Here is a 57,093-nt window from a genome sequence, read left to right on the forward strand (position 1 = left end):
TGATCATGCGCATGCTCGGCGAGATGGCGACGTCCTCGCCGGACACCGGCTCGTTCTCGACCTACGCCGACCGCGCCATTGGTCGCTGGGCAGGTTTCACCATCGGCTGGTTGTATTGGTGGTACTGGGTCATCCTGATGGCCTGGGAAGCTTATGTGGCGGGCAAGATCCTGCATGGTTTCTTCCCAAGTGTGAGCGTCAACGTGTTCGTCCTGGCCACCACCTTGGTGCTGATCACGGTCAACTTCTTCAACGTCAAGCACTACGGTGAGTTCGAGTTCTGGTTCGCCTTGATCAAGGTGATCGCAATCGTCTGCTTCTTGATCGTCTGCGGCGCGGCAGTGCTGAACATCTGGCAGTTCGGTGAAGTGCGCGGCATGACCCACTTGACTGCCGAAGGCTTCATGCCCAATGGCATCACCACGGTGATTGGTGCGTTGCTGGGGGTGATGTTCGCCTTCCTCGGTGCGGAAATCGTCACCATCGCCGCCTCCGAGTCCAAGGACCCAGCCGGGCAGATCGTCAAGGCCACCAACTCGGTGGTATGGCGTGTGTGCCTGTTCTACGTAGGTTCGATCTTCCTGATCGTCTGCCTGGTACCGTGGAACGACCCGCACCTGGGCGAGTCGGGTTATGGCGCCTACCGCCGGACCCTGGAGCTGCTGGGCGTGCCTTACGCTGAGCTGCTGATGAACTTCGTGGTGCTGACCTCGGTGAGCAGTTGCCTGATCTCCGGTCACTACACGGCCTCGCGCATGCTGTTCTCGCTGGCCCAGCGTGGCGATGCGCCGTCGTTCTTCAAGATCACCCGCGCCGGTACCGGCGTGCCGGTCTTTGCCATCATTGGCTCGTGCGCAGTGGCGGTCGTCTGTGCGCTGATCAACTTCAGCGAAACCCTGCGTCCGAAAGACGTGCTGGAAACGCTGATGAACACCACCGGCATGATCGCCTTGCTGGTGTACCTGGTGATTGCCTTCTCGCAGCTGCGCATGCGCCGCAAGCTGATTGCCGAAGGCAAGGAGATCCGCCTGCAGATGTGGCTGTTCCCGTGGCTGACCTACCTGGTGATCGCCTTCATCGTGGCCGCCTTGGTGACCATGGCGTTCATGCCTGACTACCAGATCCTGGTGATCTCCACCGGTATCGCCGCTGCGGTGGTGGTGGCGATGGGTGTGGTGCATCAGATGCGCACCGCCAACAAGCACTAAGCGGCTCGTTGGTTGACGTCGGCCGGTTCCCGCGAGGGGCCGGCCGCGTTTGTTTGTGGACGCTAATTGTGTGGGTGTTCAGGGCCTGCCTGGTCAAAGCGCAGCTGCTGGCCGGCGTTCAGGTGCAGGCGTTGGCCAGCGCTGTCGAGTTCGGCGCTTCCGTCGAGCAGGGTGACGTGTGAACGCTTGGCATCGCGCTCGAGCTTGAGGTTAGCGTTTTGTGTGGCGAGGATGCCGTGCTCGGTGATGAGCGTGAAAGGTCGGCTATCGGTTGCAGAAACGTGCAGTGACAAGCTGCCTTGCAACAGTGTCAGACGGCGTTGCACCGGGTCGAATTCGATGTCTACCGCGCTGTCCGCCGCCAGGTGCAACAGGCTGCCGTCTTCCAGTTGGCGGGTCAGTTGCTGGTCGTTGCTGGTACGCAGGTCAGCCAGTTCGAAGGGTTGGTTCATCCATGGCGAGCCGAGCAGGGCGGCCGCGCCGATCAGGGCGAGGATGGCCAGGGGCAGGGCTAGGCGTTGCTTGCTGATCATGGGGGGCGGTGGTCCTGGGTTTTGAGCATTGACCTGAGAGCGGCGCTGGCAGTTCCGGCCTGATCGCGGGGCAAGCCCGCTCCCACGCAGTCGGCTAGGAGGCCGGGCTAACGTGGGCTGCCCCGCGAAGCGGGCGTATATGGCTTATGCTAGACGCATTGTCCGCCTAAGGAGTTCGCCATGGCCTGGTCCGCCAACCAATATTCCCTGTTCGAAGACGAACGTACCCGCGCCGTGCGCGACTTGCTGGCCGCAGTCCCTCCTTGTTCGGTTCACCATGCCACTGATTTGGGCTGCGGGCCGGGCAATTCCACCGAAGTGTTGTTGCAGCGCTACCCCGATGCCCAGGTCCTGGCGCTGGACAGTGATCCAGACATGATCGCCAAGGCCAAGGAGCGCCCACGCCTGGGCGTGCCGCGCGTGCGCTGCGAGATCGGCGACATCGCCAGTTGGACTGCCTCCAAGCCCCAGGAACTGATCCTTGCCAATGCCTCGCTGCAGTGGGTGCCAGACCATGGCGCGCTCTATCCGCACCTGATCCGGCAGTTGAGCGAAGGCGGCAGCCTGGCCGTGCAGACCCCGGATAACCTCGACCAACCGGCCCATCGCCAGCTGCGCGAGATCGCCAGCCGTGGCCCGTGGGCGGACAAGTTCGCCGACTTCGCGCTGCCGCCGCGGCACAACGCGGGCTTTTACTACGACTTGCTGAGCCCGCTGTGCGCGCGGGTGGATGTCTGGCGCACCACCTATCACCATCCGCTGGCAGGCGGTGCAGAAGCGGTGGTGGAGTGGTTCAAGGGCTCGGCCTTGCGTCCGTACCTGGCGCGGTTGGACGAGGCTGAACAGAAGGACTTCTTGCAGCTATACCTACAGGCCATGCAAAAGGACTATCCGCCAGCGACCGATGGCAAGGTGCTGCTGGCATTCCCGCGTATGTTCGTGGTCGCTACCCGCTAGCGGCGCCAGCGCCAGATGACGTAGCCGTACACGCCCAGGTTGAGCAGCAGGACGATCAGGCCGAGGCCGATCTGGATTTGCGGTGTCAGTCCGGCGGGGTAGATCAGTGGCCAGATGTAGTGCTCGATGAAGCCGCCTTGGTAGCCGGCGTCGCCTGCGGCGGCGCGCATGCGGTTTTCCCAGTCGGTCAGCGGGCATTCCAGGTGCAGGCATTCCACGGCCAGGCCCCAGGCTACGGCGGGCAGGTGGAGCAGCAGGGCAGCGCGCCATTTGAGCACCAGCAGGCCGCCGAACAACACCAGCAGGATGAAGGCTAGATGCAGCAGGACCAAGGTGTCGGCGCTTAAGCGATAGAGCATGGGATGGGGTCTTGATTGGCGAGTGGAACGCTAGCATAGGCTGTTTGCTAGAGCGCCTGTACCGGCCTCTTCGCGGGCAAGCCCGCTCCCACAGGGATTGGTGTTGTAGCAGCGGGCTGTGCTGGGTCAGTCATGGCCTGTTTGCGGGCCAGCCCGCTGCCACAGGGGTTGGTGTTGTGGCAGCGGGCTGTGCTGGGTCAGTCATGGCCTCTTCGCGGGCCAGCCCGCTGCCACAGGGATTGGTTTGTGGCAACGGGCTGTGTTGGGGCAGTCATGGCCTGTTTGCGGGCCAGCCTGCTGCCACAGGGGTTGGTGTTGTGGCAGCGGGCAGTGTTGGGTCAGTCACGCCTCTTCGCGGGCTTGTCGGGGCGCCGAATTGCCGCGAAGGGGCCGGAGGGGGCATCACAAATCTTCCTGAACCATCTGCAGGAAAGTCGCCACTACGCGCCGCGTGCGTTGTTCACTCAAGCACACCAGCGTTTCCGTCAGATGCCGCTGACAATCAATGATCGGCAATGCGCACACCCGTGCATCCGCGCCAAACTCCGCCGCCGAAACCACACCCACGCCAATCCCCACCACCACCGCCTCGCGCGCTGCCTCGCGGCCTTCTACCTGGATCGCCGGGCGGATACGCAAGCCAGCCCGCTGCATTTCCTCTTCCAGCGTCTGGCGAGTCACTGAGCCGGGTTCGCGTAGCACCAGTGGCGTGTCATCCAGGTCAGCCAGGTTGATTGCGCCGCGGCTGGCCCACGGATGGTTGTGCGAAACAAACGCCACCATCGGGTCGCGGCGCATCGGCACGCAGTACAGGCGCTCGTCGTCGACATCGCGCCCCAGCAGGGCGAGGTCGGCCTGGTAGCTGAACAGGCGGGCCAGGGATTCGTCGGTGTTGCCCGTCTCGATCTTGACCTGGATCCCCGGATAACGCTGGCAGAAACGAGCAATCTGCGGCAGCACGTGCACAGGGGCATCCACCGCCAGCACCAGGCTGCCGGTGTGCAAGGCGCGGGAATCCTGCAGCAACTCGACCGCCTCGGCTTCGCAGGCGAACAGCCGTTGGGTGACGCCCAGCAAACGCTCGCCCAGGTCAGTCAGTTGCACCGAACGCTTGTTGCGGTGAAACAACAGCACCCCGAAGCGCTCCTCCAGTTTGCGCACTTGATCGGAGACCGCCGGTTGGGTCAGGAACAGTTTTTCCGCAGCGCGGGTAAAGCTGCCGTGCTCGGCGACTGCATGAAAGGCCTTGAGTTGAGCCTGGGAAACCGACATACCGCCTCCAGTAACAAGCTGAGCTTATGTGTGAAATACGATAAATCGATTTTCGTTATCAGTCAGCACCTGTTTCCATACCCTTCAACCCCAAGGCGCTGCCACAAGCAGCCCTGAGCGGCCATGGCAGCACGCGGTCACGCCAGACTGCTGCGCCATCTGACCCATGACGGGCCACCGTCATGCAGTGCGCAACACAACAACAAGACAGGCGTTTTTTCACATTCTGCCGGCACACTTGAGCAAGAGGTCAGACTCACATGAATCAATCCCTAGCGGCGATCAAACGCTGGCGTGTCCAGATTTTCGCCATTACCTGGCTGGCCTACGCCGCCTTCTACTTCACCCGCAAGGCCTTTTCGGTGGCCAAGCTTGGCATTGGTGAAGACCCAAGCTTCATGCTCGACAAGTCCGCCATGGCCAACCTCGACGCAATCTACCTGGCCGCCTATGCGGTGGGGCAGTTCACCTGGGGCATGCTCGCCGACCGTTTCGGCCCGCGCGTGGTAGTGCTCGGCGGGCTGCTGATTTCCGCCGCGGCGGCGGTGGTGATGGGCAGCTACGCGACCTTCCCGATCTTCGCCACCTGCATGCTGATCCAAGGCCTGGCGCAGTCCACCGGCTGGGCGGGGTTGTGCAAGAACATCGGTAGTTTCTTCCCGTCATCCCAGCGCGGCCGGGTGCTCGGGCTGTGGAGCTCGTGCTACGCCTTCGGCGGCCTGGTGGCCTCGCCATTCGCCGGTTGGTGGGCGTATACCCTGGTCGGCAGCTGGCATGCGGCGTTCTTCTCCAGTGCCGCAGTGGTGGCCGCAGTGGCGCTGCTGTTCTTCATCTTCCAGCGCAACAAACCTGAGGATGTCGGCTTGCCTGCGGTGGAGCCAGAGCCGCAAAGCATGTCGCCGGGCTCGAACCTGTGCAGCGTGTGGGCGCCGCTGCGCGAGATCCTGCGCAACCGCACTGTACTGACCCTGGGCCTTGCGTACTTTTTGTTGAAGCCTGCGCGCTACGCCATTTTGCTCTGGGGGCCGGTGATCGTCTTCGAACAGATGCCGTCGGTGGGCAAGGTCGGTGCGGCGATCATTCCCACCGCCTTTGAGCTGGCCGGGTTGCTGGGGCCGATCATGATCGGCCTGGCCTCGGACAAACTGTTCGGCGCCCGGCGCATGCCGGCCTGCGTGATCAGCTTGTTGCTGCTGACTGTCACCCTGGCGGCATTCATGGCGGCGATGACCAGCGGCAGCGTGGTGTTGGTGGTGGCCTTGCTGTTCGTCATGGGCCTGACCCTGTATGGCCCGGACTCGATGATCAGCGGCGCCGCCGCCATTGATTTTGGCAGCGCCAAGGCCGGCGCCACCGCCGCAGGTTTCGTCAATGGTTGCGGCTCGGTCGGGGCGGTGCTCGGCGGTCTGCTGCCGGGGTATTTCGACAGTGTCACGGTGTTCATTGTCTTCGCCGGTTGTGCATTGTTCTCCGCCCTGGTCCTGCTGCCGCACTGGAACAGCCGCCCGGCCAGCGCCGAACAGGCCAGCGATGTGGCACCCAATACCAGCATGGCGATCAAGCCACTGCGTACTTAAAGGAAAGTGAGTAGATGAGACCGTTCTGGCTGCAACAGGCTCTGGAGCAGGAAAGCGAGACGCTGTGTCCGCCGCTGACAGGCGATCAGCGTTGCGATGTGTGCATCGTCGGCGGTGGCTATACCGGGTTGTGGACTGCGCTGATGCTCAAGGAACAGGCGCCGCAACTGGATGTGCTGCTGATCGAGGCCGACATCTGCGGCGCCGGCGCCAGTGGTCGCAATGGCGGCTGCGCGCTGTCCTGGTCGGGCAAGTACTTCACCCTGGAGCGGTTGTTCGGCACGGCCGAGGCGGTGCGCCTGGTGCAGGAGTCCGAGCGCAGTATCGCCGCCATCGGCGAGTATTGCGCGGCCAATGGCATCCAGTGCGACTTCCGTATGGACGGCACTCTCTACACCGCCAGCAACCAGGCGCAGATGGGCAGCACCGATGCAGTGATCGCTGCGCTGACGCAGCAGGGCATCAACTCGTTCCAGCGCCTGGCAGTGGAGCAGGTGCAGCGCTTGGCTGGCTCGGCGCGTCACCTGGAGGGCTGGTACTCGCCGGCAGCCGCCACCGTTCAGCCGGGGCGGTTGGTGCGCGGCTTGCGCCGGGTAGCGCTGCAGCGTGGTGTGCGGATATATGAAGGTACTGCCATGACTGGCCTGGAACACGGCGCACCGGTGCAAGTGCGCACTCAAGGCGGGACGATCAAGGCCGACCGGGTAGTGCTAGGCATGAACGCCTGGATGGCCCGGGCATTTGCTCAATTCGAGCGCAGCGTGGCGATTGTTTCCAGCGACATGGTAATCACCGAGCCCTGTCCTGAACTGTTGCGTGACATTGGCCTGGACAGCGGGATCAGCGTGCTCGATTCGCGGATTTTCGTGCACTACTACCACAACACCAGCGATGGCCGGCTGATGCTTGGCAAGGGTGGCAATACCTTCGCCTATGGCGGGCGCATGCTGCCGGTGTTCGACCAGCCGTCGCCTTACCTGCCAATGCTGCGCGAAAGCCTCAGCGAGTTCTTCCCGGCCCTGGCCCAGGTGCCGCTGGCGGCCAGCTGGAATGGCCCGTCGGATCGCTCGGTGACCGGCTTGCCGTTCTTTGGCCGGTTGGACGGGCAAGGCAACGTGTTTTATGGCTTTGGCTACTCCGGCAGCGGTGTTGGGCCTTGCCATATGGGCGGGCAGATCTTGTCGTCTCTGGCGTTGGGGCTGGACAACCCGTGGACCCGCTCGCCGCTGGTCAAGGGTCCGCTGGGTTTGTTCCCGCCAGAACCGATCCGTTACCTGGGCTCGCTGATGGTGCGCAACGCCATCCGCCGCAAAGAGCGCGCCGAGGACCGTGGCCTGCGCCCGCGCCATCTGGATGTGCGCCTGGCGCGATTTGCCGCAGCGGCGGGTAAGGCTGATAAAGCCTGATGGCACTGGCACAACAAGCTCTTGTCGCTCATCGCAGCGAGGGCGTATAAACTGCACCCACTTTGGCCGGTCGCTTCCTGAACCGGCCGCCTGAAACAAAGAGAGTCGACATGGGCGCACAGTGGAAAGCCAAACATAAAGAAGCCGCAGCCAACGCCAAAGGCAAGATCATGGGCAAGCTGGCCAAGGAAATTCAGATCGCGGCCAAGTCGGGCGCTGATCCGGACATGAACCCGCGCCTGCGCCTGGCAGTGGAGCAGGCCAAGAAAGCCTCGATGACCCGCGAGACCCTGGAACGGGCCATTCGCAAGGGTGCAGGCCTGGATGGCGATGCGGTGCAGTACACCGCAGTCACCTACGAAGGCTTCGCCCCGCATCAGGTGCCGCTGATCGTCGAGTGCCTGACCGACAACGTCAACCGCACCGTTGCCCAGATCCGCGTGCTGTTCCGTAAAGGCCAGCTGGGTGCCAGTGGTTCGGTGGCCTGGGACTTCAACCATGTCGGCCTGATCGAGGCGACCCCGGTCAACCCTGATTCGGATCCGGAAATGGCCGCTATCGAAGCCGGTGCCCAGGACTTCGAGGAAGGCGAAGAAGAGGGCTCGACCCTGTTCATCACCGACACCACCGACCTGGATGCCGTGCAAAAGGCCCTGCCTGAGCAAGGCTTCACCGTGACCTCGGCGAAGATCGGCTACACGCCGAAGAACCCGGTCAGCGCCGCTAGCCTGAGTGCTGAGGCGCTGGAAGAGGTTGAAGCGTTCCTGGCGGCGATCGACGAGAACGAAGACGTGCAGAACGTCTATGTCGGTCTGACTGACTGATCTGTGCTCGGGTCCGCGTTGCGGCCCAATCGCGGGACAAGCCCGCTCCTACAGTAGGAGTGGGCTTGTCCCGCGATTGATCTTTTGCGAACACCGCCCAGAGCTGCTTCATGAACCCCACCTTCGCCTCCCTCAGCCTGGCCCACCTGCGCACCCTCGATTGCCTGCTGCTGCTGAAAAACCTCAGCCACGCCGCCGAGCGCCTGGGCTGTAGCCAATCGGCCCTGAGCCGCCAACTCGCCCACCTGCGCGAAGCCTTCGATGACCCCCTGCTGGTACGCCAGGGGCGCGGTTATGTGCTCAGTGAATACGCCCAGGCACTGGTCGAACCACTGCGCCAGGTGCTTGAAGAGCTCAACGCCTTGCGCCAGCCGGTCACCTTCGATCCGGCCCGCTGCGAGCGGCGCTTTTGCCTGGCTGCTTCGGACTACGTCGCCGAGCACATGCTGCCGCTGCTGGTGGCGGCGCTGGAGCGCGAGGCGCCGGGCGTGTCGCTGGAGTACCGGACCTGGCAGGCCGGGCAATACGCCTTGCTCGCCAGTGGTGAGATCGACCTGGCGACGACCTTGTTCGATGAGTCGCCGGCCAACCTGCATGGGCGCCTGTTGGGCGAAGACCGGGCGGTGTGCCTGATGCGTCGCGACCATCCACTGGCGGCGCAGCAGGTGCTCGATCAAGACGCTTACCTGAGCTTCAAGCATGTGCGCATTTCCGGCGGCGGTGACAAGGACAGCTTCATCGACCGGCACCTGCGTGGCCAAGGCTTGCAGCGGCGGATCAGCCTGGAGGTGCCGTTCTTTTCCGCCACTGTGCAGGTGATCGCCAACAGCCAGGCACTGGCCACGGTGCCCGAACATATTGCCCGGCAGCTGTGCCGGTTGCATGAACTGGCGTGGCGGCCATTGGGTTTCGTTGACCACACCCAGCGCTACTGGGTGGTCTGGCATCAGCGCCTGCAGGCGTCGGCCGAGCACCGCTGGTTACGTAACCGGGTGTTCGAGTTGTGGCGTCAGTCGCAGTTCGGGGTACAGGGCGGGCATGCGCCTTTGCCATAGGAGGTATGCGCGAAGTGGGGTTCTTGCTGTGCGGCCAGGGGCCTAGACTGGGCTGAGTGTGGCGTTAGTGCCGGCCCTATCGCGGGCAAGCCCGCTCCTACAGGATGTGCGCAATGTCTGTAGAGGCGGGCTTGCCCGCGATAGGCCGCACTGACAACGCAAATTCAGCCTGCCAAGGAGACCGCGCGTGACCCCGGAACAATTTCGCCAGTATGGCCACCAACTGATCGACCTGATTGCCGACTACCGCCAAACCGTCGGCGAACGCCCGGTCATGGCCCAGGTCGAGCCCGGTTACCTCAAGGCCGCTTTGCCGATCGCGGCGCCGCAACAGGGCGAGTCCTTCGAGTCGATTCTTGATGACGTCAACCAACTGGTCATGCCCGGCCTGTCGCATTGGCAGCACCCGGATTTCTACGGCTACTTCCCCTCCAACGGCACCCTGTCGTCAGTACTTGGCGACTTCCTCAGCACCGGTCTTGGCGTGCTGGGCCTGTCCTGGCAATCGAGCCCGGCGTTGAGCGAGCTGGAGGAGACCACCCTCGACTGGCTGCGCCAGCTGCTGGGCCTGTCGAGCCAGTGGAGCGGGGTGATCCAGGACACCGCCTCGACCAGCACCCTGGTGGCGTTGATCTGCGCCCGCGAGCGCGCCAGCGATTTTGCCCTGACCCGCGGTGGCCTGCAGGCCCAGGCCAAACCACTGATCATCTACGTCAGCGCCCATGCGCACAGCTCGGTGGATAAAGCGGCGCTGCTAGCAGGCTTTGGTCGCGAGAATATCCGCCTGATCCCCACCGACGAGCACTTCGCCATGCTACCCGAGGCGCTCAGCGCGGCCATCGAGCAAGACCTTGCCGCCGGTAACCAGCCGTGCGCCGTCGTCGCGACCACCGGCACCACGACCACCACCGCGCTCGATCCGCTGGCCGCGATTGGTGCCATCAGCCAAGCCCACAGCTTGTGGCTGCATGTGGATTCGGCGATGGCCGGCTCGGCAATGATCCTGCCGGAGTGCCGCTGGATGTGGGACGGCATCGAGCTGGCCGATTCGGTGGTGGTCAACGCCCACAAGTGGCTGGGTGTAGCGTTCGACTGCTCGATCTACTACGTGCGAGATCCGCAGCACCTGATCAGGGTGATGAGCACCAACCCAAGCTACCTGCAATCGTCGGTCGACGGTGAAGTGAAGAACCTGCGCGATTGGGGTATCCCGTTGGGGCGCAGGTTCCGTGCCTTGAAACTGTGGTTCATGCTGCGCAGTGAAGGCGTCGAGGCCTTGCAGCAGCGTCTGCGTCGTGATCTGGACAATGCCCGTTGGCTGGCCGAGCAGGTGCAGCAGGCGCCCGAGTGGGAAGTGTTGGCGCCGGTGCAATTGCAGACGCTGTGCATTCGCCATCGGCCTAGTGGGTTGGAGCAGCAGGCACTGGATGCGCATACCCGGGCCTGGGCAGAGCGGCTCAATGCTTCGGGGCAGGCTTATGTGACACCTGCGACGCTGGAAGGGCAGTGGATGGTACGGGTGTCGGTGGGAGCGTTGCCGACCGAGCGGGGGGATGTGGAGCGGTTGTGGGCCAACTTGCAGGAAGTTGTTCGTGGCTAAAAGTGCTGGGGCCGCAAAGCGGCCCCAATACTCGGTTAGTGGGTCGCTACGTTCAGGCTGCTCTTGCGGCTAGCCTCGTACACCGCTTTCTCCATCGGCTTGGCGTCGGGATTGCCCAGGTCCTCCATCGCCAGTCGATGAGTCTCCGGCGCCAGGTACGCAGCAAAGGCGCAGAGGCAGGTGATGAAGAACGCCAGGCTACCGACCACCAGCCAGATGTTGTCCGAACCCGGTGGCGCGATGGCAGCGAACAGTGCCGGCAGCATGGCGGTGAGCATGGTGCCGACGTTCTGCGCGATGGCCATGGCCGATACCCGGTAGCGGGTGTGGAACAGCTCTGGGTAGAAGCTTGGGAACACCGCGTTGTAACCCTGGTAGACCATGCCCCACATCAGGATCGAGGCGGCGAACGCCAATGGTACGTTCTGGATGCTGATCGCATACAGATAGACGAACGCTAGCAGCCCCGAACCCAGGCACCCGGCAATCATGGTCGGGCGGCGGCCGATCTTGTCCGAGAGGTTGCCGATGAACGGAATCACCAAGACCGCGACGATATTGCCCACCACCGGAATCCACAGGTACACGCTCTTGTCGAAGCCGATGCCGTAGGCTGGCTGTACCGCGTAGGCTGCGCCAAAGATGGTGGCAACTACCGGGATCACGTTCATCAGGGCCATGAACATCACCAGCACCATGTGCTTCCAGCTGTGGCGGAAGGCTTCGCTGATCGGCGACTTGGCCACCTTGTCCTGCTTCTCTTCCTGGACGAACGCAGGGGTTTCGTGCACTTCCTTACGGATGATGAAACCGGCCACCAGCACCAGCGCACTCATCAGGAACGGAATCCGCCAGCCCCATTCGTTGAAGGCTTCGCTAGGCATGAAGTAGGCCAGTGGCAGGAATACCGCCGCCGCCATCACCTGGCCGGCTTGCACGCCCTGCAGGGTGTAGCTGGCGTAGTAGCCACGTCGACCGAACGGCGCATGCTCCATGATCATCGAACTGGCCCCGGAGATTTCTCCAGCCACGGCAAAGCCCTGCACCAGGCGCAGCAGCACCAGGATGATCGGCGCCAGGATGCCAATGTCGTGGTAAGTCGGCAGCAGGCCCACGGCCATGGTCGACAGGCCCATGAGGAACATGCACAACAACAAGACGTTTTTGCGCCCGCGGGTATCACCCCAGTGACCCAGCACGAAGGCGCCCAGCGGGCGCGCCAGGTAGCCGACGCCGTAGGTCGCGAGCGAGGCGATGATGGCCATTTTCGGGTCGACTGAGGGGAAGAAGATCTGCGGGAAAATCAGTGCCGCAGCCTGGGCGTAGATGAAGAAGTCGTAGTACTCGAGAGCCGAGCCTATCCACCCGCTGGCAGTCGCTTTCTTGGCTTGGGAGCTAGAGTGAGCCATCGTTGTCTCCGTTGTTCTTGTAAGTCTGCAGACGGTGCCACGCGCACGGCAGAAGGCCGCGGTGAAGCACTGTGCGATCAGTATTGGGAGTGGTTTCAGCGCAAGGCGCACGATCGCAAACGAGGTCTGCGTAGACAGGACGAACGAGCAGGTGCGGATCGCAGGGCGAGGGAGGTGTGCATAGGTCGTTACCCGATTTATTGAACTTATTATGTTGTGACGCTGGGCTGGTCAAGACAGGATCCGCCGAACGTTCGGCAGGGCAGGGAGCGCCGGTGGATCGCCTGTACTGCGATTCATGGTTGCCCAGTGCTGGGCGCTGATCAATTCGCAAAATCCGCTTTTGTTCGGTAATCGAACAAAAACTAACTGTTCCGTACAAAATGAATTGCTGAGCCGACTTTACCTGCGAATAATCGATCGTGCCAGGAACCCGCCGCGGTTTTCGGCTTTGTCGTGTTCGCGCAGTTGTCCTGGCTGCGCTCCAATAACAAGGAACTCCAGCATGCAGCGTTCGATTGCCACCGTGTCCTTGAGCGGCACCCTGCCGGAAAAGCTCGAAGCCATCGCCGCAGCCGGCTTTGACGGCGTCGAGATCTTCGAAAATGATCTGCTTTACTACGCCGGCAGCCCGCGCGAGATCCGCCAGATGTGTGCCGACCTGGGTATCGCCATCACCCTGTTTCAGCCGTTTCGCGACTTCGAAGGCTGCCGTCGAGATCGATTACAGAAAAACCTCGACCGCGCCGAACGCAAGTTCGACCTGATGCAGGAGCTGGGTACCGACCTGGTACTGGTGTGCAGCAACGTCCAGGTCGATGCCCTGGGCGATGAACAACTGCTGGTAGATGACCTGCGCCTGCTGGCCGAACACGCGGGCGCACGGGGTTTGCGCATTGGCTACGAAGCCCTGGCCTGGGGCCGTCACGTCAACACCTATCAGCAGGTGTGGAACCTGGTCCGCCAGGCTGACCATCCGGCGCTTGGGGTGATCCTCGACAGCTTTCACACCTTGTCGCTCAAGGGCGACCCTAGCGCGATCGGCGAAATTCCTGGCGACAAGATCTTCTTCGTGCAGATGGCCGATGCGCCGATCCTGGCCATGGACGTGCTGGAATGGAGCCGGCATTTCCGTTGCTTCCCGGGGCAAGGTGAAATGGACCTGGCGGGGTTCCTTGCGCCGATCCTGGCGACGGGTTATCGCGGGCCGTTGTCGCTAGAGATCTTCAACGATGGCTTCCGCGCCGCGCCGACCCGGCAGAACGCCGCCGATGGCCTGCGCTCACTGCTCTATCTGGAAGAAAAGACCCGTCTGCAACTGGAGCGCGAGGCGCGAGCGGTAGAGCCCAGTGTGCTGTTCGCCCCGCCTGCGGCCAGTGCCTATGATGGCGTTGAGTTCCTTGAATTTGCCGTCGACGAAGCGGTCGGTGCGCGTCTGGGTGGCTGGCTCAAGCGCCTGGGCTTTGCCGAGGCCGGGGCGCACCGCAGCAAGGGCGTACGCTTGCTGCGCCAGGGCGATATCAACATCGTGCTCAATGCCGAGCCTTATTCGTTCGCGCATAACTTTTTCGAAGCCCACGGCCCTTCGCTGTGTGCCACCGCGCTGCGGGTCAAGGATGGCCAGGCGGCGTTGCAGCGGGCTACTGCCTACCGGGGCCAGCCGTTCCGCGGCCTGGTCGGCCCTAACGAGCGAGAGATTCCTGCTGTGCGGGCGCCGGATGGCAGCCTGATCTACCTGGTGGAGCAGGCCGGGGCGGGGCAGACCATCTATGACAGTGATTTCCGTCTTGACCCTGGCAATGAGGCCACCGGTGGCCTGCAGCGTATCGATCACATGGCCTTGGCGTTGCCAGCCGAGTCGCTGGACAGCTGGGTGCTGTTCTACAAGAGCCTGTTCGACTTCGCCGCCGATGACGAGGTGGTGCTGCCCGACCCCTATGGCTTGGTCAAGAGCCGGGCGTTGCGCAGCCAGTGCGGCAGCCTGCGTTTGCCGCTGAACATTTCCGAGAACCGCAACACCGCCATCGCCCACGCGCTGTCGAATTATCGTGGCTCGGGCGTGCACCACATCGCTTTCGATTGTGCGGACATCTTCCGCGAAGTAGCGCGCGCCAAAGAAGCAGGGGTGCCGTTGCTGGAGATTCCGCTGAACTACTACGACGACCTGGCCGCACGCTTTGATTTTGACGATGAGTTTCTCAGCGAGCTGGCGTATTACAACGTGCTGTACGACCGTGATGCCCAGGGCGGCGAGTTTTTCCACGTTTACACCGAGCCGTTCGAGGACCGCTTCTTCTTCGAGATCATCCAGCGCAAGGGTGGTTACGCCGGATACGGCGCGGCCAACGTCGCGGTACGCTTGGCGGCGATGGCCAAGGCGCGCAGCGGGGCGGCGCGTAGACCGGTGCTTTAAGGCCCGCTGCGCGTTGGCTCGTTCGCGGGCAAGCCCGCTGCCACAGGGACCGAGTCGGTCACACAGCTTGCGGTGTGCAGGGACATGTGTGCGGGCTTGTTCGCGAACAGGCCGGCACTGGCACTCTAAGATCCTGACCACTCGACCAACAGCGCGCTTCCCTGGTACGTCCCACTCACGGATAATCCCTGCCTTATTCCAATAAACAGCCTGTGAGTGGGTATGAGTGATTCTGTAGTCAGCCTCGGCGAGCCTGCCATCGAAGGGGGGCGCAAGGCGCGCAAGAACAACCCTGAGAAGACCCGCGAGGACATCCTCCAGGCCGCCATCAGCGAGTTCGTCCAGCAAGGCCTGGCCGGCGCCCGGGTCGACGCCATCGCCGAGCGCACCGCCACCTCCAAGCGCATGATCTACTACTACTTCGGCAGCAAGGAGCAGCTGTACGTCGAGTGCCTGGTCAAGCTCTATGGAGACATCCGCAAAACCGAGCAAAACCTCGACATGGAGGCATTGCCGGCCGAGCAAGCGATTCGCCGACTGGTCGAATTCACCTTCGATCACCATGATCGCAACGTCGATTTCGTGCGCATCGTCTGCACCGAGAACATTCACTACGGCGAATACGTCAAGCAAACCCCGGCCATTCGCGAAATGAGCAGCCTGGTCTTGCAGGCGCTGGCCAGGACCTTGCAACGCGGTGTCGAGGAAGGGGTGTTTCGTGCGGGCATCGAGGTCATCGACCTGCACATGCTGATGAGCTCGTTCTGCTTCTATCGGGTTTCCAACCGCCATACCTTCAGCGATATCTTCCAGATCGACCTGTCCGATGAGCAGGTCAAGCAGCGCCACAAGCAGATGATCTGCGAAGCGGTGATCAACTACATCCGCGCCTGACCGCCTTCACTCGCCCAGCCGTTGCTCGCGCGACGGCGGGTAGCCGAAGTACGCCGCATAGCACTTGCTGAAGTGCGATACCGAGACAAAGCCACAGGCCACTGCTACTTCCATCACCGACAGGTCGGAGTACTGCAGCAAGCGCCGGCTCTTGGTGATGCGCAGCTCCATGTAGTAGCGCCGTGGCGAGGTGCCCAGCTGAGCCTGGAACAGGCGGTCGATCTGCCGCCGCGAGCGGCCGCTGTAGGCGGCGAGCTGGTCCAGGCTCAGGGTCTCTTCCAGGTTGTTTTCCATCAGCTCGACGATGGTCCGCAGGTGCAGGCTCATCGACTTCTTAGCCCCTGGCCCGACCTGGCGATAACGAGCGCCGGAGAACGACAGGATCTCCTCGACGCCTTCGGCCAGGGCGTCACCGTACAAGCGCCGTACCAGGCCAAGCATCAACTCCATGGCGCCGTTGGGGCTGGCGGCGGTGAGGCGGTCGCGGTCCAAGGTGAAGCTTGCCGGGGTGATGCGTGTTTGCGGGCTGCGCTCGGCAAGGCTGGCGCGTTGTTCGGGGTGGATGCTGCAGCCATAGTCGGCCAGCACCCCGGCGCGGCCGAGAAACCAGGCGCCATTCCACAGCCCGCCCATGGCCAAGCCGTGCGCTGCGCAGTCATTGAGCATACGGTCGAGTTCTGGATATTTGAGTGGGGTGCGCAGGCCGCCACAGATGACCAGTAGATCCAATGCTTTGAGCTCGGCAGGATCGAGGTCGCTGGCGATCAGCTCCAGGCCCAGGTCACTGAGCACCCGCTCGCCATCCAGCGACAGCGGGGTAAAGCTGAAACTGTCGGCGCGCAGCAGGTTGGCGGTGACCAGCACGTCCATCGCCACGGTGAAACTGGCCATGGAGAAGTGTTCGAGCAAGACGAAATCGACCCGATAGGGCTTGTGCGCCTCACCGGTGGCGGACTTGAGCCGCAGCATGTTGCTGGTGCTGGTCTTCTTGCTGAAATGGCGTGGTGTGGGCACTGCGGACTCCGCTTGCTGGCTGGCTCGGGTGAGTGTGCTTGGGGGGCGGGGGAAAGACAACTGTGCCGGGGGTAGGGTGGTATTGGAGGTCGTGTTCAGGCAAGTCCTGGGCTTGGCAGTGCCGGCCCCTTCGCGGGCAAGCCCGCTCCCACAGGGCACAATCTCAACCGCAACGCGATCCCTGTAGGAGCGGGCTTGTCCGCGAAGAGGCCGCAACTGCCAACATCCATGTATGTGTTTTATGCTGCCCCTCCCAAGCACCCGAGAACCCGCAATGAAATACGCCATCGCACTGCTGTTCGCCTTGTTACCCGTCCTGGCCCAGGCCCTGGAGACCGGCGACAAGCTCGCCCCCTGGACGCTGCTCGATCAACACGATCAGGCCTATAGCCTTGACCCCAGCACGCGCATTTTGCTGGTAGCGCGCGACATGGACGCTGCCAAGCTGGTCAAGGCGGCCCTGGCCGAGCAGCCCCAGGGCTACCTTGAAGCCCGGGGCGCGGTGTTCGTGGCCGACATTCAACGTATGCCGGCGATCATCAGTAAGCTGTTCGCCATCCCGGCCATGCGCGACTACAGCTACCGCGTGCTGCTCGACCGCGATGGCCAGGTAGCCAGCCGTTATCCAGGTAAAGAGGGCCAGATACTGTGGTTGCAGCTGGACAACGCCCACCTGGTGGCGCAACAGGAGTACGCAGACGCCAATGCACTGAAGGCGGCCCTGGATCAGGCCAAGTTACCTTGAGGTCGTTTGCACTTAGCCGAACGCTTCTCTAAGCAGCTGCGGCAATAGCTGGCCAGCCTTGCCAGCGAGGGCAAACTCCCTGGCATGGCCAGTCCCTGTCACCTGTGGATTGATATGCACCACCCTGGCCCCGGCCTCAAGCGCCACGCCGGGGATCATAGCCGCCGGTTGCACCACGCCTGAGGTGCCGATCGACAGCAACAGGTCGCAATCGGCTGCCGCCAGAAACGCTCGGCTTAGCGTCTGCTCTGGCAAGTTCTCGCCAAACCACACCACCCCTGGGCGCAACGGGCCGCCACAGGCGCTGCACAGCGGCGGCTCGATGCGCTTGCCGTCGCCAGCGCCCTCGGGCAGCTCCAGTACCGCGCCCGCTGGTCGCGCGCAGTCAAAGCAACGCGCTGCATCCAACCGCCCGTGCAGGTGCAGGACATCCGCGCTGCCAGCGCGCTCATGCAAGTCATCGACATTCTGCGTGACCAAGGTCAGCTTCGGCACTCGCTGAGCCAGCTCGGCGATCGCCAGGTGCGCGGGGTTGGGCTGGGCCTCGGCTATGCCGGCCCGGCGCATCTCGTACCAACCCCAGATCAGCGCTGGATCACGGCGAAAGCCTTCAGCACTGGCCAACTCGGCCGGATCGAAACGCTCCCATAGGCCGGTGAGCTTGTCGCGGAAAGTGGCGATGCCGCTTTCGGCAGATACCCCGGCGCCGGTAAACACCACGATATGCCGGGCGCTGGCGAGCAGGCGAGGGTTGAAACGCATGCGAAGTCTCCAAGGTGCAGGGCAGAGCGGCTGTCCACTCTGCCAGCGTGCGGCGTGCTGGACAACATCCGAATGAACCCTTGGCGCTGGCTGCTACCCAATCCAGTACATGTTCACAGGAGAACGCTCATGGAAATCGGAACGCTCTGGATCATCGTCGCCGCCTTTGTGATCCTGATGGAGATCTGGGCCATTTGGCACATCATCGGCAGCGAGCGGCGCGCCGAACGCAAGATGTTGTGGATCGTCTTCGTCGTTTATGCACCGATTCCCGGTTTGCTGTTCTGGGCCTGGCGCGGGCCGCGGGCGGTCAAGGGCAGGGCAGTACTGGAGGAAAAATAGAATGGGCTTGACCTCGACTTTACTTGAGGTCTGATACTCGGTCGCTCTTTTCTCCGATGGAGCGACCTTATGACCAGTGCTTTGCAACTGTCCAATCCCGAAGGGCTGTATGACCCCAGTGCCAATGCCTATTCGCATGTCGCTGAAGTTCAGGCCGGTAGCCGTTTGTGGTTCATTGCCGGGCAAGGTGGGGAGGATGCCCAGGGCAATCTCTCGCCGCTGTTCGCTGAGCAGGCACGCCAGGCGCTGGCCAATTTGCGCCTGGCGCTGGCGTCCAAGGGGGCTGGACTTGGGCAGGTGTGCAAGCTGACGTTGTTGATTGTCGAGCATGATCAGCAGCGCCTGCGCCAGTGGGTGGCCGAGGCTGATCGGGCCTGGGGAACGCAGATGAAGCCCACTTGCACGTTGATTCCGGTGCCGCGCTTGGCACTGGATGGGATGTTGGTGGAAATCGACGCGGTGGCTGCGGTTTGATCGCGGGGTGCCAATACTGACGTCATCGCGGGGCAAGCCCGCTCCCACGCGGTCCTTCACTGCCATCACGCGGCGCGCCCACGGTGAAATACTGCGTGGGAGCGGGCTTGCCCCGCGATGACGTTGGCCCGAGCGACACCTGATCCAGGCGCAGATACAATTGCCTCTTTACCTCGCAGATCCGCCATGCCAGCCCCCATCGAACTGCTCAAGACCGGCCCCGAGCACGCCGACCTGATCCGCAACCTCTACCAGTTCTATGCCTACGAGTCTTCTGACTGGGAGCAGGAAGACGTGGAAGTCGACGGCCGCTTCTACATTCACCATGAACACATGGACCGCTATTGGCAGTCCCCCGGCTGGAGCGCCAGCCTGGTGCTGATGGACGGGTACATTGCCGGTTTCGTGCTGGTCGAGCGTAGCGAGCTGCCTGATATCGACGCCTTGGAGCTGGCGGACCTGTTCGTCCTGAAAAAGTACCGTCGCCAAGGACTAGGTCGCGCAGTCGCCCAGCAAATCCTTGGCAATCACCCCCACAATTGGTTGCTGCGTTGCTATCGCCAAGATCACCTGGCTATGGCATTTTGCAGCGCGGTGCTGGCAGACCTGCCACGCCCGGTCCAGTACATAAGCTTGGATGACGATACCGACCTGATCAATTACTGGGTACCCATGCAACCCCACTGATACCTGCCACAGCGCCTGCCAAAAATGTGACGCAGTTCACAAAATGCTTGGTTGCACGGCATAATGCCAGCACGTCTTATTCAAGGCCCGGCCGCCCTGGCCGGGGATTCATTCGTGCGTGTCGCAGGTTCAGGGAAACCCCATGTCGCCAGTTGCCAGTTCCGACATCATGTACCGGCTGTTGATCCAGAGCGTGGTGGACTATGCCATCTACATGCTCACCCCCGATGGCGTGGTCGCCAATTGGAACCCGGGGGCGCAGCGGGCCAAGGGCTACAGCGCCGATGAGGTCGTGGGCAAGCACTATTCCCTGTTCTATGGAGATGAAGACCGAGCAGCCGGGTTGCCTGAACAGAACCTGGAACAAGCGCGACGCACTGGCCGTTTCGAAGAGCAGGGCTGGCGGGTGTGCAAGGATGGCAGTGCGTTTCGTGCCCATGTGGTAATCGATGCGGTGCGTGATGAACAAGGCCAACTGCTAGGCTTTGCCAAGGTCACCCGCGACATTTCCGAGCGCCACCGCTACGAGTTGGAGCTGCTTGAGGCCAAGGTCCTGGCTGAACAGTACAGCCAGGAAATGGCCAACTTGTCGCGCTTTCTTGATTCGGTGATTGCCAACATCCCCGCCAGCGTCATCGTCCAGGATTTGGACAGTCAGCGCATCCTGCTGGCCAATCAGCAGGCCGAGCGCCTGTTCGGCAGCCAGGGCGCGAGCATGATTGGCCGCCTGCCGGGCGAATGCCTGCTGCCCGGCGCTGCCGAGTATCTGCAACTGCAGCTGGCCAACGGTGCCCGCAGCACCAAGGGTTATGCTGCCGAAACACGGGTCGATACGGCTCGCGGTCCGCGCACCTTGCGTAGCCGCGCCTTGCTCAGCCAAAAGCGTGAGGGCCAGGCCGACTACGTCATGTTCGTCGCTGAAGACGCCACCGAAGAGCTGGCCGCGCATGCGCAGATCCACCACATGGCCCATCATGACGCCCTGACCGGCCTGCCCAACCGCACCCTGTTCAACGAGCGGCTCAAGCAGGCGCTGCTACGCGGCGAAGACACCGGTAAGTTGACTGCCGCGCTGTGCCTGGACCTGGACAACTTCAAGAACATCAACGACTCCCTCGGCCATGCCTTTGGCGACAAGCTACTGCGCGCCCTGGGCAAACGCCTGCGTCGGGAGCTGCGCGAACATGACACCTTGGCCCGACTGGGCGGCGATGAATTTGCCGTGATTCTGGCTGGCCTGGACACCGCCGAATCTGCCTGCAACACCGCCCGGCGCTTGATCGAAGCCATGTGCCCGCCGTTCCAGATCGAAGGGCATCAGTTTTCGGTGGGGGTGAGCATCGGTATCGCCATCGCCCCGGACGATCACGACCAGGCCGAACAACTGCTTGGCTACGCCGACATGGCCCTGTACGAAGCCAAGCGCAATGGGCGCAATCGCTTTGAATGCTTCCACCTTGAACTGGACGTGGCTGCCCGCCAGCGCCGCCTGGTCGAAACCGACCTGCGCACGGCCTTGCACCTGGGCCAGTTGCAACTGCATTACCAGCCCGTGGTGGATCAACAGAGCCACGAGGTGACCGGCTACGAAGCGCTGCTGCGTTGGGAGCACCCCGGCCGCGGCATGATCATGCCGATGGACTTCATCCCGATCGCCGAAGAGACCGGGCTGATCCATGAAATCGGCGCCCGTGCGCTCAACCTGGCGTGCCAGGAGGCGGCCAGCTGGGGCACTGAGCAAGTGGTCTCGGTCAACCTGTCACCGGTGCAGTTCAAGAACGCCAACCTGGTGCATATCGTCGCCCTGGCGCTGTCCGATTCCGGTTTGTCGCCGCTGCGCCTGGAGCTGGAGATCACCGAATCGGTGCTGCTCGGTAACAGTGAGGAAAACGTGCGCACCCTGCGGGCGTTGAAGGACCTGGGCGTGTCGATTTCCCTGGACGACTTTGGCACTGGCTACTCGTCGCTCGGCTATCTGCGCTCGTTCCCATTCGATCGGATCAAGATCGACAAGTCGTTCGTCCACGACATGTGCGACAGCCGCGAGGCGATGTCGATCATCCGCGCTATCACCGAGTTGTCCAACAGCCTGATGATCAAGACCACGGCTGAAGGTGTGGAATCAGCTGAGCAGATGGAGCGCTTGCGCGCCGAGGGTTGCTCGCATTTCCAGGGCTACCTGTATGGTCGGCCAGCGCCCGCCAGCGAGCGCTTGAAAAGCGTGGCGTTGCTGGGCTGAAGTGGGCAAGGGCCGCTGCGCAGCCCATCGCAGCGGCCCCTGGGGTCAACTGCTCCAGTCTGGAGCAAACGCTGGGTTGACCACCCGCTGATCCTTCGGCAAGCCGGCGATCAGCGCCCGGTCCTGATCATCCAACTGCACCTGCAACGCCTCCAGGTTGGACAATTGATTGTGCTCACTGCTGGCTTTGGGAATCACCGCCACGCCGTCCTGGTCGAGCAGCCATTTCAACGCAACCTGGCTGGGCAGTACGCCGTGTTTGGCGGCGATGTCGCGGATGACCTGCTGTTCGGCGACCCGGCCACGGGCGAGCGGGGTATAGGCCGTCAGCGCCATGCCGTGCTGGCGGGCGTAGTCGAGCAATGGCTGCTGGCCGAGCAGGGCGTGGTACTCCACCTGAATCGCCGACAGCGGTGCGCCCAGCTCTTCGACCACTTGGCGCAGCAGGCCCAGTGGGAAGTTGGCCACGCCGATGCAGCGTGCCTTGCCTTCGTCTCGCAGCGCCACCAGGGTGTCGATGCTGCGCGCCAGGTCCCAGTCCTTGCCGGGCCAGTGGATATGAAACAAGTCCACCTGCTCGGTGCCCAGGGCGCGCAGGCTGTCCTCCAGCGATTGGCGCATCGCCGTTGGCGTCAGGCGATCCCACCAGACCTTGGTGGTGAGGTGGATCTGCTCACGCGCGACACTGCTATCACGCAGGGCCCGGCCTACCGCAGCTTCGTTGTCGTACGCCGTCGCGGTATCGATGTGCCGATAACCAAGCTCCAGCGCCTGGTGCACGGCGCGCGTGCACTCGGCGCCGGTCATCGGCCAAGTGCCCAGGCCAATGGTGGGCATGTCCAGGCCATACTGGGAGGTGAGCCTATGCATGAAAACTCCTTGTTCAGTGGTAGAGGCCTGGCCCATGGTGGTGCATCTGAACCGGGCAGACCATGCAGGGCCGAGCAAAAGTGGTCGATCAGCGAACGCAAATTGTCCGCAAAGGCGCTGTGACGGCATCGTGGCTATCGCAACCTGACTCATCTCTTCTAGAATCCGTCATTACCTGCGTGCTGCCGTGAGGCTGCGCAGGTCCCCAGGCGCGGCAACCGCCGACGCCACCTTCGAGAACGCCATGAGTTCGAGTACACCGCTGTCTGGAGTCAATCAGCCTCTACGAGGGATCGCGCTGGTCGTCGTCGCGACGCTTCTATTTGCCAGCCACGATGCCCTGTCCAAGTTCCTCGGCGGTCTTTATCCGATCATCATGGTGGTCTGGGCACGCTACCTGGTGCACACCTTGTTGATGGCCGGGATTTTCCTGCCCAAGGCCGGCATGGCGGTACTGCGTACCCATCGCCCGTTGCTACAGACCCTGCGCGCCCTGAGCCTGCTGAGCACCAGCCTGCTGTTCACTGCCGGCCTGCAATACCTACCGTTGGCTGAGGCAACGGCAGTCAACTTCCTCGCGCCGGTGCTGGTGACTGCCTTGTCGGTGCCGCTGCTCAAGGAACGGGTCACGTTCGGCCAGTGGTTGGCGGTGGTGATGGGTTTCGTGGGTGTGCTGGTGGTGGTGCATCCGGGCGGGGCGATGTTCACCCCGGCGATCCTGTTCCCGTTCGGTTCGGCGTTGGGCTTCTGCTTCTATCAGGTACTGACGCGTAAACTGGCGGTGTACGACAGCCCGACCACCAGCAACTTCTACGCAGGCCTGTGCAATACCCTGGTGATGACGGCGCTGGTGCCGTTCTTCTGGCAGACGCCGCAATGGCATCACGCTCTGTTGATGCTGGCCCTGGGCGGCTTTGGCATGACTGCGCACCTGCTGCTGACCCAGGCGTTTCGCTTTGCCGCGCCGGCATTGCTGGCGCCGTTCAGTTACTGCCAAATCGTCTTCGCCGGCCTGTTGGGCCTGCTGATTTTCGGCCAGGCGCCAGACACCACCAGCCTGGTGGGCATCGCCATCATCTGCCTGAGCGGGCTGGGCGCGGCCTGGATGCAGCGCGGTAAAAAGGCTTGATCTCAAGGTAATGCTGTTAACTTAAGATTTTGGGGCCGCTCTGCGCAAGCGACAAGGGCCTTAAGTTAACAGCTTTATGATCTCAAGGGGCTGGCAGTTCAGTTGCCCGAGGCCATGAACTGCAGGATCTGCTCGCGCAACCAGCGTTCGGCAGGGTCGTTGTCATGGGCGCTGCTCCAGGCCATCGACAGCTCGGCCTCGCTGATTGCAAAAGGCGCCGGGTCGGCGCGCAGGCTGCCGTCGTCCGCCAGGGCGCGGGCAGCATAGTCCGGCACTGTGGCAATTAATTCGGTATTGCGCAGCAGGGCGCGCAGGCTACCGAACTGCGGCACGGCCAGCACCACTTTGCGGCAGCGGCCAATGCGTGCCAGGTCCATGTCGATATTGCCGCTCATGTCACCTGAGAACGACACCATCACGTGTGGTCTGGCGCAGTATTCGTCGAGGCTCAACGGCCCTGGGCGGGCATCGGCGCGCAGTACTCGCACACCGATGTCACGTAGCTTGCGGCGCTTGGCGTTGGCCGGCAGGTCGGTGGTGTAGCTGACGCCGACCGAGATTTCCCCGGAGGCCAGCAGCCCAGGCATCAACAGGAAGTTGGCCCGGCGCACCACCACGCTAATCTGTGGCGCTTCTTCGCGCAGGGCCTGGAGCAGATCGGGGAACAGGCCAAACTCGGCATCGTCCGACAAGCCGAGGCGAAACACATTGCAACTGGTGGCAGGCTCGAACGCCTTGGCGCGGCTGATGGCAGCTGAAATCACATCCATTGCCGGAGTGAGTTCGGCAAAGATCTGCAGCGCCCGTGCCGTGGGCTCCATGGCACGACCATTGCGGATTAGCAATGGGTCATCGAACAGATCGCGCAGGCGGGCCAGAGCGGCGCTCACGGTAGGCTGGGAGATGAACAGCTTTTCTGCGACGCGGGTCAGGTTGCGTTCGAGCATCAAGGCTTCGAACACGACCAGCAAGTTCATGTCGACGCGGCGCAGGTCATTGCGGTTCATGAGGCAAGGGCTCTCGGGCGGTGGGCGTGGCGTCATATTCAAGCATGTCCGCGGCCTTGCTGCTTGTATCGATGTGCGCTGACAGAGTCAGGCTATTGGCAGCCAATACGGACTCTATTAGAAGTCTGGCGAGGCTCGACTAGTCTTGTCCCTGGCCCTGTGAAAAGCCTGCGCGGGCGGCGGGGCAGCACCTGGGTGCAAGACCCTGCTCTGCACGTGATGACACGCTCGCACGCCCGTATCGGCAAAGACCGACCCACCTGATGAGGGGTAGGCATGAGCCTTCGTGCTCGGCTGATCAAACCTGGCATAGACCGGAAATCTGGATAGAACCCGACCCAAAGGTAACCGCAGATGTCGAACGAATCGAAATGCCCGTTCCATCAAACCGCAGGTGGCGGCACCAGTAACCGTGACTGGTGGCCTGACCAGCTCAACTTGAACATTCTTCACCAGCATTCGAGCAAGTCCGATCCGATGGACCCGGATTTCGACTATGCCAAGGCGTTCAAGAGCCTGGATTTCCAAGCCCTGAAACAAGACCTGACTGCCTTGATGACCGATTCTCAGGACTGGTGGCCGGCCGACTTCGGCCACTACGGGCCGCTGTTCATCCGCATGGCCTGGCACAGTGCCGGCACCTACCGCATCGGTGATGGCCGCGGTGGCGCAGGTTCCGGCCAACAACGCTATGCCCCACTCAATAGTTGGCCAGACAACGTCAGCCTGGATAAGGCGCGGCGTTTACTGTGGCCAATCAAACAGAAATATGGCGAAAAGATATCCTGGGCAGATCTGATCGTGCTCACCGGCAACGTCGCGCTTGAGTCGATGGGCTTCAAGACCTTTGGCTTTTCCGGTGGCCGCGCCGATGTGTGGGAACCGGATCAAGATGTCTATTGGGGCTCGGAGAAAGTCTGGCTGGGCGGCGACACCCGCTACGGCAAGGCCCAGGCGCCCGGCCAGGGGGATCTGGTGGCCGAGCCTGCCAAGCATGGGGAAGAACAGAGCCGCACCTTGCAGGGCGAGCGCAACCTGGAAAACCCGCTGGCCGCCGTGCAGATGGGCCTGATCTATGTGAACCCGGAAGGTCCGGAAGGCAATCCCGACCCCATCGCCTCGGGCAAGGATATCCGTGAAACCTTCGGCCGCATGGCGATGAACGACGAAGAAACCGTCGCCCTGATCGCTGGCGGCCACGCCTTTGGCAAGACTCACGGCGCTGGCCCTGCCGATAATGTCGGTCCGGAACCTGAAGCTGCCCCCCTGGAGCAGCAAGGGTTTGGCTGGCATAACACGTTCGGCACCGGCAAGGGTGGCGACACCATCACCAGCGGCCTGGAGGTAACCTGGACCTCGACCCCGACCAAGTGGAGCAACGAATACCTGGAGAACTTGTTCCGCTTCGACTGGGAGCTGACCAAGAGCCCGGCGGGTGCCAACCAGTGGCGGCCGAAAAACGGTGATGGGGCAGGGCAGATTCCCGATGCCCATGATCCGAGCAAGCGCCATGCACCGTCGATGCTCACCTCGGACTTGGCGCTGCGCTTCGATCCAATCTACGAGCCTATCGCTCGGCGATTCAAGGACAACCCTGATCAGCTGGCAGACGCCTTTGCCCGTGCCTGGTACAAGCTGATCCACCGCGACATGGGCCCACTGGCGCGCTACCTGGGGCCGGAAATGCCCCAGGAAGAGCTGCTGTGGCAAGATCCACTGCCGCCAGCGCCGGCCGCGGTGATTGGCGAGCAAGACATCGCTGATTTGAAAACCAAGGTGCTCGCTAGCGGCCTGAGCGTCGGCGAGCTGGTAGCTACTGCGTGGGCGTCGGCTTCGACCTTCCGTGGCTCGGATAAACGCGGCGGTGCCAATGGCGCACGGTTGCGTCTGGCACCGCAGAAATTCTGGGCGGCCAACCAGCCCGAACAGCTGGACAAGGTACTGGCGACCTTGGAGAAAATTCGCAGTGAGTTCAGCGCGGGCGGCAAGCAGGTGTCGCTGGCCGACCTGATCGTTCTGGCCGGTACTGCGGCGGTGGAGAAGGCCGCCAAGGATGCCGGGCACACGGTCAGCGTGCCGTTCCATCCAGGTCGCGTCGATGCTTCGCAGGAGCAGACCGATGTCGAGTCGTTTGGAGTACTGGAGCCGCTCGCCGATGGTTTCCGCAATTTCTCCAAGGGCGCCTACAGCGTCAAGGCTGAGCGGCTGCTGCTGGACAAGGCGCAATTGCTCACCCTGACCGCACCAGAACTCACTGTGCTGATCGGCGGCCTGCGCGTGTTGGGAGCCAACCACGCTGGCAGCAAGCACGGCGTGTTCACCGACAAGCCCGGGCAGCTGACCAACGACTTCTTCCGCAACCTGCTGGACATGAGCGTGGAGTGGAAGCCGACCGCGGACGATAACCAAACCTTCGAAGGCAAGGATCGCAAGACCGGGCAGAGCAAGTGGACCGGCAGCCGGGTGGACCTGGTGTTTGGCTCGCATGCCCAGTTGCGTGCGCTGAGTGAGGTGTATGCCAGCACCGGCGCCGAGGCTAAGTTCGTCAAAGACTTTGTCGCGGCGTGGGTCAAGGTGATGGAGTTGGATCGGTTCGACCTGAAATAAGCCTAGGGTTGATGGCGGGGCACGCCCGTTCCTTTTTTGAAAGGGGGGGTGCCCCGTTTTTTTTGATCCAGCTGCATCGCAACTATCTGTGATGAGCGGCTGCAATGGCCGTTGGACCTGGTAATTCTGCTAGTTGAGGCATGCAAAACGGGCCAGTACCGTGCAGGTGCCTGCTATCGGAGTTTCACTATGTCTGCATGGATTGCCTCTTCGCTGAACGTACTGCACGTTCAGCCCCCCACGCTGCCTTCCTTTGACTCCGGTGCACACCCATTCGATCAGCGTTCGAAGGGTAGGCGTTTGCTGATCGACGCAAACAATCTGACGTAGATCGGAACCTGGATAGCAATAATGTGAAGGTAACCGCAGATGGCGAATGACTCGCAATGCCCATTCCACTATGCCGCAAGTGATTCCGTTACTGTGCAAAGCGTGCAGCAGGACCGCGCAGCACGTTCCGATCAATCGCCGTGTCCATACCAGAACGTTGCAGGGTTTGGTAGATCCAACCGTGACTGGTGGCCCAACCAACTTGACGTAAGTATCCTTCACAAAAACTCTTGCTTGTCCGACCCAATGGACGCGGACTTCGATTACGCCGCCGCATTCAGGGCGCTCGATTTTGCCGCGTTGAAAACTGATCTGACCTCCTTGATGACCACTTCCCAGCCCTGGTGGCCAGCAGACTTTGGCCACTATGGGCCGTTTTTCATTCGCATGGCCTGGCACAGCGCTGGTACCTATCGCATCGGTGATGGGCGTGGGGGAGCAAATACTGGCCAGCAACGGTTCGCGCCGCTCAACAGTTGGCCCGACAACGGCAACTTGGATAAGGCGCGGCGTTTGTTATGGCCTATCAAACAGAAGTATGGCAGAGGCATCTCCTGGGCCGACTTGATCATCCTCGCGGGCAACGTCGCACTTGAGTCCATGGGCGTTCCAACCTTAGGTTTTGCCGGCGGGCGGGTTGATGTGTGGGAAGCGGATGAGGTGACCAACTGGGGTTCGGAGAATGAGCAGTTAAGTGACCGCGATCGAGTCCCTGATAGCTACGACGCCACTGAACTGTCCCACCCATTGGGCGCCTTGATGAGTGGGCTGATCTATGTGAACCCGCAAGGCCCAAGAGGCGTTCCCAGTACCCACCAGGCGGCGTTGGACATCCGTGAAACGTTCCGTCGTATGGGCATGAACGATGAGGAAACCTTGGCTCTCATCGCTGGCGGACATACCTTCGGCAAAACTCACGGGGCAGCCGCGCCGGGTCCATATGTAGGCGCCGAACCAAACGCGGCAGGGCTCGAGCAGCAAGGCTTAGGTTGGCGCAACAGTTTCGGGCAAGGCCACGGGAACGATACGATCACCAGTGGCTTGGAGGTGACCTGGACCACAACGCCGACAAAATGGAGTCGCTTTTTTTTAACCAATTTGCTCGAGCTCAAATGGGAGTTGCATCGTAGCCCTGCTGGCGCCCATCAATGGCGCCCAACCACATCCAACTTGCGCGTTCCCTCTGCTCAGCCGGGAGGCAGTACGCCCCCGCCAGGGATGCTGACTACCGACCTCGCCCTGCGCGACGACCCCATCTACGGGCCGATTGCCAGACGTTGGCATGCTGCAGCTGCGCAAGGTGACGATCAACTGCTCAACGCTTTTGAGAATGCCTGGTACAAGCTGATTCACCGCGATCTGGGGCCACGCAGCCGTTACATCATTCCTGCAACAGAGCTACGGCATCCTGCTGCGGTCATCTGGCAAGACCCGCTGCCGGTCGCCGCCCCGCCTCAGTTGACCCCAGCGAACATTGATTGGCTCAAGCGCGAATTAGCGCAGGACTGGCTGCCACGAGAGCTCGTCTTCACTGCCTGGGCTGCTGCTTCAACGTATCGCGACTCGGACAAACGTGGCGGGGCCAACGGCGCTCGTCTGAGCCTCAATCCGCAGCGTTCTTGGGCAGTCAATGAGCCTACGTTGCTGCGCTTGACCCTTCAAAGGTTGCAGCGCCTGCGCACCCGTTTTGCTGGCGCACAAAACAATACGATTACCTTGGCGGATTTGATTGTGCTCGGTGGCAATGTTGGGGTAGAACAGGCCGCCTCGGCAGCGGGAGTCCAGGTGTCGGTGCCCTTCAATCAAGGACGTCGAGATGCCACACAGGCGCAGACCGAGCCTGAGTCATTCGCTGTCCTGGAGCCTGTGGCCGATGGTTTTCGCAACTATTCCAGCAGTGAGGCGTGCAGCGCCATCGCCGAGCGACTGTTGCTCGACAAGGCGCAGTTGCTAACCCTTACTGCTCCAGAGATGACCGTGCTGATAGGTGGTCTGCGTGTGTTAGGGGTTAATACCGACGAAAGTTCGCACGGCGTATTTACTACCCCAGAGCGGCTGGGAAGTCTCACCAACGACTTCTTCACCAACCTGCTGGACATGGGCACAGAGTGGCGGCCGACCACCGACACCAGCGTACTGTTCGAAGGCCGCCCACGGGGCCAACCGAATGCGCCAGTGCGCTGGACCGCCACGCGTGTCGACCTGGTGTTTGGCTCCCATCCAGAGCTGCGTGCGGTCAGCGAGGTGTATGCCAGCAATGATGGGCAGGAGAAGTTCGTCCGTGACTTCGTCGCAGCGTGGGTCAAGGTAATGGAGTTGGACCGGTTTGACCTACCGCCCAGACCATAACCTGGTCCAGGGCCAATCCGCTGCCAAGGTGTGGTGCCTGAACCGGCCTCTTCGCGGGCAAGCCCGTTCCCACAGTGTTTGAGTCCTCACAAAATGTGTGCGCGGCACGGCACCTGTAGGAGCGGGCTTGCCCGCGAAGCGGCCGGCTCAGGCACCACACGCTTCAATGCAGAGACGCTTGCCGCCGTTCAATAGCTGCACGATCTTCCTGTAAAAGCCAAGGCATTGTCGGTTCTCAAGGCAGGGAGAAAGTCGAGCCTGCTGGCATTGTTGCTATGATGGGGCGTGGCCGGGCCTGTTAGTACACCCTGCACCCGTGCACGGGTGAGCCGTGCCCATCACTCCAGACTTGAGGTGAACCGCTTGATCCGCAGATCCGTGGCAGTACCGCACAAAGGCTTTGCCCTGGCACCGCAAGCCATCGAGGTGGTGCCTGATGCCGCCACCTACCGCTCCTGCTTGCTCGAACGTATTGCCAATGCGACCCGGCGTATCGTCATCGTCGCCCTGTACTTGCAGGAAGATGAGGCCGGCCAGGAGATTCTGGATGCGCTGTACCAGGCCAAGGCGGCGCGGCCGTCGCTGCACATCGTCATCGTCGTCGACTGGTTCCGGGCACGTCGCGGCCTGCTAGGGGCGGGCCGCCAGCCGGGTAATGCTGCCTGGTATCAAGCGCAGCGCGAGCACCATGGCTTGGATGTGATCATTCATGGCGTGCCAGTGCAAACCCGCGAGCTGTTCGGTGTGCTGCACCTTAAGGGCAGCATCATCGATGATTGCGTGATCTACACCGGCGCCAGCCTGAATAACGTCTACCTGCACCGTTTCGAGCGTTATCGCCTCGACCGCTATCACCTGTTCGACTGTCCGGCGTTGGCCGATGCCATGGTCGAACTGGTGCGCGATGTGCTGGCCAGTACCGCCACGCCCCGCCTGGACCTGCCAGCGGCGCCATCGACCTGTGTTTTGCGCGGGGACATCCGCCGATTGCGCACACGCTTGCGGCGCATGGCCTACCCATTGCCAGACAGCCCTGCTATCGATGGCCTGCGGGTCATTCCACTGTTGGGCATCGGCCGCGGCAACCCGCTCAACCAGGCCATCTGCTCGCTGCTGGCGGCGGCGCGCGCACAGATCATCATCAGTACCCCGTACTTCAATCCACCCCGCGTGGTGATGAGCGAAATCGACCGGGCCTTGGCCCGCGGCATTGGCGTCGAGATCATTGTCGGTCATCGCACTGCCAATGATTTCTACGTCGAGCCGGGTAAGCCGTTCAGTGCTAGCGGGGTGTTGCCCTACCTCTACGAGGACAACCTGCGGGCCTTCGCCCGACGTCGTCAGGCGGCCATCGACAGCGGCCAGTTGGTGTTGCGCATCTGGAATGATCCGGGGCATACCTTTCACGCCAAAGGCTTGTGGATCGACCAGCGTTATAGCCTGCTCACGGGTAACAACCTCAACCCACGCGGATTTAACCTGGACCTTGAAAACGGTTTGTTGATCGACGACCCACACGGGCAGTGGCTGATACCTCGCGAGGCTGAACTGCAAGGGATCAGGCAGCATGCGCCTGTCTTGCGTTCGGCCAGCGAGTTGGGCGAGCCTGGCGAGCATCCGCAGCAGGTGCGCAAGTTCCTCAAGAGGCTGCGCTTGAGCCGTCTGGAGCCGTTGATCAAGCGGGTGCTGTAGAAACGCCGACGGCCCCTGTAGCAGGGGCCGTGATATTTACCGAGCGTTGCGCGGGCAGTAACCGAGCTTATGCCACAGCCAATGGTCCAGGCTCAGCCAGCCCGCGCCCTTGAGTGCCAGCGGCAGCAAGGCGACCAGATAGATAAGCGGAAGCTTGAAGTTGCCGTAGCCCTGGTCAGTGATCGCATAGCCGCGGGCCAGTTCCGCCAGCCCCGACCATTCTGCCGGCCAATGCACTGCCGCGGTGGCTACCACTGTCACGCCGATCAATACCAGCGAAGCGAAACGGGTACCTAGCCCGAGCAGCAGCAACAGTGGGCAGATCAGCTCCGCCCACATCGACAACTGCCAGTTCAGACTGGCGGGTAGCAGGTTGAAAGGCAGGGGAAAGTTGGATTGGATATCGCCAAACCAATTGCTGCCATTGAATTTTTCCAGGCCTGATTCAAAAAACTCCCAGGCCAGGAAAAGTCGCAGAGGCAGATCTGCGCTCCAGTCGCCGAAGCGGTTGAGCGCGGGCAGGGCACGGGTCAGGCTGGTCATTGGTGGTGGCTCCGGTCAGCATGAGGACTGACTCGGAGTTTGCGCGGGCGGGGTATCTGCAGTGTGTCAAGGCGCTGCAGTTCTGTATCGCAGTGTAGGTATGCGCTTGTAAGCCACGATCAACGCAATTCGATCTGGGCGCAGAGCCCGCCATTTTCGCGGTTACTCAACGTCAATGTACCGCCCATGGCCTGCACCAGCTGCTGGGCGATGGCCAAGCCCAACCCCGTGCCGCCGGTGCCACGATTGCGCGAGCCTTCTACCCGGTAGAAGGGTTTGAGCACTTCATTGAGCTCCTCGGCAGGAATGCCTGGGCCCTCATCGAGTACCCGAATCACCGTGGCATTGGCGTGTTGAGTGACCTCCAACTGAGCGGCGCCGGCAAATTTCAGGGCGTTGTCCAGCAGATTGACCAGGACTCGGCGCAGGGCGTGTGGACGGGTTTGCAAGGTCGTCCCGGTGCTGCCCAGGCGCTCAACCTTGGCCCCGCTGTCCTGGTAATCGAACACCACGCTGTCGAGAAAGGCATCGAGGTCGATCCGGCACGGCGCTTCGGTGCCCACGTCCATGCTGCGGGCGTAGGCGACGCCTTCGCGTACCAGGTGCTCCATGGCGCTCAGGTCGCTCCACAGCTTGTCTTTCTCGATCCCGTCGTCCATCACTTCAACCCGCAGCTTCATCCGCGTGATGGGCGTCTGCAAATCATGTGAAATCGCCGCCAGCAGCTGCATGCGCTCCTTGAGGTAGGCGGCGATGCGCGCTTGCAGGGCATTGAAGGCTGCGGCGGCGTACCTGACTTCGCGCGGCCCGCTTTCATCCAACTGCGGCCCGGGCGTGTTCGGATCGAGATTGTCCACCGCCTGCGACAGCCGCGTCAGCGGGCCAATTGCCAGACGCACGGCCAGCCAGGTGCACAGCAGCAATACTCCCAGCTGGATCAGCAGCACTACTGGCAACCAGCTGGCCACCGGTTCTGTGGCAGGGGTGACGTCGATGGTCAGCGGCGCGCCGTCAGCCAGGCGCAGATGCACCTGGAAGTGCGTGAGCGGGCCGGGGATTTCCAGAAACGTCAGGCGGTAGTCCTTGCCGATGGCCTTGACGATCGACTCGGCCGCCATCGGCGGGTCTTCGCTGGGCATTGCCGATCCGGTTTGGCCAGAGTCGAGCCTATAGCGGTAGGTGCGCCGCTCCAGTCGCGGTAGCCAGGCCGGGCGCTCGGCAGCCGGGAGGCGATCGAGGATGGCGACCGAGGTGGCGACGTCCAGCTCAAGGTTGCTGAGCATCATCGAACGGCTGCTGATGTAGCGCTCGTACGCCTGCAAACCGAATGACAGTCCGTAGGCCAATACCAGCCCGGTGAAAAAGATCAGTGCCAGGCGCGAGGCGAGGGTACGCGGCCACTTCATGAGGGCGACTCAAGCAATTGCACCGCTAGCGAGAACACGTAGCCTTCGCTGCGCACGGTCTTGATGCAGGTCGGCTCCCGCGCATCGTCGCCCAGCCGCTGGCGCAGGCGGCTGACCAACAGGTCGATGGAGCGATCGAAGATGTCCGCCTCGCGGCCTTGGGTCAGGTTGAGCAACTGTTCGCGGCTGAGCACCCGCTGCGGATGGTCGAGAAATACTCGCAACAGGCGGTATTCGGCGCCACTGAGGGCCACCAGGGTGCCTTGGTCATCGAGCAGGTGACGCGCCGTGGTGTCCAGGCGCCACGGGCCAAAACGCAACATGCGGCTGCTTTCGCTGATGGTCAGGTTCGGTGGCAGCATGCGCGTGCGGCGCAGCACGGCATTGATTCGCGCCAGTAGCTCTCGGGCGGAGAACGGTTTGGTCAGGTAGTCGTCGGCGCCCATTTCCAGGCCGATGATGCGGTCGGTCTCGTCGTCGCGGGCCGTGAGCATCAGTACTGGCACGTTGCGATGCTTGCCCGCGCGCAACTCGCGGCACAGTACCAGGCCGTCATCGCCGGGCATCATGATGTCGAGCACGATCAGGTCGACCGCATCGGCTTCGAGAAAGGCGCGCATCTGCCGGCCGTCCGCAGCGATGCTGGTGCGCAGACCATTTTTCTTCAAGTAGTTGCCGACCAACTCACGGATTTCGCGGTCGTCGTCGACGATCAGGATGTGATCGACGTGTTCCATCGTGCGGGCCCTGCCTTAGTTTGAATTAGCCAAGTGTACTGGGCGCTGGCGCGCTTGCCTGCCGAGGATTGTATTGCAGTGTATCTGGCTTGCTGCTTGATACAGGTGCATGCACGTCTCGCCCTTGGCCGACACATCCGCGATACCTCGCAGGCGTGAAATGGCTCTCGACTGAAGGGGAAACATCCCCATCAGCAAACTTTGTGTAGGAGAGATGCCATGAACTTCAAGACGCTGATTAATGCCAGCTTGGTCGCCCTGCTCGGTTTCGCGGCTATCAACGCTCAAGCAAACACCCAGCAGATGGACGATAGCAGCGTGATGCAGTATCGCTATGGTGACCGGCTCGATGTGAAGAAAGTCCTGTCGGTCATGGATGACCAGAGCAATGCCTGCGGGGTAGTCAACACACGCATGGTCTACCTCGACTCTCACGGCCAGCAGCAAACCCTGCAGTACCGCACCTATGCCAGCGGCGGTTGCCATGAAAGTTAACCAAGGCGTGCTGCTCAAAGCCGGTGCCGTGCTGCTGGCATTGACCGGCCTGGGGCTGGCCGGTCATCTGCTGGCCAAGGACAGTTACCGGGCGATGCCATCGCTTAGTGGCGCCAGTCAATGGCTCAATTCGCCACCGCTGGATGCACCAGCGCTCAAGGGCAAGGTGGTGCTGGTCGACTTCTGGACCTGGGACTGTATCAACTGCCAACGCAGCCTGCCCTATGTCAACGACTGGGCCAGGCGCTACGCCGACCAGGGCTTGGTGGTGATTGGTGTGCACACACCTGAGTACGACTACGAGCATGATGTCGGTACGTTGCGCCAGAAGCTCGCCAAATTAGGCATCGGCTACCCGGTCGCGGTGGACAACAGCTATCAGGTGTGGCATGCCTGGGGCAACCAGTTCTGGCCGGCGCATTACTTTGTCGACCGGCAAGGTCAGGTGCGCCATGCGCATTTCGGCGAAGGCGACTATGCGGGGCAGGAGAAGGTGATACAGGCGTTGCTCGATGAGAAAAACTGACGCTTCAGTTACCGGCCATTCGCGGGACGGTTGCACGCTCGGCAAGCCGTGGGCGTGGACCTATCCCGCGACATGGCGCGTCAGGCAAAGCTGGCGAAATGCGCCTGCATCCGGTCGGCATTGGCCACTTGGCCGCTGAACAGCTCAAAGGCTTTCACTGCCTGGAAGACCGCCATGTGGCCGCCGTCCAGGGTACGGCAACCCAGCGCTCGCGCGTGGCGCAGCAGGGCGGTTTCCAGTGGGAAGTAGATGATCTCCGCTACCCACAGCCGCGCATGCAGCAGTTCCACCGGCAGCGGCGTACCCGGTAGCTTGGCCATACCCACCGGTGTGGTATTGACCAGCCCATCGGCCATCGCCAGCGCAGTAGGCAGATCTGTACCAAGCCGGGCCCGGCCTGCGCCGAAATGCTGATTGAGGTTATCTACCAGCGCCTGGCCCCGCGCTGCATCGACCTCGAACAGCACCAGATGCTCGACGCCTTCACCTAACAAGGCATGCGCCACAGCAGCCCCAGCGCCGCCAGCCCCCATCTGCACTACGTGGGCACGTGGCACGTCAGCCAAACCGCGCCGGAAGCCTTCAGCGAAGCCCAGGCAATCGGTGTTATGACCGACTCGCTTGCCATCTTTGAGCACCACGGTGTTGACAGCGCCGATACCGCGCGCTTCGTCGGACAACTCATCGAGCAGTGGCAAAATCGCCTGCTTGAATGGGTAAGTGATGTTCAGCCCGGTGAAGCCGGTACGCTGCGCCGCATCGAGCAGACCGGGCAGGGCGCTATCGTCCAGGCCGAGCTGGTCTGCATCGATCAAGCGGTACAGGTAACGTAATGATTGCGCATCACCTTCGCGCTCGTGCAGCGCTGGCGTGCGTGAGGCCTGGATACCACGGCCGATCAAACCGGCAAGAACACTCTGTTGGCTCATGCCGCGCGCTCCCCGAGCAGCTCTGCGAAGTGTGCCAGGGCCAGGCGATAGCCCTGGCTGCCAAGGCCGCAGATCACCCCCACCGCAATCGAGGAGACGAACGAGATATGGCGGAAGGGTTCGCGCTTGTGCACGTTGGACAAATGCACTTCGAGCACGGGCAGTTCACAGGCCACCAAGGCATCACGAATGGCCACCGAGGTATGGGTCCAGGCACCTGGGTTGATCAGAATGCCATTGCAGCGACCGCGGGCGGCATGGATCCAGTCGATCAATTCACCTTCATGATTGGTCTGGCGAAATTCGATTTCCAGGCCCAGCTGGCGAGCAGTGTCGGCGCAGCCGTTGGCAAGGTCGGCAAGGGTCTCACGGCCATACTGGTCGGGTTCTCGGGTGCCGAGCAGATTGAGGTTAGGGCCGTTGAGCACGAGGATTCGGGGCGTCATGGCGGGTATCGCTTTGTTGTTGTTGGATACTTCGATATTTGTACTATCTAGTTAATTCGTCAATCTTGAAAACGGATTTGCCGCTTAAAATGGGCGATTATCGAACCCCGACGGGTTTGAATCATCGGCACATTCTGATGACCTGCGCTCTCGATACTCGCGCGCAAAAGTCCCGGCACCGCGGCATTTGCGGCCTTTCGTCTGCGTCCCCAAAGATAAATAGGACTACCGGATCGACGCCGAGTCTCAGCTGTACACACAGGTTTATCTGTGTCCCTGAACGAGGTACACCATCATGGCTGGTAATCAAGGTAATAAAGGTGGCGACATGGGCAAAGGCGCCCAGGGCAATCAAGGTGACTGGGCCAAGGATCAGGACAAGGCCTCTCAAGCAGGCCGTCAAGGTGGCCAGATGTCCGAAGGGGGAGTGGGTAACGATCCTCAACGTCAGTCGGACATGGGCAAGCAGGGCGGTAAGCAGAGTGGTGGCGACTGGTCCAAGGACGCTGACCGTCCAGCTGACGCAGGGCGTCAGGGGGGCCAAGGGGCGGGGGGCGGTATGGCCGATGATCCAAACCAAGGTATCCAACGTGAGCGCGATGCTGGCCGTGAGCGCGATGCTGGCCAGCAAGGTAATGCTGACCGCAACATGGACAAAGATCAGGAACGTTGATCTTGAGTTCTGCGACCGGGGCCATTGTTCGCCTCGGTCGCAGAGCGACGCAGACGCATTAGCCACAGGCTCTTTGTCGGGCTAGCTCGTTCCTGCGGGGTGAATTTCGGATGCAGTCCATGTATCCGGTAAGGGCCACGCAGGTGCGGGCTATCCCGCCAAGGGGCTTGCTCGTCAAGGTGGGGCTGCTCTAGCGCGTTGCGGCAGATAAGGCAGTAGGCGTTCGGTTTCTTTCCTGACCACTTCGTAGCATTCGCAGCTCAGCGCTTCGAGCCGGGCACGGTCCACTACTTTGATATGGCCGCGGCTGTACTCGATGATGCCCAGACGCTGCAGTTTTCCCGCCGCATCGGTTACCCCTTCACGGCGCACTCCCAGCATGTTGGCGATCAACTCCTGGGTCATGCGTACCTGATCACTCTGCAAGCGATCCAGCGACAGCAGCAACCAGCGGCACAGTTGCTGGTCGATGGTGTGATGACGATTGCACACAGCAGTCTGCGCCATCTGGGTAATCAGTGCCTGGGTGTAGCGCAACATCAACAGTAGCAGTTCGCCGTGACGGTTGAACTCGTCCTTCAGGCGCTGCCCGGGCAAGCGATAGGCGTGCCCTGCGCTTTGAACGATCGCGCGGCTGGGTGTGCTTTCTCCACCCATGAACACCGCTATACCCACCAGGCCTTCGTTGCCCACCACTGAAATTTCCGCTGAGGCGCCATTTTCCATCACATACAACAATGAAACGATCGAATCAGTGGGAAAGTAGACATGGCGCAGGGCATCGCCCGACTCGTACAGCGACTGGCCCAACGGCAATGTCACGAGCTCAAGGTCAACCTCCAGGCGTTCGAAAGTCTGCGTGGACAGAGCAGCCAGCAGGTGGTTGTGCTGCGGCATGGGGAGCATGATCGGCCACCGTTCAAGGTGCGAAGGTTGGTTGAGCAAGATTAGCCCACCGCAGGTCAACAGGTATTACAGATCAACAGGCTGGGTCGATGGCTGGCACTGGACAATCACTTGATGCAGGCCTGCATCATCCACCAAGTGCAGCGTGTTGACGGCCAGCGGCTGGCCATCGAGGCTCAAGCTCAGTTCACCGCCGCTAACGTTGTTGCGCACCTCGATGCGATAGTCGGTCGCGCCGAAGCGGTAATGCACCGTGTAGCCCGGCCAGTCAGCGGGCAGCAGGGGACGGATGTGCAAGGTATCGCCCGTGCGCTGCAGGCCAAGCAGGCTTTCCACAATCAGGCGGTACATCCATCCAGCAGAGCCGGTGTACCAACTCCAGCCGCCCCGGCCGGCATGTGGCGCCACCGCGTAGACATCGGCCGCCATGACATACGGCTCGACCTTGTAGGTATCGATCAGTGCAGTGCTACCTTGCCCAACTGGGTTGATCAGGCGCAGCAGCTCCCAGGCCTTGGCTCTGTCCCCTAGCTGGGCGAATGCCATGCTGGCCCAGATAGCGGCATGGGTATATTGCCCGCCGTTCTCGCGTACCCCAGGCACATAGCCCTTGATATAGCCGGGGTCCAGGGTGCCTTGGTCGAACGGCGGGTCGAGCAACTGCACTAAACCGAGGTCGCGGCGCACCAGCAGTCGATCAACGGCGCTCATGGCAGTGCGCGCACGGTCCGCCGAGGCCACGCCGCTGAGTACTGCCCAGCTTTGTGACAGCGAATCGATGCGGCACTCCTGATTGGTCGCCGAGCCCAGCAGTTGGCCATCATCGAACCAGGCGCGGCGATACCAACCGCCATCCCAGGCGTGTGCTTCAAGGTTGCTGCTCAGGGCGGCGGCCTGCTTGGCACAGTGCTCGGCAAAATGCCAGTCACCCTGGCGCTGGGCAACCCGGCCGAAGGCTTGCAGCACATGATGGCCGAAGAAGCCCAACCAGACACTTTCTCCCAGGCCTTGCTCGCCAACCCGGTTCATGCCGTCGTTCCAGTCGCCGCTGCCCATTAGTGGCAAGCCGTGGGCGCCACACTGCAGGGCTTGGCCGAGGGCACGCTGGCAGTGTTGGTAAAGGCTTTCGACCAAGGCAGATCGGGCCGGCAAGTCGTAATAGGACTCTTCACCGGGGTTGAGCGGGCGGCCCTCGATGTAGCCCACCGCTTCGTTCAGCACGCTGCGGTCGCCCGTCACCTCAACGTAGCGGCTGGTGGCTAGGGGCAGCCACAGCAGGTCATCGGAACAGCGCGTACGCACCCCACGTTGCAGCGGTGGGTGCCACCAGTGCTGGACATCGCCGTCGACGTACTGATGGGCCGCGCAGGTCAGCAGGTGCTGGCGCGCAGCGGCGGGGGCGGCCTGCAGCATGGCCATGCTGTCCTGCAATTGGTCGCGAAAGCCGATAGCGCCGCCAGACTGATAGAAGCCGCTGCGCGCCCAGAAGCGGCAGGCGATCACCTGGTACATCAGCCAGCCGTTGACCAGTACATCGAGGGCAGGCTCGGGTGTCTTCACCTGTAACGTGCCCAAGGTCTGGCGCCAGTAGGCTTGCACCTTGTCCAGCTCAGCCAGGGCGGTGCGCAGGCCGCGGTACTGCAATACCCGCTGGGTGGCAGCGGTTGCGTCCGCCTCGGCACCGAGGCGAAACACCAGTTCACGGCTTTCGCCGGCTTGCAGCTCCACGCTGACCTGCAGCGCCGCACAAGGGTCCAGCGCGCCGCCGATGCGCCCTGACAAGCGCGCTTGACGCAGCCCGGCAGGTGCTCGCAGATGGCCGTTGCGGCCGAGAAATTCGCTGCGATCGCAGGTGATGCTGAGGTAGGGCAGGTCGCAATCCAGATACGCCACATGCTGGCAAAACTCGATCGAAAACGCATTGCGAGCAAACAGCGCGCCACTGACCGGATCGGTTTCGCTGACCACGTGCATGGCTGACTTGCTGGGCAGATCACCCAGCACCCATTCGACAAAACAGGTGGCGGTAAGCCGCCGCGGCCGGTCGGAGGTGTTATGCAGTTTGAGGTGGGAGAATTTGACCGCGGCATCCAGGGCAACGTACACCCACAATTCGCTGCGCAGTTCTTGCTCGATATACTCGAACACACTGTAGCCAAAGCCATGTCGGGTGCGGTAACTGCCGGGGCCGGGGCTGGGCTGGGGGGCGGCTGACCAGACTTTGCCGCTGTCTTCGTCACGCACATACAACGCCTCGCCGCTTGGGTCGCTGACCGGATCGTTGTGCCAAGGCGTAAGCCGGTACTCATGGGCGTTCTCGCGCCAGGTGTAGGCGCTGCCGGATTCCGAGATCACGCTACCGAATTGTGGGTTCGCCAGGATGTTGACCCACGGCGCCGGGGTAGGCCGATCGGGCAAGATGGGGATGATGTATTCGCGACCCTCGCTGCTGAAACCACCGTAGCTATTCTCTAGCAGCAACGGCGCAGGGTTGGCGCGGTTTGGGCGGCTATCGGGCTGTGGCCAGGGCGCTGAAGTGGCCACCAGGCCAGCGGGGGCAGCAGGTGCCCGCCGGCGGTGCATCTGTTCTGCCAAGCTGCCATGACTGTCACTGAGTACCAGTCGCGACACCGACAGCAGCAAGGTGCGGTCTTCATCGCTGAGCTGCTGCGCCGGACGCACGAAGATCCCCCCCGAGCGTTCGAGCAGGGCCGCCTCGCTGCCGGAGGCGACCGCGCCCATGATCAAGTCTTGCAGTTGTTGGCGGTAGCCTGCCTGGTCTTCATTCCAGATCACCAAGTCCAACGCCAGGCCCTTTTGCCGCCAATAGGCATGGGCGTGCACCATCTGCTTGACCAGCTGGATGTTGGCAGGATCGGCAATCTGTACCAACACGATCGGCAGGTCACCGGAGATGCCCTGGCCCCACAGCCCAGACTGGTTGCGCCGGTTGCTGGCGACTAACGCGCTGTTGGCGCGCAGCGTGGCGTGGGCGTAGATCACCGAGGCGGCCATTTGTTCGAACAGGCGGGCATCGGCCAGCGACCCGTTGAGCTGGCGCAGCAGCACTTGGCTGTGCGGCCAGGCCAGGTCGAAGACCCGGTCGGCCAAGTGCCGGTCGCGGTACTTGGTGATCAATTGCAGGCAGGTTTCGCGGCTATTGGCGACCCCTGTAGCGAGGTCGAGGGTAGCGCTTTGGCCGGGCTCCAGGGAAATCCGGCAGCGAATCGCGACGATCGGGTCAAGCACCGCGCCGGCGCTGCCAGACAGCTGCTCGACATCCGCTTGCAAGGCAGCCGGGGCGATCAGCGAGCGGCCACGGCCAATGAAACGGGCGCGGTCGGTTTCATATGAGATGGCTTCTATATCAGCGCCGTGCACCGCCAGCACATGGCACATCCAGGGGACAGCCTCCTGTTGCGAGCGTGGTCGACGGCTACAGACGATGGCCTGCAGCGGGCGGATCAGCTCGGTCTGCACGAACAATTTGCTGAAGGCTGGGTGCAGTGCATCACTGATCGCCGGCGCCAGCACCACTTCTGCGTAGCTGGTCAGCTCCAGGGTGCGCCGCACTGGGGCATGATTGGTCAGGTGCAGGCGACGCAATTCGAGGTCGTCTTCAGGCGACACGGCCATTTCGGTATGGCAGTCGAAATCCATTTCGCGCAGGCGAAACTCGGCCCGACCATCGCTGAAGATCGCTTCCTGACTTTGTGGCTTGTGCAGGGTTGGCTGAAACGTCGTGGACCAGAAGCTCTGGGTGGCGACATCACGCAGGTAGCAGAAGCTGCCCAGGCTATCGTGGCTGATATCTTCGCGCCAACGGGTGACGGCCAGCTCGTTGCAGCGGCTGTAGCCACTGCCTGCGGTGTTGACCATGACATGGTAGCGACCGTTGGACAGCAGTTGCACGGCGGGGTAGCGCCGGTTCGGGTCGCTGAATACGCGCAGGCGCGACTCGCTGGCACTACCGGTGTCATCCAGGGCTGGGGCTAGTGAAGTGTGCAGGTACTGCGCAGCGGTTTTCGGCACGCGCTCCTGTAACAGCAGCATGTTGGCCAAAAACTGCGGATCGCTGGCAAAGCGCCGCTGCATGGGCTGGTCCAACAGCAGCGAGGTCAGAGCAAGCAAACTCATGCCCTGGTGGTGGGCCATGAACGAGCGAATCACCACCGCCTCCCGCCCCGGTGGCAGTCGCGCTGGGGTAAAGTCCACCGCCTCGAACAGTCCGAAGCGGCCGGCCAGGCCGGTTTGCGACAGGTGCATCAAGTTGCGGCAAGCGGCCGCCGGCGCCACCATCAGGGCCAGGGCACTGGCGTATGGGGCGACTACTCGCTCTTCGCCCAGCCCACGCTTGAGGCCCAAGCCAGGAACGCCGAAAGCGCGATATTGATAATTCAGATGACTATCCAGTGCATTGTAGGCCGACTCCGATACTCCCCAGGGAAGGCCCAACTGCTTGCCGTGATCGATCTGCCGGGTGACCGCCGCCTGGCAGCTCTGGTCGAGCAGGGTGCCTGGGTAGTTGGGCATCACCAGCATGGGCATCAGGTACTCGAACATCGAGCCCGACCAGGACAGCAGCACCGGCACCCCGGCATTGCTGGTCAACAGGCGACCTAAGGCCAACCAGCTATCTTGGGGGACTTGGCCCTGGGCGATGGCGACGAAATTGGTTAGGCGCATTTCTGAGGCCAGCAGGTCATAGAACCCCGCGTCCGGGCGGTGCTCAGTGGCGTTGTAGCCAATCGTGAACAGGTCACGTTGGTGGTCGTAGAGAAAGCGCAAATCCATGTTTGCCAAGGCATCGATGCGCCTGGCTAGCTGCCCAGCCTGGGTCATGCGTGCGCGGGCCAGGGCTTGCACGCTGGCCACGCCAGGCTGTTGGGCAACTGGCCAATGGGCGACGGGCAAGTCTGCCAGCTGGCGCCAGCTGCCTGGCAGCGACAACTGCGGGTCATGGCTTTGCGGCAAGGCAACGCATTGCAGCTCGCTCATCACATCCAGGCATTGCGCCTGCAGCGTCGCCAACCAGAAGCTGCAGTCGCTGGCGTCGCCGGTTTCAAGCCTGGCGGCGGCGAATTGGCTGACGCGTTGCAGCAGTTGAGCCTGTTGCGCCGGCGTCGATTGCACGTGCAACTGCAAGCTTTGCTCGCGCAGCACGTTGACTTCATCAGTCGCGCGGCCAGCGCTGGCCAAGGTGCTGCCGAGCACGTCGAGGGTATCCACCAGGCCTTGGCTCAGACGCCGCTCCAGCAACGGCGCGTCAGCCAAGGCCAACAGTCCTGCACGCAAGGTCAGCAGGAGCCCTGCGAGGTTGCCGCTGTCCACCGTGGAGATATACAGCGGCGCCAATGGGCGCAAGGTCTGGGTGTCGTACCAGTTGTAGAAGTGACCCTTGTAGCGCTCCAGGCGCTCCATGCTGTCAAGCATCAGCGACAGCCGCTCAAGCAGGCGACCCGTGCTGAGGTAGCCAAAATCATGTGCTGCCATGTGCGCAAGCAATGCCATGCCCAGATTGGTCGGTGAAGTGCGGTGAGCGATGCTGGCGTAGGGCGCTTGCTGGATGTTGTCAGGCACCAGCCAGTTGTCTTCGCTGCCGACATGCTGGTCGAAGAACGCCCACGTGCTGCGGGCCAGGCGATGCAGAAATCGTAGCTCATCGGCCGAGGGGCTGAACGTACTACGAGTAGTGCTGCGGCTGAGCCACCAGGCCAGCGCCGGGCCGAGCAGCCACAAGCCGAGGATCGGTGTTGCGACGATCAGCGCCTGTGGGTGGGCCAGCAAGGCGACAGCCAGCAACACAGCGATGGCCGGAGAGATCCACTGGTCCTGGTAGAGTGCGCACAGGCCGTTGACGCTGGCCCGTGCATCCTCCCGGGAGGGGTTCCATTGCAGCAAGCGGCGCTTGCTGACCAGCAGGCGCCACAGGGTGCGCACGATCGCATCCAGGCTGTAATAGGCTTCGAAGGGCAGCCATGCCAGGCCCAGCACGCAACGTATGAAATGCGCTCGCGAGGCACGCAATGCGGCTTGCAGGTGCTGCCCCAGCGGCACATCGGTAGTTTTGCGCAGCAGTTCCAGCAGGGTGTCGAGCAGCGGCCGGGTGAGCAGTAACGCCAGCACCGCCAGAGTCCACAGGGCCGGCGCCGAAGAGGCCAGCCAACCCCACAGCAACACACTGACAAAAGCCGCAGGCTCCAAGCTGCGGCGCAGGTTGTCAGCGATTTTCCAGCGCGACAGTGCACTCAGCGCAGCGCGCCTGGGCCACGGCAGCAGCCACGGCAACAACTGCCAGTCGCCGCGGATCCAGCGATGGCGGCGTTTGACGTCAGTGCTGTAATGCGGCGGATACTCTTCGTACAGTTGCACATCGCTGAGCAGGCCCGAATGGGCATAGCAGCCTTCGATCAGGTCATGGCTGAGCACCCGGTTGTCGGCAAAGCAGCCCTGGAGCGCTTGTTCGAAGGCGTCCACGGCATAGATTCCCTTGCCAATGAACGAGCCACTGAGAAACAGGTCCTGATAAACATCCGAAACCGCCTGGGTGTAAGGATCGACACCAGCGTCGCTGCCGAACAATCGGGCATAGGCCGAACGCGACGCGCTGGGCAGGCTGATACCGACCCGGGGCTGCAAGATGGCGTAACCTGAGCGGATACGCCGGCTGTGGCGCTCGAAACGGGGATGGTTGAGGGGGTGTTGCAGGGTGGCGATGAACTGCCTGGCGGCATTGCGCGGCAGTTGGGTGTCGGTGTCCAGGGTAATGACATAGCGCACGTCGCACAGTTTGGCGATATCACCGACGATCAGAACAAAGTGCTCGCGCCCCTGGCCGCGCAACAAGGCATTGAGCGCCATCAGCTTGCCACGCTTGCGCTCGTAACCCATCCACAGTCGCTCGCTGGCGTTCCACACCCGGGGGCGATGCAGGAGCAGGAAGCGCTCGCTGCCAGTACTGGGATACTTGAGGTTCAAGGCGTCGATGGCAGTACTGGCTGACGCCAGCAGCCCGGCGTCCTCGGGCAAGGTCTGCTGCTGGGCATCGACAAAGTCCGTCAGCAGCGCAAAGTGCAGGTGCTCGTCGCGATTGGCCAGAAATCGAACTTCCAGGCCCTCGACCAGCTCTTGCACATCGTCTTCATTGGCCAGCAGGGTAGGGATCACCACCAGCGTTCGGGCCTGCGCGGGTATTCCGTTCTTGTAATCCAGACGCGGCAGGAAGGACGGCTTGACGGTCAGCGTGACCAACCAGTTGACTAGCCCGATGGCCAGGCGACTGGTCATCAGCAGGATGGGCACGGCCAGCAAGGCCAGTACCCAAGGGGGCCAGCCGTCCTGCTCAATGGCCTGCAGGAACACCCAGGCCAGCAGCCCTGAGAGCAGCGCCGAGGGCATCAAGTAAAACGCCAGCGGCGCCCGGTGCAGCAGCCGTTGCCAGCGCTCGGCAAGCACTACCCGGGCAGCGAGGCGCTGCTCCAACAGCGCACGCCCCGGACCGAGCAGATAGAAACCGACATGATCGGTTGGGTCGTCGGCGCTGGCGTCTGGCACATGCGACAGGTCGATGGCCGTCTGCGCCACAGCTGCTTCGCTGGAGGAGCTATGGCGGGCGAGCTGCTCGATGACATGTCGGTAATGGTCCCGGCTGGCAAAGTCCATGGCGCTGTACACTGCGGCGCGATCCTGGCTGAGAATGCGTTCAACCAGGCTCAGTTGCTCGACGAACGCCCGCCAGTCAGTGGTCGACAGCAAGCGCAGGCTGCCGATGCTGTTGCTGATCGAGACCTGATCCATGGCTTGCTGTTGGGCATCGAGTTGCACCTGGCGCTCGATGCTCAATGCCGACTCGCTGAGCATCTGTTCAATCCAGGCCAGCGGCTGGGTCAGGGTGGCGCTCTGCCCGTGCAGACGCCTGGCTAACTCGGCGACAAACGCAGCGCTCAATACCGGGCCGGATCGAACCATGTCGGCTACCACCAGCACCACACGCTTGGTGTCGTGCTCAGCCATCTCGCTGAGGCGATCAGCCCAGCTGTTGGCCAGGTCACGGTCGGCCCAATTGGCCATGACCCTGGCTGCGACCCTACGCAGATTTTCGATCAATGCCAGACGCAGCATGATCGGGATCGCCCATAGCTCACCCAGAGTCAAGGGCGTGATGGTCTGATAAGCCTCGACAAAGCCGCTCAGGCTTTCCGTGTCGAACCGGCCATCACCGTGGGAGATGGTTTGCAGGGCAATGTCATAGACCCGCGGTAGACCGCTGGATGCACCGTTATCCAGACGCGGCAGCTGCCGACTGTAGCCGGGGGGGAGGTGGCTTTTGGCTATGCGGATGTGCGCTTCGACCAGGTAGAAATTGTCCAGCAGCCACTGCGCGGCCGGCATGTCCCGCTGTGACGCAGGCAATGTGCTGACCATCGCCGCGCAGCTGCTCGACAGGGTCTTCTCGTTGTCACTCAGGCGCACAAGCAAGGCATCATCGGCGGGCAATTGGCTCACACGGTGCTGCTTGGCCAGGACGCAGCCGTGGTCGGCCATTTGCTCGGCGCTGAATAGCTCCGAGCGCAGCAGACTTTCCTGGCTGAACACGCGCGGTATCGCCCGCCAACGCTGCAAGGCGAGCGGTATGCGTTGGAGCAGACGGGTTGCGCGAAGCCAGGGATTAGCCATGGAGTCCTTGCTGACACAGGTTCAATCGCTCGCTGTCATTGTGCTGCCGAGCCGTAGCGGGGTCTGTTCGGTAGCGAACAGACCCGCTTGCTTATCGCGCTCAACCTAGCAATGTACCCACTGGCCACTGTTGGTCGCGGAGCTGCTCATGGTCAATTCACGCCAAGTGCCCTGCCTCATCGATGCTGGATTCCGGCCCCGCGAGCGCACCGGACAGGACCCCGATGCTGCGCAGCGCACCCTGCTGGCCGAACAGACGTTGGGCATCGTCGCGCATGATCTGCGCAATCCCTTGTTGGCGATCAAGATGGCTAGCGAGATTCTGGCGCGTCGGCCGCAGGACGCGCGCACTGGCCAATTACTCGAGCACATCACTCGCTCGGCCGAGCGCGCTGAGCGGCTGGTGGCCGATTTGCTGGATTATCGGCAGGTTCGAGCTGGCCGGGGCATTGTGATCCAGCCCGTAGTAGCGGACTTGCAACTGGCTGTGGCGCACTGCGTGGATGAATTGAGGTTGGCATATCCCCACGCCAATCTGCTGCACATGTGCATGGGCCAGGGGCGGGTGGCATTTGATCCTGATCGATTCTGTCAGTTGATCGGCAATCTGGTTTCCAATGCCTTGGCTTATGGCAACTCGCAAGCACCGGTGACGGTCACTTCGCAGGTCGGTGTCGATAGGGCCAGTATCGTCGTGCACAACCAGGGCACGCCCATTGAGCAGGAATGCCTCGATGATCTGTTCGAACCCATGATCCGTGGGCACAGTTGCAACCTGGCCCAGCGCAGTGTCGGGCTTGGCCTGTTCATCGTTCGGCAGATAGCCAGGGCTCATCAGGGCGAGGTGACGGTGCAGTCTTCTTGGCGTGGCGGGACTGCCTTTACTTTCAGTTTTCCACGTTGCTGACGCCGCTCAATGGATGAATCGGACTTTCCTGATTGCCCCTGCTTGGGCAACGCAACATTCTCTCTCAGCCTTCCGGCCGCTACCTCGTGTCTATAAGCACTCTGCTTGCCGCGTAGCGCTCTACAGTTATCTCAACCCTGGTTCGTTCAATGGTAGCTGCGTGCGGGTGGCCCTCCAGCCAACCGGGCAACTGACCTCCTAGCCCGGTCTAGCAGGCTCGTACGTAGCCGCCGCCCCTCTTCAAACCTTGATCATTTGCACTTGGCCATGACCACCTGGCAAGTCCGTGGCTCGCCGCCTGAGCGACCGGCATAGCGGATGCAGCTGTCCATGGATTTTTTCCGTGCCATGCTCAACGTGTCGCCGAAGGCAAGGCCACCTTCACCGCTGCTGGGCACTGCCGTGGCGAAGCAGTTTGAGCCTACCTGTGCAGTTGCATGGCGCGGGCTGGCGTGCTTGCTGGAGCAGCCTGCGCTGAGCGCCACGCTAAGGCACAGCAGGATGGGCAGTGACCACGATGAGCAATGGTGTGCTGCGCTACGGATCATGCCCTTTCCCCTTGGCAGAAGGCGGAAGACGGTTGTCGTGTACTAAGTCTAGCTGTATTTGTCTTCGGCCAGTGCTACCGAATGCAACGCTGTCCTGGCATTGGCCAGCCTGAGTGTGCAAACCCGGACACGGCTGCTATGCCTATTGGTTGAAGCATGGCTCGTGAGCGTGCTTAGGTGAACTGCCGCCATTTGTCCTAGCGGCGCCGAATCAGGCGAGTACATGATGGTGGCGCAGGATCAAACTGCTGCCTTGCCAAAGGAATTGCCATAGATGCTGGTCGTCGCGCAGCTACGCAAGTCGTTCATCACTGCCCAAGGCGAGTTGGCGGTGCTCCAGGGCGTCGATTTGCGCCTGGCACATGGCAGCAGTCTGGCCCTGATGGGCGAGTCGGGCAGTGGCAAAAGTACCTTGCTGCATCTGGTCGCCGGCCTTGATCGAGCTGACAGCGGCCAGATCCTGATTGACGGTGAACCGCTCGCGGGGCGCTCCGAGGCGGCCATGGCCCGTTGGCGGCGTGAGGGGATCGGGCTGGTGTTTCAACAATACAACCTGATCAGCAGCCTGGATGTGGCCGCCAATCTTGCCTTCCAGGCGCGCCTGGCCGGGCGCCATGATGGCGCTTGGGCGGGGTATCTGGCCCAGCGCCTGGGGCTGCTTGAAGTGCTGCAACGCTATCCGGAACAGCTGTCAGGTGGCCAGCAGCAGCGGGTCGCGATCGGCCGGGCACTGGCGGCACGCCCGGCGCTGGTGTTAGCCGACGAACCCACCGGCAGCCTGGATGAGGCCAGCAGTGACCAAGTGCTGCAGTTGATGTTGCAACTGGTCAGCGAGGCGGGCAGCAGTTTGCTGATGGTGACCCATAGCCAGCGCCTGGCCGAACAGCTGCAACAGCGCTGTGTGCTTCACGCCGGCCGGGTACAGGTCGGCCAAGGATAATGGGCAGCTTGGCGATTGCCCTGCAGGCACTGCTCAGCCATTGGCGGCGGCATTGGTTGCAGTGTTTCAGCATCTTCACCGGGCTATGGCTGGCCACGGCGCTGTGGACCGGCGTGCAGGCGCTCAATAGCCAGGCACGCGCCGATTATGCCCGTGCCAGCGCCGTGTTGGCCGGGCCTGCGCAGGCACAGCTGGTGCCACGTAGGGGCGAGCGTCTTGAACAGTCCCTCTACCTGCAACTGAGGCAGTTAGGTTGGCAGGCTACGCCAGTGCTGGAAGGGCGCTTGCGCCTGGCGGCCGACATGCCCCTTAGCGTTCGCCTGATCGGGATCGAACCGTTGAGCTTGCCTGCTGCGACGGTGGTTGCCGGCGTCCAGGCCGAGGCGTTCGACCTCGCGGCGTTCATCGATCAACCAGGGCAAGCCTGGGTGAGCCCCGATACCCTACGCCAACTGGGTATGCGAGCTGGGCAGCAAGCGCAGACCCGCGATGGCCGGCAGTTACCGCCATTCGTCCTTAAGCCGGAGCTGGCCCCGGGCGTGGTGATCGTCGACATTGGCCACGCTCAAACGCTGCTGCAAGCGTCAGGACAGCTCTCACGCTTGCTGTTAAGCACTGCCCCGGCGCCTTTACCCCCTGCAATCGCTGATCAGGTGACGCTGCAAGCGGCCAGCGACGATGGCGACCTGCAGCGTCTTACCGACAGCTTCCACCTCAACCTCACCGCCCTTGGCCTGCTGGCATTCGTTGTCGGACTGTTCATCGCCCATGCCGCTATCGGCTTGGCCCTGGAGCAGCGCCGGAGTCTGATCCGTACCCTGCGGGCGTGTGGCATCAGCCTGCGCACCGTGTTGACCGGGTTGGCTTTGGAGCTGGGCGGGTTCGCAGTGCTTGGCGGGCTGGCTGGGGTGGTCAGTGGCTACCTGCTGGCCGGGCTGCTGCTGCCTGACTTTGCTGCCAGCGTGTGCGGCTTGTATGGCGCGCAGGTGGCCGGACAGCTGAACCTGTCGCCGCAGTGGTGGTTGGCAGGTGTTGCAGTAAGCGTGCTGGGGGCGCTACTGGCGGGGGTTGGCAGTGTGCTGCGCGCCGCTCGCTTGCCGCTGTTGGCCTTGGCGCAACCCCAGGCCTGGCGCCTGGCGCAACGAGCAGGGTTGCGGCGACAGGCTATTGTTGCGGGGCTTTTGGGTGTGCTTGGGTTGGGCTGCTGGCAATGGGGCAACAGCCTGCCCAGCGCCTTCGCGCTACTGGCCGCATTACTGCTGGCCGCCGCGCTGTTGTTACCGGCCCTGCTGGAAGCGGCGCTCGGCGCCTTGGCGCGGGTCTGCCGACGCCCATTGCCGCAGTGGTTCATCGCTGACAGCCGCCAGCAACTGCCGGCATTGAGCTTGGCATTGATGGCGTTGTTGCTGGCCCTGGCTGCCAGCGTAGGTGTGGGCAGCATGACCGAAGGCTTTCGCCGAACCTTCACCGGCTGGCTGGATCAGCGGCTCTCGGCGGACCTCTACCTGACCCCCCGCGACACCGCGCAAGCGCTGCAGATCAGCGCCTGGCTGGCGCAGCAGCCAGCGGTCAGCGCGGTGTTGCCCAGTTGGCGCCTGGAGTGGCGGCTGAGGCAATGGCCGGCCCAGGTTCAAGGGATCATCGATCATGGCTACTACCGCACGCACTGGCCATTGTTGGCGCAAAGCCCACAGGCCTGGGAGCAGCTGGCGCAGGGCGCGGCGGTGATGCTGAGCGAGCAACTGGCGCGGCGCCTGGGGCTGGGGCTGGGCGATCGCTTGCCATTGCCCGGTCAGACCCTGACGGTAGTAGGCATCTACGCTGACTATGGCAATCCCAAGGGACATGTGTTGATCAACGCCGATGCGTTACGCAAGCACTGGCCGCAGACGACGCTTGGCAGCCTTGGCGTGAATGTAACGCCAGAGCAGCTCACGCCGCTCAAGTACGCGTTGCAACAGCGTTTCGCCCTGGACGATAGTCGGGTGGTCGAGCAGGCCAGCTTGAAAGCGTGGTCGACTGAGATCTTCACCCGCACCTTTGCCGCCACCGCCGCGCTCAATAGCCTGACGCTGGGTGTCGCAGGCGTGGCGTTGTTCATCAGCCTGTTGACGCTGGGCCAGACCCGCCTGAGCCAGTTGGCACCGCTGTGGGCATTGGGCGTGTCGCGCGGGCGGCTGGTCTGGCTGTCGCTGGGGCAGACCTTGCTGCTCAGCAGCGTGACCGTGCTGCTGGCAATGCCCCTGGGGCTGCTGCTTGCCTGGTGCCTGGTGGCGGTGGTCAATGTGCAGGCATTTGGCTGGCGGCTACCGTTGCATGTGTTCCCAGGGCAGTTGCTGCAGCTTGCCATGTTAGGTGTACTGACCAGTTTCCTGGCCAGTGCCTGGCCGCTATGGCAGCTCGCCCGTCGCCAGCCGAGTGACCTGTTGAGGCAGTTTGCCAATGAAGGCTAGGGCGTTGACTACAGATCGCCGACTGGCGATCAGGCAGGGGGAAAACAGCCGAGCAAGCGCAGGCGCCTGGTTGTTGCTCGGCAGCTTGCTGCTCGGCGGCTGCGAGCCGTCTGCGCCGGAGCCCAAGAGTTTTGCTGGCCTGGGCCAACAGGTGGGCGCCTATCGACCAGTGACGCCCAACCCAGAGCTGGTCTTCCCGCGCGACCATGGCGCCCACGACGGCTTTCGCATCGAATGGTGGTACATCACGGCCAACCTGCAAGATGCCCAGGGCCGCGATTGGGGGGCGCAGTGGACGCTGTTTCGCTCGGCACTGCGCCCTGGCCCGGAAACCGCCACCTGGAACAGCCCCAACCTGTGGATGGGCCACGCCGCGTTGACCGGCCCCGGCAGCCATCAGGTCAGCGAGACCTTGGCGCGTGGCGGCGTTGGGCAGGCTGGCGTGCAGGCGCAGCCGTTTCGCGCCTGGATCGATGATTGGTCGTTGCAGGGCACCGACGGCATCGGCCAGCTCGATATGCGCGCCAGCGGCCAGGGCTTTCGCTACCAACTGAAACTGGTCAGCGGCGGGCCGTTGGTGCTGCATGGAGTGAAAGGCTACAGCGAGAAATCGGGCAAGGGCCAGGCCTCCTATTACTACAGCCAGCCCTTTTACCGGGTCACGGGTGAGGTTGAGCGCGAGGGGCAACGGGTCGTCGTCACTGGCCAGGCGTGGCTGGATCGGGAGTGGAGCAGCCAGCCGCTGGCGCCCGGGCAGTCGGGCTGGGACTGGTTCTCGCTGCACCTGGCCAGCGGCGCCAAGCTGATGCTGTTCCAGGTCCGCGAAGCGCAGGGCCAACCCTATCGAGCCGGGACCTGGATCAGCGCCCAAGGCGAGGCGCAGCCCTTGTTGGGCGAGCAGATTGAGCTCCAACCGTTGGCATTCACCCTGCAGGACAATGGCAAGCGCTTGCCGACCCGATGGCGCATACGCTTACCGGTTCAAGGGGTGGATGTGCAGGTGGAGGCGTTGCACAGCAAGGCTTGGATGACCACCCGCTTCCCGTACTGGGAAGGGCCAGTACGGGTAAGTGGGGGTACGCAGGGCAAGGGGTATCTGGAAATGACCGGATATTGATCAGGTGCGGGTCGAAGACCTGCGCACCATGATTCGCCGCCAGCCCTTTCAGACCTTGAACTGTGCCACCATGCCGTTCAAGTCCACTGCCAGGCGCGACAAATCCTGTGCTGCGGCGCTGGTCTGGTTGGCCCCGGCAGAGGTCTGCATGGCCAGGTCACGGATGTTCACCAGATTGCGATCGACCTCCCGAGCCACCTGCGCCTGCTCTTCCGAGGCACTGGCAATCACCAGATTGCGCTGGTTGATCGAGGCGATCGCCTCGGCAATCACTTCCAACGCCTGGCCAGCCGACTGCGCCACCTCAAGCGTGCCGTTGGCCCGGCCGCGGCTGTTGTGCATGGCGTGGACCGCCCGCTCGGTGCCGTTCTGGATGCCGGCGATCATCTGCTCGATCTCGGCGGTGGACTGTTGAGTGCGATGGGCCAGCGCGCGCACCTCGTCGGCGACCACGGCAAAACCACGACCGGCCTCACCGGCACGCGCCGCTTCGATCGCCGCGTTGAGCGCCAGCAGGTTGGTCTGCCCGGCAATCGAGCCGATTACATCCAGCACCCGGCTGATCTCGTTGGCGTTGTTGGCCAGCAGTTCGATTTCCTCGGAGGTGCCACTGACATCGTCGACCAGCAGCTGAATCGAACTGAGCGCCTGATTAACCTGGTCGCGGCCGTCACGGGTGGTCTGGTCAGCGCCTTTGGAGGCGTCGGCGGTGCTCACCGCGTTGTTGGCCACTTCCTCGACCGCCGCCGTCATCTGGTTGACGGCGGTGGCCGCCTGGTCGATCTCGGCGCTCTGCTGATGCAGGCCGCGGCTGGTGTCTTCGGTGACGGTGTGCAGCTCTTCGGAGGCCGAGGCCAGTTGGTCGGAAGAGGCGGAAATCTTGCGCAGAGTGTCGCGCAGACTGTCTTGCATCCGGCTCAGGGCGCCGAGCAACAGCGCCGGCTCGTCGCGTCCGCGCAGTTGAATATCCTGGGTCAGGTCACCGGTGGCCACCCGTTCGGCGACTGCCACGGCCGCGGCCAACGGCACGACGATGCTGCGGGTGAGCAGGGTGGCAATGGCTGCCAGGGCGATGACGATGATCAGCAGCGAGACGATGATGACCGTGAAGGCTTCATCGGCCACATCACTGCTGCGCTGCGATGCAGTCTCGGCGCCTTTGCCGTTGTAAGCGATCAGCGCATTCATGGCCTTCATCATCGCATCGGCGTGTTGCGTCAGCGGGCCACTGATCTGCGCCTTGGCTTGGCTGAGGTCACCGGCAGACAGCGCTTGCAGTACCTGCATTTGCTGGTCGATGTAGTGCTGATGGGCGGTATTGAAGGTGTCGAACAGGGCGCGGTCATCGGCAGCGATAATGGTGTCTTCGTACTCCTTCAGGCTGCCTTGCAACTGCTCGTTGATCCCGTCGAGCAGGGCCAGGCTGCGCTGGCGTTCGTTGGCGTCATCATCCAGTGCGGCGCGCAGGGTGACCGCGCGGGCGCGGCCAAGGTTGGTGCTGATATCGCTCAAGGCGATGACGGCAGGCATCCAGGTGACGCGGATCTCGTCGGTAGCCTCGTCCATCTGGCGGGTTTCGTACAGCGAGAGAAGGCCCATGCTCAGGACCAGGGCCGCCAACAGCGTAAATACGCTGGCTGCTCGATTGCCGATCTTCATATTCCGTAACATGGAATGCTCCTTGACGTTGGCGTGCAGGCGTCAAGAGCATGGGGCAGAGCCGGCTCACCGGTAGGGTGCCTGGCTCTCGATGCGCTGCGAGATGTGTGGTTGATCCTCACCTTTCATGAATCGTTTTTTCTTTAAATGATGCCATAGTGCCATCATTATTGACCAGTCATTCAATGTAACGACACGTATAAACAAGCCCGTCATGATCTGACGGGCTTGTTGTCTTGAGTGCGCTTAGACAATGGCAATCGCGGGGTCTGCCGCCGCCAGGGCAGTGGCGCGATCAGCCGCTGGCGGGTAGATCCATACCGAGTTGATCTGGCGCTTGAGGTCTTTGCCTTCCTGCCCTTGCAGCTTCAGTTCACGTTCCCAGCCTTCGCTGAAGGCCGCGCCCCAGCCGCCCAGGTCCAGGCAGGTCACGTACTTGGGCTGGCGATAGATCACAGGCGCCACTGCCAACAGATCGGCCGCGGCGTTGTTGCCTGAGTGGCGGCCCATCGGGATGGCATGCTGGCAGGTCATCAGGGCATGGTTGCCCAGCTCATCCACCGCAGCCCAGGCCACATCACCGGTCGCGTAGATGTGCTGCTGGCCGATCACCTTGAGGTGGTCGTCGACGCGCAGGCGGCCAAAGCTGTCGCGCTCGCCGCTCACTTGGGCAGTCAACGGGCTGGCCTTGACGCCTACAGTCCAGATCACCGTCTTGCTGGCGATGTACTCGCCGTTGTCCAGGGTCACGCCGCCGGCGTCGACCGCTACCACCGAGCTGCCAGGCAACCATTGGACACCGGCTTGCTCGCATGCGGCGACGATCGCTGGGGTGATACCTGCGCCCAACGCCGCACCGACCTTGGCACCACGATCGACCACGATCACCCGCAGCTTGGCATCGTTGCCGAGGATGGCACGCAGCCGCGCCGGTATTTCGGTTGCGGTCTCGATACCGGTGAAGCCACCCCCGCAGACCACCACGGTATTGCGTGCGGGCGAGGCGGGCAGGGCAGCCAGGCCGGTCAGGTGCTGCTCAAGGCGCACCGCCGACTCCATCTGGTCGACATCGAAGGTGTGTTCGGCCAGGCCCGCCACCGCAGGGCGCGCCACTTGGCTGCCGGCCGCCAGGATCAGGCGGTCGTAGCGGATTTCGCGCTGTTCGCCGTGACCATCACGATAGCCGACCAGACGTTGGCTGGCGTCGATGCGCTCGGCGTTGCCCTGGATGAAGTTGACCCCCACTACGTCGAACAGGGCCGCCAGCGGCGCTTTCATCGCCTGGACGTCGGGCTCGTAGAAACGCGGGCGGATGCGCAGTTCGGCCTGAGGCGCGAGCACGCTGATGCTCAAGTCGCCACGCTTGGCCTGGTCGAACAGACGGGCGGCACTCAGGGCGCTCCAGACTCCGGCAAAGCCGGCACCAATGATCAGGATGTTGGATTTCATACAGATGCTCCGCGAGGTTCAGGTGTAGGTGAAGGGGGCTTCGACCGCGATGTGTGTGCTTGCCGAATAACTGCGACTGTATTGGTCGTAGTTAAATTCGACAAGTGGTTTTTTACAGCAGGGCCTGATGCGGCTGCTGGGAAATCCTTTCGAGGGTCCATGAGGGTTGGGTTTTAGCTGAATATTTATTGGGCGGGCAGGCGACCGGTGGCGCAGGCAAGCTTTGCTTGCAGCTCAGTATCGGCGTACTATTTGCGACAAATCTGGTCGGAGATTGCTATGTCGCTTTACAGTGCAGGCGTTGAATACGGCATCCATTGCCTGCTGTTCCTGGTGGACGAGCGCGGTGACAGCCGTGAATCCAGCGTTCGCGATCTGGCTGAGTTGCAGGGTGTGCCCCAGGAGTACCTGGCCAAGGTCTTTACCAAGCTCGCACGCGCCGGCCTGGTGGTGGCGACCGAAGGTGTGCGCGGTGGCTTTCGTCTGGCGCGACCGTCAGATGAGATCACCGTGCTGGATATCGTCAACGCCATCGACGGGCCAAAGAAGATCTTCGACTGTCGGGAGATTCGCGAGCGCTGCGCGGTGTTCGAGGGTTCGGCGCCAGGCTGGGCGACCGAGGGCACCTGTGCGATCCATGCAGTGATGCTTGGTGCGCAAAAGCGCATGGAGGAGGCGCTGGCCCAGCAGACCATTCTTGACCTGGCGCGGCGCTTTGGGCGTAAGGCGCCGGCGGAGTTTGGGCAAAAGGTCAATGACTGGATGGGCGAGCGACGCGAAGGCAAGGGTAGTGCGTCGGATATCCCGCTGACCCCGGTCTGAGTAGGTTGTCAGTGCCGGCCTCATCGCGGGGCAAGCCCGCTCCCACGCTGCGCTACCCAGGCATGCGTGGGAGATCGGAAGAGCGTCGTGTAGGGAAAGAGTGTCAT

The 57,093-nt window shown here is 62.5% G+C and carries 44 protein-coding genes (1 of these 44 cut by a window edge); 26 read left to right on the plus strand and 18 right to left on the minus strand.

Features of this window, described 5'->3' with window-relative positions; genetic code table 11:
• On the plus strand, window positions 1–1,208 hold the 3' portion of the coding sequence (locus tag OIU19_RS17105) for an amino acid permease (protein WP_264236002.1). The gene continues 205 nt to the left of window position 1, outside the view; only the last 1,208 of its 1,413 coding nucleotides appear in the window; its start codon lies beyond the left edge, outside the window; the stop codon is at window positions 1,206–1,208.
• Between the two features lie 62 nt (window positions 1,209–1,270).
• Here the strand turns inward: OIU19_RS17105 and OIU19_RS17110 are convergent, their stop codons facing one another.
• A complete protein-coding gene (locus OIU19_RS17110; RefSeq protein WP_264236003.1) occupies window positions 1,271–1,741 on the minus strand; it encodes a FecR domain-containing protein in 471 nt (156 codons plus the stop codon).
• Window positions 1,742–1,921: 180 nt separating this feature from the next.
• Here OIU19_RS17110 and tam point away from each other — a divergent pair, with 180 nt between their 5' ends.
• Window positions 1,922–2,698: a trans-aconitate 2-methyltransferase gene (gene tam, locus OIU19_RS17115; RefSeq protein WP_264236004.1), complete on the plus strand. Its 777-nt coding sequence runs from the start codon at window positions 1,922–1,924 to the stop codon at window positions 2,696–2,698.
• Here the strand turns inward: tam and OIU19_RS17120 are convergent.
• Complete coding sequence (locus OIU19_RS17120) at window positions 2,695–3,057, minus strand: DUF2784 domain-containing protein (protein WP_264236005.1); 363 nt, start codon at window positions 3,055–3,057, stop codon at window positions 2,695–2,697. The two genes, tam and OIU19_RS17120, sit on opposite strands and share 4 nt — an antisense overlap.
• 402 nt (window positions 3,058–3,459) lie before the next feature.
• Window positions 3,460–4,329 (minus strand): LysR substrate-binding domain-containing protein, encoded by an 870-nt coding sequence (locus tag OIU19_RS17125; RefSeq protein WP_186553579.1) that lies wholly within the window; start codon window positions 4,327–4,329, stop codon window positions 3,460–3,462.
• Between the two features lie 260 nt (window positions 4,330–4,589).
• Here OIU19_RS17125 and OIU19_RS17130 point away from each other — a divergent pair, with 260 nt between their 5' ends.
• The 5 genes from OIU19_RS17130 to OIU19_RS17150 all read left to right on the plus strand — a co-directional run bounded on the left by OIU19_RS17130 (window position 4,590) and on the right by OIU19_RS17150 (window position 10,791).
• Window positions 4,590–5,906 carry an MFS transporter gene (locus tag OIU19_RS17130; RefSeq protein WP_264236006.1) on the plus strand — a complete coding sequence of 439 codons (1,317 nt, stop codon included), beginning with the start codon at window positions 4,590–4,592 and terminating at the stop codon, window positions 5,904–5,906.
• Window positions 5,907–5,920: 14 nt separating this feature from the next.
• Window positions 5,921–7,312 carry an FAD-dependent oxidoreductase gene (locus tag OIU19_RS17135; protein WP_264236008.1) on the plus strand — a complete coding sequence of 464 codons (1,392 nt, stop codon included), beginning with the start codon at window positions 5,921–5,923 and terminating at the stop codon, window positions 7,310–7,312.
• A 110-nt stretch (window positions 7,313–7,422) separates the two neighbouring features.
• Entirely contained in the window at window positions 7,423–8,136 is a 714-nt protein-coding gene (locus tag OIU19_RS17140; protein WP_186553576.1) for a YebC/PmpR family DNA-binding transcriptional regulator, read from the plus strand.
• Window positions 8,137–8,246: 110 nt separating this feature from the next.
• Window positions 8,247–9,191: a LysR family transcriptional regulator gene (locus OIU19_RS17145; RefSeq protein ID WP_264236009.1), complete on the plus strand. Its 945-nt coding sequence runs from the start codon at window positions 8,247–8,249 to the stop codon at window positions 9,189–9,191.
• 187 nt (window positions 9,192–9,378) lie between these two features.
• Window positions 9,379–10,791: a DOPA decarboxylase gene (locus OIU19_RS17150; protein WP_264236010.1), complete on the plus strand. Its 1,413-nt coding sequence runs from the start codon at window positions 9,379–9,381 to the stop codon at window positions 10,789–10,791.
• A gap of 35 nt (window positions 10,792–10,826) precedes the next feature.
• On the opposite strand, the gene OIU19_RS17155 is transcribed toward OIU19_RS17150, so the two are convergent.
• Window positions 10,827–12,200: an MFS transporter gene (locus tag OIU19_RS17155; protein WP_264236011.1), complete on the minus strand. Its 1,374-nt coding sequence runs from the start codon at window positions 12,198–12,200 to the stop codon at window positions 10,827–10,829.
• A 505-nt stretch (window positions 12,201–12,705) separates the two neighbouring features.
• Here OIU19_RS17155 and quiC point away from each other — a divergent pair.
• Both quiC and OIU19_RS17165 read left to right on the plus strand, forming a co-directional pair.
• Complete coding sequence (gene quiC / locus OIU19_RS17160; protein ID WP_264236012.1) at window positions 12,706–14,613, plus strand: 3-dehydroshikimate dehydratase QuiC; 1,908 nt, start codon at window positions 12,706–12,708, stop codon at window positions 14,611–14,613.
• A gap of 222 nt (window positions 14,614–14,835) precedes the next feature.
• Window positions 14,836–15,507: a TetR/AcrR family transcriptional regulator gene (locus OIU19_RS17165; RefSeq protein WP_264236013.1), complete on the plus strand. Its 672-nt coding sequence runs from the start codon at window positions 14,836–14,838 to the stop codon at window positions 15,505–15,507.
• A gap of 6 nt (window positions 15,508–15,513) precedes the next feature.
• Here the strand turns inward: OIU19_RS17165 and OIU19_RS17170 are convergent, their stop codons facing one another.
• Window positions 15,514–16,521, minus strand: a complete 1,008-nt coding sequence (locus OIU19_RS17170; protein WP_264236014.1) for a GlxA family transcriptional regulator — start codon at window positions 16,519–16,521, stop codon at window positions 15,514–15,516.
• A 274-nt stretch (window positions 16,522–16,795) separates the two neighbouring features.
• On the opposite strand from OIU19_RS17170, the gene OIU19_RS17175 reads away from it, so the two are divergent.
• On the plus strand, window positions 16,796–17,266 hold the full coding sequence (locus OIU19_RS17175) for an FAD/FMN-containing dehydrogenase (protein WP_264236015.1): 471 nt from the start codon (window positions 16,796–16,798) through the stop codon (window positions 17,264–17,266).
• Window positions 17,267–17,278: 12 nt separating this feature from the next.
• Here OIU19_RS17175 and OIU19_RS17180 read toward each other — a convergent pair whose 3' ends face one another.
• On the minus strand, window positions 17,279–18,028 hold the full coding sequence (locus OIU19_RS17180) for an NAD-dependent deacylase (protein ID WP_264236016.1): 750 nt from the start codon (window positions 18,026–18,028) through the stop codon (window positions 17,279–17,281).
• A gap of 129 nt (window positions 18,029–18,157) precedes the next feature.
• On the opposite strand from OIU19_RS17180, the gene OIU19_RS17185 reads away from it, so the two are divergent.
• The 4 genes from OIU19_RS17185 (at window position 18,158) to OIU19_RS17200 (ending at window position 21,770) form a co-directional block, all read left to right on the plus strand.
• Window positions 18,158–18,370 (plus strand): PLDc N-terminal domain-containing protein, encoded by a 213-nt coding sequence (locus OIU19_RS17185; RefSeq protein ID WP_186553567.1) that lies wholly within the window; start codon window positions 18,158–18,160, stop codon window positions 18,368–18,370.
• Window positions 18,371–18,439: 69 nt separating this feature from the next.
• Window positions 18,440–18,844: a RidA family protein gene (locus OIU19_RS17190; RefSeq protein ID WP_264236018.1), complete on the plus strand. Its 405-nt coding sequence runs from the start codon at window positions 18,440–18,442 to the stop codon at window positions 18,842–18,844.
• A 186-nt stretch (window positions 18,845–19,030) separates the two neighbouring features.
• Entirely contained in the window at window positions 19,031–19,531 is a 501-nt protein-coding gene (locus OIU19_RS17195; RefSeq protein WP_264236019.1) for a GNAT family N-acetyltransferase, read from the plus strand.
• Window positions 19,532–19,673: 142 nt separating this feature from the next.
• Window positions 19,674–21,770: an EAL domain-containing protein gene (locus OIU19_RS17200; protein ID WP_264236020.1), complete on the plus strand. Its 2,097-nt coding sequence runs from the start codon at window positions 19,674–19,676 to the stop codon at window positions 21,768–21,770.
• A gap of 45 nt (window positions 21,771–21,815) precedes the next feature.
• Here the strand turns inward: OIU19_RS17200 and OIU19_RS17205 are convergent, their stop codons facing one another.
• Window positions 21,816–22,640, minus strand: coding sequence for an aldo/keto reductase (locus OIU19_RS17205; protein WP_264236021.1), 825 nt, complete (start codon window positions 22,638–22,640; stop codon window positions 21,816–21,818).
• A 244-nt stretch (window positions 22,641–22,884) separates the two neighbouring features.
• Here OIU19_RS17205 and OIU19_RS17210 point away from each other — a divergent pair, with 244 nt between their 5' ends.
• Window positions 22,885–23,769, plus strand: a complete 885-nt coding sequence (locus OIU19_RS17210) for a DMT family transporter (protein ID WP_264236023.1) — start codon at window positions 22,885–22,887, stop codon at window positions 23,767–23,769.
• Window positions 23,770–23,867: 98 nt separating this feature from the next.
• Here the strand turns inward: OIU19_RS17210 and OIU19_RS17215 are convergent, their stop codons facing one another.
• A complete protein-coding gene (locus OIU19_RS17215; protein ID WP_264236024.1) occupies window positions 23,868–24,776 on the minus strand; it encodes a LysR family transcriptional regulator in 909 nt (302 codons plus the stop codon).
• A gap of 354 nt (window positions 24,777–25,130) precedes the next feature.
• On the opposite strand from OIU19_RS17215, the gene katG (OIU19_RS17220) reads away from it, so the two are divergent.
• The 3 genes from katG (OIU19_RS17220) (at window position 25,131) to pssA (ending at window position 31,754) form a co-directional block, all read left to right on the plus strand.
• Window positions 25,131–27,383 carry a catalase/peroxidase HPI gene (gene katG / locus OIU19_RS17220; protein ID WP_264236025.1) on the plus strand — a complete coding sequence of 751 codons (2,253 nt, stop codon included), beginning with the start codon at window positions 25,131–25,133 and terminating at the stop codon, window positions 27,381–27,383.
• 369 nt (window positions 27,384–27,752) lie between these two features.
• Entirely contained in the window at window positions 27,753–30,062 is a 2,310-nt protein-coding gene (gene katG / locus OIU19_RS17225) for a catalase/peroxidase HPI (protein ID WP_372353326.1), read from the plus strand.
• 354 nt (window positions 30,063–30,416) lie between these two features.
• Entirely contained in the window at window positions 30,417–31,754 is a 1,338-nt protein-coding gene (gene pssA / locus OIU19_RS17230; RefSeq protein ID WP_264236026.1) for a CDP-diacylglycerol--serine O-phosphatidyltransferase, read from the plus strand.
• A gap of 36 nt (window positions 31,755–31,790) precedes the next feature.
• Here the strand turns inward: pssA and OIU19_RS17235 are convergent, their stop codons facing one another.
• From OIU19_RS17235 to OIU19_RS17245, 3 genes are all read right to left on the minus strand, one after another.
• On the minus strand, window positions 31,791–32,297 hold the full coding sequence (locus OIU19_RS17235; RefSeq protein WP_264236027.1) for a DoxX family protein: 507 nt from the start codon (window positions 32,295–32,297) through the stop codon (window positions 31,791–31,793).
• A 119-nt stretch (window positions 32,298–32,416) separates the two neighbouring features.
• Window positions 32,417–33,703 carry a HAMP domain-containing sensor histidine kinase gene (locus OIU19_RS17240; RefSeq protein ID WP_264236028.1) on the minus strand — a complete coding sequence of 429 codons (1,287 nt, stop codon included), beginning with the start codon at window positions 33,701–33,703 and terminating at the stop codon, window positions 32,417–32,419.
• Entirely contained in the window at window positions 33,700–34,440 is a 741-nt protein-coding gene (locus tag OIU19_RS17245) for a response regulator (RefSeq protein WP_264236029.1), read from the minus strand. Before OIU19_RS17245 ends, OIU19_RS17240 begins: the two co-directional genes overlap by 4 nt.
• Before the next feature lie 219 nt (window positions 34,441–34,659).
• Here OIU19_RS17245 and OIU19_RS17250 point away from each other — a divergent pair, with 219 nt between their 5' ends.
• Window positions 34,660–34,935 (plus strand): DUF2790 domain-containing protein, encoded by a 276-nt coding sequence (locus OIU19_RS17250; RefSeq protein WP_264236030.1) that lies wholly within the window; start codon window positions 34,660–34,662, stop codon window positions 34,933–34,935.
• Window positions 34,936–34,945: 10 nt separating this feature from the next.
• Window positions 34,946–35,461, plus strand: a complete 516-nt coding sequence (locus OIU19_RS17255; RefSeq protein WP_372353327.1) for a thioredoxin family protein — start codon at window positions 34,946–34,948, stop codon at window positions 35,459–35,461.
• 80 nt (window positions 35,462–35,541) lie between these two features.
• Here OIU19_RS17255 and OIU19_RS17260 read toward each other — a convergent pair whose 3' ends face one another.
• Complete coding sequence (locus tag OIU19_RS17260) at window positions 35,542–36,390, minus strand: shikimate dehydrogenase (RefSeq protein ID WP_264236032.1); 849 nt, start codon at window positions 36,388–36,390, stop codon at window positions 35,542–35,544.
• Window positions 36,387–36,836, minus strand: coding sequence for a type II 3-dehydroquinate dehydratase (aroQ, locus tag OIU19_RS17265; RefSeq protein ID WP_264236033.1), 450 nt, complete (start codon window positions 36,834–36,836; stop codon window positions 36,387–36,389). The genes OIU19_RS17260 and aroQ overlap by 4 nt, the downstream gene beginning before the upstream one ends.
• A 295-nt stretch (window positions 36,837–37,131) precedes the next feature.
• Here aroQ and OIU19_RS17270 point away from each other — a divergent pair, with 295 nt between their 5' ends.
• Window positions 37,132–37,509, plus strand: coding sequence for a general stress protein (locus tag OIU19_RS17270; RefSeq protein WP_264236035.1), 378 nt, complete (start codon window positions 37,132–37,134; stop codon window positions 37,507–37,509).
• A gap of 174 nt (window positions 37,510–37,683) precedes the next feature.
• Here the strand turns inward: OIU19_RS17270 and OIU19_RS17275 are convergent, their stop codons facing one another.
• A complete protein-coding gene (locus OIU19_RS17275) occupies window positions 37,684–38,415 on the minus strand; it encodes a Crp/Fnr family transcriptional regulator (RefSeq protein WP_264236036.1) in 732 nt (243 codons plus the stop codon).
• Between the two features lie 66 nt (window positions 38,416–38,481).
• Entirely contained in the window at window positions 38,482–47,091 is an 8,610-nt protein-coding gene (locus tag OIU19_RS17280) for a glycoside hydrolase family 94 protein (RefSeq protein WP_264236037.1), read from the minus strand.
• A 148-nt stretch (window positions 47,092–47,239) separates the two neighbouring features.
• Here OIU19_RS17280 and OIU19_RS17285 point away from each other — a divergent pair, with 148 nt between their 5' ends.
• Window positions 47,240–47,998: a sensor histidine kinase KdpD gene (locus tag OIU19_RS17285; protein WP_264236038.1), complete on the plus strand. Its 759-nt coding sequence runs from the start codon at window positions 47,240–47,242 to the stop codon at window positions 47,996–47,998.
• A 251-nt stretch (window positions 47,999–48,249) separates the two neighbouring features.
• On the opposite strand, the gene OIU19_RS17290 is transcribed toward OIU19_RS17285, so the two are convergent.
• The gene (locus OIU19_RS17290; RefSeq protein WP_264236039.1) at window positions 48,250–48,546 is read right to left on the minus strand and encodes a hypothetical protein; all 297 of its coding nucleotides are present in this window, start codon (window positions 48,544–48,546) and stop codon (window positions 48,250–48,252) included.
• 274 nt (window positions 48,547–48,820) lie between these two features.
• Here OIU19_RS17290 and OIU19_RS17295 point away from each other — a divergent pair, with 274 nt between their 5' ends.
• Genes OIU19_RS17295 through OIU19_RS17305 form a run of 3 tightly spaced genes read left to right on the plus strand, consistent with a single transcriptional unit; the run spans window position 48,821 to window position 53,056 of the window.
• Complete coding sequence (locus OIU19_RS17295) at window positions 48,821–49,486, plus strand: ABC transporter ATP-binding protein (RefSeq protein ID WP_264236040.1); 666 nt, start codon at window positions 48,821–48,823, stop codon at window positions 49,484–49,486.
• Window positions 49,486–51,939 carry an ABC transporter permease gene (locus OIU19_RS17300; protein ID WP_264236044.1) on the plus strand — a complete coding sequence of 818 codons (2,454 nt, stop codon included), beginning with the start codon at window positions 49,486–49,488 and terminating at the stop codon, window positions 51,937–51,939. The genes OIU19_RS17295 and OIU19_RS17300 overlap by 1 nt, the downstream gene beginning before the upstream one ends.
• Window positions 51,940–51,967: 28 nt before the next feature.
• Entirely contained in the window at window positions 51,968–53,056 is a 1,089-nt protein-coding gene (locus OIU19_RS17305; RefSeq protein ID WP_372353328.1) for a lipocalin-like domain-containing protein, read from the plus strand.
• Between the two features lie 48 nt (window positions 53,057–53,104).
• On the opposite strand, the gene OIU19_RS17310 is transcribed toward OIU19_RS17305, so the two are convergent.
• Entirely contained in the window at window positions 53,105–54,727 is a 1,623-nt protein-coding gene (locus OIU19_RS17310) for a methyl-accepting chemotaxis protein (RefSeq protein WP_264236045.1), read from the minus strand.
• Between the two features lie 234 nt (window positions 54,728–54,961).
• On the minus strand, window positions 54,962–56,164 hold the full coding sequence (locus OIU19_RS17315) for an NAD(P)/FAD-dependent oxidoreductase (protein WP_264236047.1): 1,203 nt from the start codon (window positions 56,162–56,164) through the stop codon (window positions 54,962–54,964).
• 279 nt (window positions 56,165–56,443) lie between these two features.
• Here OIU19_RS17315 and OIU19_RS17320 point away from each other — a divergent pair, with 279 nt between their 5' ends.
• Entirely contained in the window at window positions 56,444–56,986 is a 543-nt protein-coding gene (locus OIU19_RS17320) for an Rrf2 family transcriptional regulator (RefSeq protein WP_264236049.1), read from the plus strand.
• Window positions 56,987–57,093 lie beyond the last annotated feature (107 nt).

This window comes from Pseudomonas sp. BT-42-2 (assembly GCF_025847435.2).
Classification (GTDB): domain Bacteria; phylum Pseudomonadota; class Gammaproteobacteria; order Pseudomonadales; family Pseudomonadaceae; genus Aquipseudomonas; species Aquipseudomonas urmiensis.

Bases quoted from the DNA above. Each gene is read 5' to 3' on its own strand.
- OIU19_RS17155 (WP_264236011.1), bottom strand. From the start codon at position 12,200: ATGGCTCACTCTAGCTCCCAAGCCAAGAAAGCGACTGCCAGCGGGTGG.
- tam (WP_264236004.1), top strand. From the start codon at position 1,922: ATGGCCTGGTCCGCCAACCAATATTCCCTGTTCGAAGACGAACGTACC.
- OIU19_RS17215 (WP_264236024.1), bottom strand. From the start codon at position 24,776: ATGAACCGCAATGACCTGCGCCGCGTCGACATGAACTTGCTGGTCGTG.
- OIU19_RS17120 (WP_264236005.1), bottom strand. From the start codon at position 3,057: ATGCTCTATCGCTTAAGCGCCGACACCTTGGTCCTGCTGCATCTAGCC.
- OIU19_RS17110 (WP_264236003.1), bottom strand. From the start codon at position 1,741: ATGATCAGCAAGCAACGCCTAGCCCTGCCCCTGGCCATCCTCGCCCTG.
- katG (WP_372353326.1), top strand. From the start codon at position 27,753: ATGGCGAATGACTCGCAATGCCCATTCCACTATGCCGCAAGTGATTCC.
- OIU19_RS17190 (WP_264236018.1), top strand. From the start codon at position 18,440: ATGACCAGTGCTTTGCAACTGTCCAATCCCGAAGGGCTGTATGACCCC.
- OIU19_RS17145 (WP_264236009.1), top strand. From the start codon at position 8,247: ATGAACCCCACCTTCGCCTCCCTCAGCCTGGCCCACCTGCGCACCCTC.
- OIU19_RS17310 (WP_264236045.1), bottom strand. From the start codon at position 54,727: ATGTTACGGAATATGAAGATCGGCAATCGAGCAGCCAGCGTATTTACG.
- OIU19_RS17320 (WP_264236049.1), top strand. From the start codon at position 56,444: ATGTCGCTTTACAGTGCAGGCGTTGAATACGGCATCCATTGCCTGCTG.
- OIU19_RS17290 (WP_264236039.1), bottom strand. From the start codon at position 48,546: ATGATCCGTAGCGCAGCACACCATTGCTCATCGTGGTCACTGCCCATC.
- OIU19_RS17235 (WP_264236027.1), bottom strand. From the start codon at position 32,297: ATGACCAGCCTGACCCGTGCCCTGCCCGCGCTCAACCGCTTCGGCGAC.
- OIU19_RS17185 (WP_186553567.1), top strand. From the start codon at position 18,158: ATGGAAATCGGAACGCTCTGGATCATCGTCGCCGCCTTTGTGATCCTG.
- OIU19_RS17315 (WP_264236047.1), bottom strand. From the start codon at position 56,164: ATGAAATCCAACATCCTGATCATTGGTGCCGGCTTTGCCGGAGTCTGG.
- katG (WP_264236025.1), top strand. From the start codon at position 25,131: ATGTCGAACGAATCGAAATGCCCGTTCCATCAAACCGCAGGTGGCGGC.
- OIU19_RS17270 (WP_264236035.1), top strand. From the start codon at position 37,132: ATGGCTGGTAATCAAGGTAATAAAGGTGGCGACATGGGCAAAGGCGCC.
- OIU19_RS17180 (WP_264236016.1), bottom strand. From the start codon at position 18,028: ATGCGTTTCAACCCTCGCCTGCTCGCCAGCGCCCGGCATATCGTGGTG.
- OIU19_RS17260 (WP_264236032.1), bottom strand. From the start codon at position 36,390: ATGAGCCAACAGAGTGTTCTTGCCGGTTTGATCGGCCGTGGTATCCAG.
- OIU19_RS17210 (WP_264236023.1), top strand. From the start codon at position 22,885: ATGAGTTCGAGTACACCGCTGTCTGGAGTCAATCAGCCTCTACGAGGG.
- OIU19_RS17135 (WP_264236008.1), top strand. From the start codon at position 5,921: ATGAGACCGTTCTGGCTGCAACAGGCTCTGGAGCAGGAAAGCGAGACG.
- OIU19_RS17125 (WP_186553579.1), bottom strand. From the start codon at position 4,329: ATGTCGGTTTCCCAGGCTCAACTCAAGGCCTTTCATGCAGTCGCCGAG.
- OIU19_RS17245 (WP_264236029.1), bottom strand. From the start codon at position 34,440: ATGGAACACGTCGATCACATCCTGATCGTCGACGACGACCGCGAAATC.
- OIU19_RS17295 (WP_264236040.1), top strand. From the start codon at position 48,821: ATGCTGGTCGTCGCGCAGCTACGCAAGTCGTTCATCACTGCCCAAGGC.
- OIU19_RS17140 (WP_186553576.1), top strand. From the start codon at position 7,423: ATGGGCGCACAGTGGAAAGCCAAACATAAAGAAGCCGCAGCCAACGCC.
- OIU19_RS17250 (WP_264236030.1), top strand. From the start codon at position 34,660: ATGAACTTCAAGACGCTGATTAATGCCAGCTTGGTCGCCCTGCTCGGT.
- OIU19_RS17130 (WP_264236006.1), top strand. From the start codon at position 4,590: ATGAATCAATCCCTAGCGGCGATCAAACGCTGGCGTGTCCAGATTTTC.
- OIU19_RS17175 (WP_264236015.1), top strand. From the start codon at position 16,796: ATGAAATACGCCATCGCACTGCTGTTCGCCTTGTTACCCGTCCTGGCC.
- OIU19_RS17275 (WP_264236036.1), bottom strand. From the start codon at position 38,415: ATGCTCCCCATGCCGCAGCACAACCACCTGCTGGCTGCTCTGTCCACG.
- OIU19_RS17200 (WP_264236020.1), top strand. From the start codon at position 19,674: ATGTCGCCAGTTGCCAGTTCCGACATCATGTACCGGCTGTTGATCCAG.
- aroQ (WP_264236033.1), bottom strand. From the start codon at position 36,836: ATGACGCCCCGAATCCTCGTGCTCAACGGCCCTAACCTCAATCTGCTC.
- OIU19_RS17280 (WP_264236037.1), bottom strand. From the start codon at position 47,091: ATGGCTAATCCCTGGCTTCGCGCAACCCGTCTGCTCCAACGCATACCG.
- quiC (WP_264236012.1), top strand. From the start codon at position 12,706: ATGCAGCGTTCGATTGCCACCGTGTCCTTGAGCGGCACCCTGCCGGAA.
- OIU19_RS17165 (WP_264236013.1), top strand. From the start codon at position 14,836: ATGAGTGATTCTGTAGTCAGCCTCGGCGAGCCTGCCATCGAAGGGGGG.
- OIU19_RS17195 (WP_264236019.1), top strand. From the start codon at position 19,031: ATGCCAGCCCCCATCGAACTGCTCAAGACCGGCCCCGAGCACGCCGAC.
- OIU19_RS17240 (WP_264236028.1), bottom strand. From the start codon at position 33,703: ATGAAGTGGCCGCGTACCCTCGCCTCGCGCCTGGCACTGATCTTTTTC.
- OIU19_RS17285 (WP_264236038.1), top strand. From the start codon at position 47,240: ATGGTCAATTCACGCCAAGTGCCCTGCCTCATCGATGCTGGATTCCGG.
- OIU19_RS17205 (WP_264236021.1), bottom strand. From the start codon at position 22,640: ATGCATAGGCTCACCTCCCAGTATGGCCTGGACATGCCCACCATTGGC.
- OIU19_RS17300 (WP_264236044.1), top strand. From the start codon at position 49,486: ATGGGCAGCTTGGCGATTGCCCTGCAGGCACTGCTCAGCCATTGGCGG.